This is a genomic window from Candidatus Nitrosocosmicus oleophilus (assembly GCF_000802205.1).
In the GTDB taxonomy this organism is placed as follows: Archaea; Thermoproteota; Nitrososphaeria; order Nitrososphaerales; family Nitrososphaeraceae; genus Nitrosocosmicus; species Nitrosocosmicus oleophilus.
Genome location: NZ_CP012850.1, coordinates 2,825,901 through 2,883,571 on the forward strand (window position 1 = coordinate 2,825,901; position 57,671 = coordinate 2,883,571).

Consider the following 57,671-nt stretch of genomic DNA (forward strand, 5'->3'; position numbering starts at 1 on the left):
GGTGGATCGGAGATAAAGCCATCAGGTGGTGCTAAAGTCACAACCCCAGCAGGGTCATTTGATACTACGGATATATCCTACCACAAGAGTGTTGATAACCATATTTATCCAAACAAAGACATGCCTTACCCGATAAAAGCAGAAACGTTTGCAGATGTTACATTTGGGAAACCACCAATCCAATATGCCTATGAATTGAAAGCAACTGGATCAGGTCAACCACCAGTCCCAGAAAGCCAAATCGAAATTCCAGTACCCCCATTAAATCTTCAGACACCCAGAGGAACCTATAATGTTCAGCTGTTATGGGAACCAGTTGAAATAAAAGCAGGCAATAACACTAATTTTGGTGTAGTATTTACTGACGATAAGAGCAACATCGTCCAAAGAGTAACATACGGATATACGGTAATGGACGGGAACAAAACAGTAATAGACGAATTCAAGAATCAAAGAGCAAATGATGGAACCGGTCAATTTACGTATAAATTTGACACTCCAGGAGAAAAATATCTCCAGATCACCTTAGAGACTGCATCAGGGGAGGATCTGGGAATGTTTGTTGAGTCTGCTACTTTTGGCCTGGTAGCTCAATAAGTAAAATTTTCTACGAAGGAAATTGGCTCCCTTTAATTTTTATCCGCTCATAGTAAACATTAGCTAATAACCAATTGCCAAAGCTTTGAATTTCATCATTTATTTTGGTCCAAAGATGAAAAGAGCCAGGCAATAGATCTATGCGGGAATTATTTGATTCTGAGTCTCTAAAATTTATTTTCAGTCCTTCTTTTCCCTCATACATATAGGCATCAATGATTTGGAAGTTGCCAGTTAATCCGTTGATTGCCTGAAGTTTTATTTGATCTCGCCCAATTGGAAAAGTTTTTCTAAATTTATCAAATATGAAACTCATGTTTTCAGTCCCATATTGCTTAATATCACTAATTTTTTTACGATCTGGAAAATGAATTTCCATGACTAGACCATGCCTTAACCCGACGAATTTGGACAGCTCATTTAGCTTATAGTATGCAAGTGTAGGGTTTTGAACAACTGTTTTCTGAAAAAAATCCATGTTTGCATCGATATTATTCTTTAATTCAAGTAAAAGGTTAGTAAATTCATCCACAAGTATGTTGAAATTAAAGTTTAATAAATAAGTTAATTGACTAAACTATACCCTAGAATGTTTGCGTCCGACAGAGATTCTGAACGAGCTACTAGTATAGAAGATTACCAGAATACATGCACTGAATTTATACATGATTTAAGTAGAGACTATCTAGATTGGGTAGAAAGATATCAGCTTCCAAAAAATGAACAGGATCAAAGAAATAAGGAGATCGATGATATCGTAAGAAAAACAAATGATTGGATATTTGGGTTTGGAAACACCATAAGAAAGATTGACATTATTATGAATGACGGGATCAACAAGATGGCTGAAACTACCGCAGGATATCCATTTCAGATAGATGTATCTAGTAGCAATCAAAAAAGATACATAATTCATGAGAAAAAGTCCATAAAACTTAACTTAAGGTCTTTTCCGCGCCAACAAAGACAGGTTAGAATTTGCAATTATGACAAGGACAATGTTTTCTTAATTTCATCTAGTAACAAAATAGATGTAAAATACAGCAAGACTAGTTTTGATCCATCGGATCTGCTCGATGAATTTATAGTAATTAACTTAAATCAATCCGATGATGAAGAAGTAATTTCAATAACCATCAAAGTTGAGGAATTAGAAAATGAGGTTGTTAAAGAAAGTCGTGGTTATACCACACTATTAATAACAAGATAACAAAATTGGTAAACTAAGAACCTATCTTTAAATTCTTTGAACAAATACCCCTTAGACACTCGATTGCCGACAAGATGGCCAAATAACTAGTTTTAGGATTGTCTGGACTGGGCATGTTTTCAACCGTGATTTGGAAACTACCGAATTTCCAATTGACCTGAATCTCGTGTTTATTGGTTAATATATTCGGATCTACGATTATCTTAACTCTAGTTTTTTTGAACCCGATTCCTGCCAGACTAACTAACGCTGAGATGTTAACATTTGAAGGAAACTCCTTGATCGCATCAACGGCATTCCCAATAAAAATAACCTTCTTTTCTTTGATGTTATCTATGTCAATATCTTTATTGTAAAAATACGGAGCACCTTTTAGTGATTTGTTGCTTTTTGTGGTTACGATAGTAACTTCATCGATGTAGTTTTTTACACTACGAATAATATCAGCCCCGCCAATCGCCCCTGATGGGAGAAAGACATTGTTATCACTATCTGTAATCAACTGGATAATGGTTTCATAAAATGCAGGATCGGAGAAGGCTCCAATACTCATTATCATAATGTTTTTCCCTTGTTTCAATATGGTGGGTCCATAGGTATGAGCTGCTTTAACAGACGCGGCCTCTATGACCAAACTGACATTGTGATAATCATTTGATGCAACAAGTTTATCAAAATCATCGAATATACCGGACGGTTTTGTGTTTAAATCCTTATGCAATGATCTTAATTTTGTAGAATCTGTATCAAATAAGATAGATAACTCACAGTTTGGTATTTTCCTAGCGTCAATACTAAGTGCTATTTCACGTCCTATTGCTCCACAACCTATTATGGCAACTTTTATATCCAACTTTCACTTATGATAAAAAAAAATCATTTATAATCATTTATCTTCTGGTTTGGGCCTTTTGAAGTCCCTTTAGGTATTTTTCTAAACCGACTTGGTCCAATTTCGTATTCTTTAGTTTGACTTCTTCTCTCATTTTCTCCTTGAATTGATTCAACTTTTTTAGTAAATACGGTCGAGAAATGGAGAGTATAGAACATGCTAATAAACCGGCATTCTTTGCTCCATTAATTGCAACTGTTGCAACAGGTACACCTGGGGGCATTTGGATTATAGAATAAAGCGAGTCGATTCCATTAAGAGGATTTGTAGAAGTATAGATAGGCACTCCGATCACGGGTATGGATGTCATCGAGGCGACCATACCTGGTAGGTGTGCAGATCCTCCCGCACCACTTATTATGACCTTGATACCACGTGATTGAGCGGTTTGAGAATATTCAACCAATTCAATTGGGGTTCTATGGGCAGAGACTATCTTTACTTCATATGAGATTTCAAACTCATTCAGTACTCTAGCAGCCTCTTTCATTATCGGCAAATCTGAATCACTACCCATAATTATTCCAACTACAGGTGATACAGTTTTTTTCAAACTCACAAGCTCACCAAGATCCTGTTTGCCTTTGAATTTATTCTTGCTGTTATTATTAATTGGATTGGATTTCGACAAATAATATACATAGTCTTTGACATAGTAGAATTTGAATTTTTAGATCTAAAATGATGGTTGTCGCACTTTGAGAAGATCTTCCACGTTGCGCTTAATTAAGAGAGGGTCCATGTTATTTGAAACTATCGTCACATGACCGAGCTTTCTACTTGGTTTCGTTTCTAGTTTACCATATATATGAATTTTAACTCCCGGAATAGCAAACAATTCATCAATCCCACTAATTTCGTATGGACCAGTATAATTGTAAGGCCCAAGAATATTAATCATTACGGCATTTGATAATAGTTTTGGTTGAACAAGTGGATAATCAAGGACGGCTCTAATATGTTGCTCAAATTGAGAAATTGAGCAAGCTTCAATGGAGTAATGGCCAGAATTATGAGGTCTTGGGGCAATTTCATTTATCAACACATTGTCATCCTCATCGACGAACATTTCTATCCCAAAAATACCAGACCCCTTTAGAGATTTCATAGTCATTATTGCCAAATCTATTGCTTTTGTTTCGGTTTCTTTACTGATTCTGGCAGGAATTATGGAGGTTTTCAATATATGATCCTCATGAATATTCTCTGCTACGGGAAAGTACGAAATAGTGCCGGAAGAATTTCTGGCGACCATAATTGAAATTTCTTTTTTAAATTTCACAAACTTTTCTACCATGCATTGACGGCCTGAAAAGTATGTCATGGCTTTACTTATTTCATTTTCTGATCTAATCAAATAATTTCCACGACCGTCGTATGAATCTTCACATGCCTTTAATAGTACAGGAAAGCCTGAGGTAGAACAATAGTACTTCAATTGTTCTTCGCTAGAAACTAGTTCAAAATCGGGGACCTCTATCATGTTTTCTCTCAAAAATTTTTTTTGACGGTATTTATTTTGAATGACGAATAGTGTTTTTGGTGACGGATGTACCAAGAATCCAGATTCTTCAAGATTACTGAGGGCAGTGGCATTTGCTAATTCTATTTCAAAAGTAATGATATCAGCCTCTTTTGATAAATCATATATTTTATGTTCGTCAGAAAAGTCACCAATGATTAGCTTATCTGCTAAACTTGCAGCAGGACAATCCTTGCTCGGATCTAGTATAATTACTTTCATAAACATTCGCTTTGCCTCAAAAGCCATCATCTTTCCAAGCTGTCCACCCCCAACTATACCCAGTCTGACTGGTTTACTAATTGAAAACGTGTCTTTGATGAATGTCAACTAACCGACCTAATAAAATAACAAACCCAGTTTTATAGACATGAATATCTCAAATCTTGATTTATTTCACAAATATTTTAATCGCTTGAGGAGGACAGACATTTTCGCACGCCAAGCAAAAAATACAATCCTTTTCTCTAATCATAAATGGTTTCCTCTCTGAAGCCGGATGTCCTGGTGTATCGAGCCATTCATATACATTTACAGGGCATGCATCAATACAGGCACCATCTGAAATACAAATATCAAAATCAACGCATACATCAGTACCCCAAATCCCGAGCTGTCCGGGTGCATCGTATGGACCCCATACTTGGATTCCTTGAAACTTCCCTGCAGATTGTCTCTTTGACTTAAAGCCAGTATCTATTGGACCTTCTACTGCCTGGTAGTCTGTTCCAGTGCCTGTAAGTTGAATTGTTGTATTCTCAGAAAGTTTTGCTGCATTAGATGCTGGTATAGGTGATGGTACAACAACTGCTTGTTTCTCACTTAGATTCTCGCTTGAGGGTTTTCCTGCTGCAGTCGATACAGATGGGTTTACTAATGATTTCTTTTCTTCCTTAAGACTCTTTTGAGTGTTTGCTAAAGGAGTAATAGATTCTAATTTTTTTATTGAATCTGTCTGGCTTAATTTCTGAATTTTCTGGTAATAAGTAAGTAGCTTTTGTCCTATCTTGGTATTTCGAATTATATTATCTATAATTATTTTAGCATTATGATCAGCCTTTTGCCTATAATTTCTTATCCAATAAAAGTCACCAAATGTCTCTAACGGTTTTATCTGATAAATTATGTCCAACACCTCCCCAATGACAATTTCAACTGTCACGTTTAGTTCTGCAGATTGTTCTGTATTTGTGTATATATCAAAACCTTTTTCAACCCACTTAAAAGTGACAAAGATTCTGTCAGCATAAGTATCTAGCGCATATCCTTGAGTTTTGAGTTCACTCATAATCCCGTTGACCTCCGACTGTCCAACGATGTCTACAGGTAACCTATATATTCCTAATTTAGCACTATGAGTTGGATAGATACCTCGTTTTGCAACTTCAGAAAGCATTACCCAAACTCTATCCGATAGCAAGAGGGACATTGAATATAAATACTTTTGATTAAGGTTATTAAAACTTATGTATACTTAAATTAATTAATCTATAGTTCGTCCGGACAAGTCATCTCTCTTATTTCGTTATATTTTTTTTCCATTCTTTCAGCAATGACGGTAATGAACTTTAGATCATATTGAGATTTAGGATAAAACCAGCGCTTTACAACCTTGTGGCCAGTCCCTTCCATATCATAAATCATGCCTCTTTCAGAGATCACTTTAGAATTTTCATCATTTATTGTGTCTTTAACTTCTAAACCACGTTTGGTCTTGTCCACCAATATTAGAAATTGAGAATCTTCAAATATGAAATAGAATTTCCCTTTCTTGACTAAGTTAGGTTCAGGTTTTGAAATAGTAGTTTCTCCAGACATCAGATATTTAACTCCTTATTCACTTTTCAATTGGATTTCCGATCATATTCCCCCATTCCGTCCATGACCCGTCATAGTTTCTGACTGAAGGAAACCCTAACAAATATTTCAGCACAAACCAGGTATGCGAGGAACGTTCACCAATCCTGCAGTAACAAATTATGTGTTTATCAGGTGTAATGCCTTGTTTGCCATACAAAGTCTCCAACTCTTCTACGGACTTAAATGTCCCATCATCATTAATTGCCTGAAGCCACGGAATATTTTTGGCGCCTGGAATATGTCCGCCTCTCTGAGCATGTTCCATTGGATATTCTGGGGGTGCAGTTATCTCCCCATTGAACTCTTTGACAGACCTAACGTCAACTAATCCAACCTCTTGTTTTCTAAAAGAACGCTTGACATCGTCTAGATAAGCCCGTACTCCTTCATCAGGAGCAGCTGCTACATAGTTGGAAGGATTTGGAGTGGGCTCATCCTTTGTATAAGGTCGATTTTCATTTTCCCATTTTTTTCTTCCACCGTTCATTATCCTAATTTTTTTGTGACCAAAATACTTGAAGACCCAAAATGCAAATGCAGCAAACCAGTTGTTGAAATCACCGTATAGGATCAACTCATCATCCGGTTTTACCCCTAGACGAGACATTAAATCCTCGAATTGGTGTTTATTAATAATATCTCGAGTCGATGAATCATTAATATCCCTTTTCCACCAGACCATATGAGAATTTGGTAAATGGCCTTCTTTGTAGGCATTTTCGACGTCGTAATCCACTTCTAAAATTTTTATCTGGTCATTTGTGAGATTATTATTAACCCAGTCGGTCTCGCAAAGGACATCTTGATTGGCATATTGTTTGGTCATGAATAAATTAAGAAGATTAACTATATAATACATTTGTCTTCCAAAAAGAAGGTCATAGAGACGGCATTAAAAACAATAAAATAGTACGAGAAAATATGTTTGAGTAAAACAGGCTAAATGGGCCGGTAGTTTAGTCTGGTAGAATACCTGCCTTGCATGCAACTAGCAGAGGAAACGTAGGTGGTCGTGGGTTCAAATCCCACCCGGTCCACATTCACGATTACTACATGATATGGTACTACCGAAAGGAGCGATATACATTTACAATATAGAATCATTTGGAGATTAAATCAGTAAAGACATAAATTCATTGAGGATTAGTGCGGACAATAAAGAAGTCGGATTCTTTTTATTTGTAGCAAAATAAAAGATATCATTCGTTGATTATTAGTGTAGATTTTGAGGGGTACTGGGAAGTGCTATTTATGGCTTGCTAGCGGTATAATAATAATTCTGAAAATCATGTGAAAGTGTATTTACTTCAACTCCCATAAAACCTGCATATCTTAACATCTCCAGGGCTTTCTCCTTTCCCCACATGGCTCCCAAGCCAGCACCATTCTCAGAAAGAGAAACTGACATACAATGCATACAAGATATAGTGTACAAAAAGGGACCTAATGGATGATCGATATTTTTGGCAAGATCTGTTGAGGACAAGATATCTTGCATTAAAAACACTCCACTGCTGTTTAGGGAATCGAAGATAAACTTCAGTGTCCTTGAAGGGTCTATTTGATCATGTATTACATCAAATGCTGTGATAAAATCAAATTTCTTGGTTGGTTCGACGGTTAAGAGATTTTGGACCTGAAACAAGGTATTGCAAGTATTCAAAGTTTTTGAATCGGCTGTGGCTCCTTTAATCGCTTCCTCAGCCACGTCATATCCAACAAACATACTGTTCGGAAATTTCTTTGCGAGTATATTTACGGCTTTGCCTCTGCCACATCCAATGTCAAGAACATTGATTCCATCTTTTAATCGGTCAATCAACCCAGGCACTAATGGCAATATATGATCCACTAAACCGGTAACCACGGTTTGAAAACTTTCTTCTGCCATGACTTCGTGAAATCTATTATATGATGAATACGGCACCCCTCCACCACTATGGAAACAATCAATGATTTTGTCTTCTACTTGTGCTAATACTGGTATCCACTGCATTGATGCAGAAAAGTTATACAAGTTATCCTCTCGAGTCAAAAATTGTGCCTTTTCTTTTGGAAGATTAAATTTGCTATTAGATGAATCATAATCTATGATTTTACCGGTTACCATAGTCCCAAGCCATTCTTTTACATATCTTTGATTAAGTTTGGCTTTCTTGGAGATTTCGTCTACTGTTGATGGAGGCATTGTAGACAGAATATCAAAAAGTCTTGTTCTGTGCCCAATAGACAGCATCAAGGCTAAAGACCCTTTATTTATTGTATCAATCAGATAATCTGAAAAAGCATCACCCATAAATTGAATACTTTTTCAAAATATATTAAAGCTATTGTTATATAAATTGAATTTTTGATAACCAATATCGAAATTTCAAGATCCCGAATTTGATAAATTGAAATAAAGTCGTAAATCCCTCTTTTAACATTCCCCAAAGTGAAAATCCATCTAAGAAAGTAATTACAATTTGCAAACTGTTGAATAATTCAAAAATACATCAGTATCTTCTTTTCAGGTCATATAATAAATGGGTCATTAGATCATAATCTGTGTGTTGAATACATACTTGATTAACAATACTTGATGAAAAGATTTTAGTTTGGAACAATTCAATTAGAAATAATGTCGATTTCAGATTTTTTTAAGACAATTACACTATATAGTATCGTCATAGTTTCACTTCTATGTATATTTCAAACTTCGAGCACGATTATGAATGTTTTAGGAAGTGGCATAGATGTTCCTAATAGAACTTCAATAGACGCGTCAGACATGTCTTATATGGCGGATCTAAAGTCAAGAGATCCAATAAACTATTTTGAAACAGGGATGGAAGAGAGAAATAAAGATAATTGGGTATTTGTCAACCACGATATTTACGGGTCTAGGAATAGTAATCAAACTCAGATTGACAAATCTAACGTGGGAGAACTAAAGGTTAAGTGGAGATTGAATAACACCTATGAAATTCAAGACCCACCCATAATAGTAAACGGTAGTGGATATTTTCAGGACTATGTGGGAAATATCATTTCCTTTGATACTTTAACTGGCAACATTAAATGGAGACTTGATTTAGATGGAGGCCCGACTATGGGTCTTTATTTTTCAGATGGAATAATTTATGCCACCTTGGGAACTAAAGCCAAGATTATTTCAGTGGATTCTAAGAACGGAGAGATATTGTGGGAGTCGCCGAAATTAGGAGATACCAGTTTAGGGTATGCCATAAATTCACCACCTTTGATTTGGAAAAACTATGTAATTGCAGGATCTGGTGGTAGTGGGCTACCCCCGGGAAAAGGATTTGTAAAGGGTAACATAACGGCGCTAAACAAAACAGATGGAAGTATCCTATGGAATATTGACACAACAACTGGGTCGTGGGTTGAGAACGGTAAAAATCCACCTAACGGCGGAGCAACGGCTTGGTCGGGCGGCTCAATTGACGTCGATACGGGAATCGCATACATTCCCTTGGGTAGTGCATCTCCTAACTTCAACGCATCAACAAGGCAATCGCCCAATCTTTATTCTAATCATATGGTGGCAGTAGATATTAGAGAGGGTAAAATTATTTGGGCAACTCCATTTATCGCTCATGGGACAGTCTTAAATGTAAAGGTTCCAGACACTCATGATTGGGATACTTCATGGGGAAGTAGCGTAAGTAATATAAAATTTGAAAATGGGTCATCCAAAAAAATAGTGATAGGGCATGATAAAATGGGAAATGTAATTGCAATGGATGCATTAACTGGGGAAGAGATCTGGTGGACAACACTGGGTAGACAAGTTAATACTGACAGCATACCATCCCCAAGTGGGAGCGGAATGATTTGGTCATACGGAATATATAACTATCATGCAACAGACGAGGATACATTATACTTAACTGCAACTAATAGAGGGCTAAATTTTTTTACTGAAGGACTGAGCGGTCATAAAGAGGATCCTGAGAATTCGATCGAGCAGGGATTGGTAAATGGTACTATATACGCACTAGATAAAAAATCAGGTGTCGTTAAATGGAAGGTTGACACAGATTACCCTCCTAGAGTTTCTCCTTTGGTCTCAAATGGGGTTGTTTACACCGGGTACATTAAATTTGGAGAAAACTATAGGACCGGAATCATCATGGCTTTAGACAATAATACGGGGGGAAAACTTTGGGAGTATGATGTACGAGGTTCAATATCTCCTGTTGGAGCATCTATTGGGAATGGAATGCTATTTGTACCTACTGACAAAGTCAATTTGTATCCAAATGAAGATGATGATAATGAGGTAGGAGGCTCGATAGTCGCATTCAAGCCAATTGAAAACTAATTGATTCAACCTTTGTTTTTTTCATCTGTTGAGCACTCTAAACAACATAATGAGACAGAATTTGACTTGTTGTTTTTATATTTAATGGTACAGTTCTTACATTGATCATATGGACAATAATCACATTTTCGAAGTTCATTATCGCAAATCATTTTTGTACACAATCTGCAAAAACTAAAGTGTTTATTACAAATAGCGTTATTACAGTAATAACATCTTTTTATTTCCTGACCTCTAGTTACATCGATGTTCTTTTCACATACTATACAGACCTTCTTAGCTGGAGGCATTTTTGATCGGATTCCTTCCTTGCATCGTATTTATTATAGTAATTGACAGTTAATTTAATTTATTTATGTAAGGTGTTGATGAACCCAAAATAAAACGGAAAATCCTTTGTAGTAGTAGAATTGTTTAGGTGGTCAGATACGAGGATCTTCGGATTTTGATAATGAAACGAACAAAAATCAAAAAAGAATCAGAGTTTTAGTAATCTAATTTTGTCTTTTCACTACGTTTTCAGACCAATTGGGTAATAAGGATTTGTAGCTCATATAGCAGTAGTCCACTAGACTTTACACAATTATCCACGCATATTAAAAATAATCAAAACAAATCTAAAAATATGATCAGAATCGCATAGATTAAACATGAATTAGAATCTAATTGACATTTGTATTTAGTCTTTATGGTAGAAATATATTTCTAACAAGAATTTTGGTTTAATTGTACAGCCTGATCTTAAGAATTTTAAATAAATTCAAAAACCCATTGAACATTGATTATGAAGAATATTATGATGATTTCTATGATTTCTATGATTACGTTATTTTCGATTATAAATACCAATTATGTATTTGCAGATAATAAAGACACACAAGTTAAAGTGAAGGAAAGCACAGATGAACAAAACAGAGATCTCGTTCAAGACAATTACCAAAATAACGAATGTAGGGATGATGCAAAGTGCGACAATCAATCACTCGAACAGCTGAATAATCAAGTTAATCAATGTAGAGATGGAGCAAACTGCGTAAATGAATCAGTTTCTAACATTTTCGTTTGCGAGGAGAAATCATTGTGTTTAATCCAATATGAGGGACCATTTGAATTGCTAAATCCCTATTAGACAAAGTTCGAATTAGAAATTCCCTTTTGGACAGAGTTTGAGGTTATAGGGAAAGATATGTGTTGATGTTTTTAGTGCTCCAATTGAAGATCTACTCCTTTTTTTTAGGCTTTTCCTTTCATTGCTAATGGATATTCAAGTACAACAACCTTAACCCTGATTAGGGGCTAGTCCTCTTCTAATAATCTTGTGTAAAATATCTATAGGTCCTTTTATGAATCCAAACTTTATGACAATTAATTAAAACGTCTTATCTATTTATGACATACATGTCCTACAATACGCTAAAACAGGGCACATACATATTGATGATGGGAACAAATCAACCACCTTTTCAAATATGGTTCAAAGGTTTAGAGTCCAATATTCTCGGCACTTGTAACAATTATCAATGAGTTTTTTTTTTACAATATTACAATGAAAAAAATTAATAGATTATTCTCTATTCAACCAAAGGTTTAAAAAATTATGGGAATTCAATAATGTTATGATGGTACAACAATTAATCTGTGACCAATGTAAGATTGTGTTACTAGAGAAGGATTCAAAACATTTGAATGATGAGAGATTTCCCATAACCGAAGAGGAAGCTAAAATGATTGACAAGGATCATAGAGGTCATGAATGCCACATTGAACTTGTGGAAAAGTTTGCATAGAGTCATGTAAAAGTAAACAAATAACTTTAATTAGAAATTAGTCTAAATGAGATTGGCAATGAAGAAAAATTTTAATGATATTGATGATTAAAAAATGTTATCCCTCGGAGCCAAATAAAAATCCAGCAATAAAATGTATGATCATATACCACAAAATAAGTAAAATAAGAGTCGAACTGAAACTACAAACCAAAGAACTCTGCCTTATGCTCCTCACTACAAAAATAATCGATTTTTTTTACTCCCAGATTAGAGTCACCATCCACATGTGGCCAAGCTTGATTGTGCTTTATTTCTCGACCGCATAGCGCGCAATGTATTGTCCTCTCATCAACATCCTCATCACCTCTAAGATTATTCACTGACGAATCCATTTGAACTAGACGTTATATAATCTTGAATACTAAAGAAAGAATTTATGTAAGATAATCAGAGAAGATAGATATATTGTCTTTCTTTGGAAATGCATCAGGTAGTAATAGTAAGAAAAAGGACAAGTACAAAGAATTAACCCTTGCAATAAAGCAAATAGTACTTGAAAGGTCAAAATATAGGTGTCAGGAATGTTCAAAGAAATTATCCGGAACAAATCAACCACATTTTATCTATATAAATGGGTCAAAAAAGGATAACAGACCAGAGAACTTACGGGCAGTTTGTCCTGAATGTTATGAGGGCAATGGTCCAAGTAATAACGGAAATATGTTCTCTTCAATCAAAAAAATATTTTCTAAATAGTTCCTCTCCTACAAAATTTTTTAAGAACTTTTATCTTCTCTTAGCATTGAATATGGCTAACTTAATGCAATTGAGCCTATCATGAAAGGATGTAAAATGGAATACGATTAACTTAATGCAATTGAGCCTTTCATGAAAGGATGCAAGGTACAAAAGTAATCATATTTTGATTCGGTAAGACTGGATGTATCGAGAACGTATTTCTTTTCCGTCATTATCAGCGATGAATCAAAGGATTTACCGTCATCAGCGAAACTAGTTACGGTATGTGGAACATTGTCTAAATTAGTCCATTCTATAGCCTCACCTTTTTTAGCTTCGATTATTGCGGGTTCGTATGAGGGATTTCCCTGACCTGAGGCACCAGCGGGGATGGTTGCAGGAACAATAGTAGTGTTAACAACTTTGGGGATTGTAGAGTTTTGAGAGTCAGCTCCCGTTTTTTCATCTTCTGATGTCGCAGTTGCAGGTGAGGCCATCCATGCAGTAGATACAATAAATCCAGATCCTATAATCATAACTACAACACACGCGATGGATATTTTCATCAAGTGAGCATTCTTCTTGTATGAAGCGATTATTATTATTAATGATGGAATACTTATAGTAGCAATAATGGCTATATACGAAAATATTGATGGAACTTTGGTGCTAATTTGCACGGCCCCAATGATTCCAGCAGTTATGAACAGAATCAATATTATAGCCACGGCAGCTTTTGATTTTTTTGACGTAGGAAAACCATCCTTAAAAAGCCCAGCAGACAAGAAAATCAATCCAAAAAACATACATAAGATTGAAACTGCGTGCATCCCATCCATAAAGGTCTTAGCGATTCCAGAAAGAGCTATGGCTACTCCAGTAGCACCAACAGCTGTTAAACCAGCGCCCGGCAAGAGCAAGTCCCAGTCTGTCATAAATATATTTAAAGGTGAATACGGTATAATTAATAGTTTCTTTATTTTAATTCTTAAAAACTCCTTTCTATTTAAATAACACTAATTGATTGTAAATGAGCCACCTAAAAATAGCGATCAGAGTTAGTCAACTGATAATATTAAATCAAACTGCAAATTTGAGTAATCCATATGAGTCCTGTGCGCTACTTTTAGGCAGTAAGAAGGAAAACCTCTTTGAGATCAAAGAGGTAATTCCAATGAATAATAGAGATTCATCTGAGGTCAGTTTCACCATGGATGAAATTGAACTATTGAAAATTTACAAATATGCTGAATCATTAAATACTTCAGTCGTTGGCATCTTTCATTCGCATCCTTCCAAACCCTTTCCATCAGAAACTGACAAGACTTTCATGGAGATTAATCCAATACCATGGCTAATTAAATCCACAATAACTGAAGAGATGAGATGTTTTATTTTCAGCGATTCGTCAAGAGGAAAAATTGATGGCATCGAAGAAATCGAGATAGTAATAGTCAAGGACTAATTCTAGAAGTATCTCTGGGGTATAAAACTGCCTCTCTAATATTACTAAGACCTAGCAACACCATCATTAATCTATCAAATCCAAGGCCACATCCTGAATGAGGCGGCATTCCCCACTCAAAGACTCTCAGATGATCTCTAAAGCTTTCAGGGGACAATCCCTGTTCTACCAGACGACTTTTCAGTTTCGACACGTCGTGTTGTCTGGTCCCTCCAGACACTAGCTCAAGATAGCCAAACTGCAAATCAAATGATTTTGACAGGGTTGGATGTGATTCTTTCTCGTGAATGTAAAAAGGCTTTAAACTAAGTGGCCAATCAACTATGAAATAAAACTTGTCATATTTTTCCCCTAACTTTTTTAAAGAGGAATCGGATAGATCATCCCCAAAGGTAACTTTTTCTCCAAGACGATTTAATTCGTCCAAACATTTTTCATAACTTATCTTTGGAAATGGATTTGAAATCAAATCATTTAGTGCGTTTCCTCTTATGAGCGAATTTTCACTTTCAATATTATTAGAATCCCTCAAATGCATGAGTATTTTCTTGATTAATTCCTCAACTATGCTCATTATTTCATAATAATCAAGATAAGCTGCTTCTAAATCAACACTCAAGAATTCATTAAGATGTCGAAGAGTATGAGAATTTTCAGCTCTAAAAAATGGTGCAATTTCATACACACGATCCAAAGCCAAGACCAGTTGTTCTTTATATAATTGCGGGCTTTGAGCTAAGAAGCCTTTTCGTTTGAAGTAATCAAATGAAAAAAGGTTTGATCCTCCTTCGCTTGCACTTCCTATGATTTTTGGGGTATTGACCTCTATAAACTTGTTTTCTAGGAAAAAATCTCGAATTAATTTCAAAACATTGGAACGGATGATAAAGATATTAGAAATTTTGGGATTTCGCAAATCCAATGCCCTACTGTCCAACCTGGTATCCAAATTAGATTCAACCCTGCCTGTAGGATCAACTGGCAGAGAAAGAGAAGCTGGCGAGAAAACAAAAACTTCCTCGACTTTAATTTCAAATGGAAAATTCTTGGACTTGGTACCTTGTAAAACCCCTTTTAACAAAATATTACTTTGTCTAGGAATAGATTTAGCTTTTTGCAAATTCTCTCCGACCAAAACAGCTTGAACCAAACCGGTCACATCTCTGAGAATTATGAAACCAAGTTTACCTATGTCCCGGAAATCCTCAATCCACCCTGCGACCCGAACTTCTGTACCTGTTTGTAATTTTTGTAATTCAGAAGTAAAGTGAGTTCTTTCATAGCTGTTGGATTCATTCTGAGCTGCGTGAGCCATATCTAATGAAATCAATCAACTCCTTTTAATAAACTACATGTTCAGTGTCGTTATTCGATTAATGTTTTCAAATAAATTCAATTATGAGATCGATTTTCCTAACTGCCATAGATATCATTTTTATAGTTTCTAACCTTTTTTCATCAATTCCTTTGGAATTCTTTGTCAGTACAACCCTCGTTAACTTACTCCCATCAGGTAACCAGACAAAATTCACACTCTCTATCTTGACTGGATGAAATAAATTATCTAAAAATCTTCGATCATTAGAATCAGATTCAATTATCCAAATGTCTTTCTGGAATGCTTTATTTATGATTTCACTAAGTTCGTTGTTTGAACGGATTAACCTTATGTCTGAACTCTTTAGTATTAGTATGTGTTCATTCTCAATTTCTTTTGCTGAAACCAACGTCATTTTATTTATACTAGAATTTTTTTGAGCCAGCCTTGTAAGAACTATGGAGCTCTCAACGTCCGATTGAGTGATCTGGCCTGATTCGAGTTTGCTTTCACATAAGTTACACAGAATACCTGTTTTAGCATCAAAAGTACAAATGGGGGTTTTCATTACCACTTTAAACCTATTAAAAGAATACACTTAAATATCTTTGATTTTTTATTAAGGATTTATCCAGATCATAAGATCCTAGAACTATTGGAGCTCTATTGATCACAGGTAGAAAATTTTAGCAAATAATAATTTTAAACTCACCCCAAGCTCTACGATAGACCGTGATGCCATATAACAGGGGCCTAGAGAAAGGGTCATTGACATTTTGGTAAGTATTTGAGATTGTTGGGCAATTTCAAGTTGGTTGTGGTAGTAAGATATGGTTCGTTGGTAGATGGATGTCTCAGTGCAAATACCCTTACCCTAATACCATTTGCGATTGTAAAATACATATTCTCTCTGGACCATATTTTCTCGGCAATAGTTTTAACATCAAAGATATCTCCATTAATTCCTACTTGTAGAATGTTCCCTTGTGCGTTTTTTTTTACACAGGTTATAAGCAATTCGGTCATAATCCCGAAATCAAAATAACAGACCCCGATCACCAATAAAATCGTTTAACATAATTAGGCTTTTGATACCAATTTAATTCAAAAAAAATATTATAAAGCAAAGGGGAAAGTGAACTTATGATTAATAAACAAAAAAGTCGTAATTCTACCTATGCAGAAAAGTTGTAGTTTGAAATGAGCGAGAGTAGCAGATCTTATAGAAACAAGCCTGATAGAAGGGAAAACAGTACGATTGAAGTTAATGATATTTCTATTGCTTACGAAACAAAATCAGGAATCTTAAAGGCCGTTGATAAGGTTTCGTTTAAGATGAATGACACCCAAGGTATAGGAATAATAGGGGAATCCGGGTCTGGAAAGAGTTCGCTTGGCTATGGACTCTTGAGATCATTGGCAGAAAACGGGTCCGTTGTATCTGGAAGTTTCATCTTTGAGGATCAAGATATTTTGAATATCTCAGAAAAGGAATTCAATGAGAATTATAGGTGGAAGAAAATATCAATGGTGTTTCAGGGTTCGATGAATAGTCTTGATCCAGTGTTTACCGTAGAAGATCAGATGAAGGAAATTCTGACATCACATAAGAAAAAAATATCAAATAAAGATTGTATTTCAATTATTAGGTCTGCTCTTACGGATGTAGGATTGAATCCCGACCTCGTTTGTAAAAAATACCCGCATGAATTGAGCGGCGGAATGAAGCAACGAATAGTAATAGCTAATGCATTGTTGCTTGGACCGAGAATTTTGATTGCAGACGAACCAACGACAGCATTAGATGTAGTAATTCAGGCTCAAGTTTTGCAATTACTAAGAAAATTAATTGATGAAAAAAATATGAAGATAATTGTCATAACTCATGACATGTCACTCATTCCAAATCTAGTGGATAGAGTAATCATTATGTACGCAGGACAAGCCGTCGAAATATCCGATATCAAAACAGTGTTTGAAAAACCTTTGCACCCATATACCCAAGCCCTTATCCAATCAATACCCCACATAAGATCCTCAGAGAAATCCATCAAATTCATTAGAGGAGATCCTCCTAATTTGAAAGAAATAGGAGAAGGTTGTCGGTTTATGGATAGATGTCCACATGCATTTGGAGATTGTAAAAACGATCCGCCCGATATTTTAGTTGGTAATAATTTGGTAAAGTGTTGGCTATATAAGAATAATAATTGAATTCATTTCAACTAGACAATTTGAATTCAGTTGTTCAATGACTATTTTTTATAGATATTAAGTTTATATCTTAAAATAAAGAATAATAAACATTAATGCAAGCTCTTCTAGACGTTCGTAAGATTAGACAGGACTTTCCCATCTTGAATAGACGACTAAACGATGGAAAAAAATTAGTTTATCTTGATAATGCTGCGACCACTCAAAAACCCAATGAAGTAATAGATGCAATTTGTAAATATTATTCAGAGTATAATTCCAATATTCATAGGGCAGTTTATCAAATTGCTGAAGAGGCTACTGAAGAATATGAAAGGACAAGGGAGAACGTTAGAAAATTTGTAAACGCAAAATACGAAGAAGAAATTATTTTCACGCGAAATACTACCGAGTCGATCAATTTAGTGGCTTATTCATGGGGAGATGCCAACATCAAGAAGGGAAATACAATATTATTGACTGAATATGAGCACCATAGTAATATAGTTCCTTGGCAGATTCTTTGTAAAAATAGAGGGGCAAGAATCAAATACTTAGAGGTAGATGAGGATGGATACCTAGACTTGGAGGTCCTGGAGGAACTGTTGTCTAGGAAAAGTGATGGAAAAATTAAGTTGGTCTCACTTAGTGAAATGTCAAACGTGTTAGGTACTATATTTCCGGCTAAGGAAATTATCAAAATAGCACATGAAAAAAACATTCCGGTCCTCTTGGATGGTGCCCAATCAGTCCCACATATGAAAACGGATGTTCAACAAACAGACTGTGATTTTCTAGCATTTTCAGCCCATAAAATGCTGGGACCTACGGGTGTAGGAGTGTTATACGTTAAAAAAGCAATATTAGAACAGATGAAGCCATTTATTTCTGGTGGCGATATGATCAAAGAAGTACATAAAGAGAACACGATATTTAATGATCTACCTTACAGGTTTGAAGGTGGAACGCCAAATATTGCTGATGTAATTGGCTTTTCCTCTGCGATAAAGTATCTCAATAGGATAGGAATGGATAATGTTCGTGATCATGAATTAGAAATGACCACTTATCTTTTAAGCAGAATTCAAGAAATAAAAAACATAAGAGTGTATGGTCCCAAAGTTGCTAAAGATAGAGGTGGCCTGGTCTCTTTTAACATAGAAGGAATTCATCCTCATGATTGCGCCACAATATTAAATGACTTTGGAGTAGCAATTAGGTCAGGACATCATTGTGCCCAGGTATTGATGGAAAAGCTTGATATTGTGGCTTCTTCCAGAGCAAGCCTATATATTTATAATACTAAAGAGGAAATTGATATATTAATAGATGCTTTAAATCATGCTAGGAGGATATTCAATCTATGAGTGAAGATATTTACAGGGAAATGATACTTGACCACTACAGAAATCCGCGAAATAAAGGAAAGATCGAGGAACCAGATATAAGAATAAATGATAGCAACCCACTCTGTGGTGATGAAATTTCAATTGATCTGAAAGTCGAGGGTGACATAATTAAAGACATCAAGTTTGATGGGAGAGGATGCGCTATTAGCCAGGCTAGTGCCTCGATGTTAACAGAAATGGTTTCAAATAAACCACTAACAACAATCAAAGATATCACAAAAGACGATGTGCTCGAAAATATTGGTTTGACAAATTTGGGTCCAGCTAGAATAAAATGTGCTTTACTTTCCTTAAAAGTGTTAAAACTGGGGATGGTAAAATACTACGTTGACAGGGATCCGACATCTGCAGCTCAAATGAAGGATGAATCCAAAGTATTTTAACAAACTGTAAATGATCTTGGATTCTATTCTCAGAACACAGTAACGAACAATTTTCTATTAATCTGTGGTGAATAAAAAGATCCAAATAATACCGACAAATCCTTATTGGAATATCAAATTATCTTTTATTTTAATATTTTTTTTTATTTTTGTTATTGCAAGCGTTCTGGCAGTTACGGGAGTATTGGGAAATTTGGACGAAATCATAACAAAATTTATAAATCAAATAAGAAGCCAAACATTGGACACAGTATTTATTATTATTACTACCATGTCAGATACTATTAATTTAATAATTGTTGGTTTTATTCTAACAATAATTAAGAGAACTAGAAGAATAGGTATGATTTTATTGATTACCCTTGTTTCTGTTACCATTTTGGTAACTTATTGTAAACCCTTGTTTGCAATTGAGCACCCAAGTATAGATTTTAAACCACTAGTTAAATTACCAGACAAATTTACACTCGAACGGGATAGTTTTATGCCCTTTGCCCAAGACTATTCATACCCTTCCAACCACATAGCCTCAGCTGCCGCTTTCAGTTTTATTGTGGCTGGGTTGTCCTATAGATATTCGTCTAGATTCGCAATAGCATTTCTGATATCTTTCCCGGTGCTAATCGGCTTCACCAAACTATATCTTTTTCAACACCACTTGATAGATTTGGTAGGCGGGTATTTTTTTGGTTTAGTAATAGCAGCAGTAATGGTAAAGGCCCTAAAGGCAAATGACCAGCAAAGAATTAATGTGGTAGATTCAAACCATGGTGATTAATACTAGCTTTTACAAGCAGAAGTTGCTGTAATTTGAATTCTATTCCTTGCAAAGAAACAGGTAAAGATAGTTTGATTTCAGTCGAACCGAATTGTTAAAGATGGATCTAGTAATAACCAGCCAAAGTGGGAATCATCGTGAACATAACGGTAGTCCTTGATATTTGGTTTTAATTTTAGAGATCGGATTCCAGATAACAAATCATTTTGAAGTTGTAATCCCAATTTCCTGGAAATATCATTATCTTTTGAAGAGTCAATTGACCTAGGTAATAAGATCCTATAACTAAAAGTATTGGCAAGATAACAGCGGGCGTAATGGTTTAGCATTCTTTTAGATACAATCGGGACATACTCAAAACTAGCTAAATTCTCTGTATAGTCTGTAGGAAAGCGTCTTAGGAATTCAGTCTTTACCAAACAAATAGTAGGATATTAAGAATGCTATTTATATACATTCGGACCGAACTCAAAAAAATAAAATTGATGTTACTGAATAAAAGTAAATTTAAGAATTAGAATATTTTCATTCTAATGTACTATTCCCTTCCTGAACCTTGCTATGAGTCAACTCAAAATAGTAAATAGTGATTTGATTTGAGTGAGGTTTTGCCATCTTTCTGGTTTGTTATGAATATGGACAAATTGCACCTTTTTAGTTAAGGTCCTCTGATTAGTTTGAACGCTGGTGTCTAGGAATCATAGGTTCTAGCCGTGAATCAAAGAATTAGATGTAGGAAAAGGAAGGCAAATTTTAGAATTCAAATCATTTTGATATCTGGGCGGCCATTACTCTGTTTTGTGATTTTAAATTTGTAGTATTGAAATGAATTAGAATAAGCACAATTATGAACTATTTTTTTATCCCATTTGTTAGGAGTTTGAATTATTCAAAGGATATACCCTTTGTTTTTCTGTTGGTCTCATAAGAGTTAAGTTGATAGGTTCGACGGAGACTATATCCATGAAGGAATTGATATATCATATTTGCTCTTAGGAATAAACCCAAGTATGATAATTATTCTCTAATTTGTTCAATCATGGACACAATAGAGCATTAAACATATGGATAAAAGCTATAAAAAATTCAATCAATTTCTGATATTGTCCGATTAAATCCATCCATCTCAAAAATATCAATTTATCGCGCCGGCTTTTTGATTAAATTTAAATATATCAAAATTTTTCCCTCTATTGTAATGACAAATAATACTAACGAGTTTGGATCGACTAATAATCCTTATCAAATGGCTTTGAAACAACTTGAAGAAACCGCAAAAATCATAAATTTAGATGAAGGTATCCACAAAATACTTGCAAAACCAAAGAGGGTTCTAACCGTATCCCTACCGGTTAAGATGGATGACGGGAGGATAGAAGTCTTTACAGGGTTCCGTTCTCAACACAATGATGCAAGGGGTCCATTCAAAGGTGGAATTAGATATCACCCTCAAGTAACCATTGAAGAAGTAATGGCCCTCTCAATGTGGATGACTTGGAAATGCGCCGTAACAGGGATACCGCTAGGAGGTGGTAAGGGAGGCATTATTTGCAATCCCAAGAAGATGTCAAACTCAGAGCTAGAAAGGATGACAAGGAGGTATGCGTATGCCATCTCCGATATTATTGGACCTTATACTGACATCCCAGCACCAGATGTGTACACTGGCGGTCAAGAGATGGCATGGATAATGGATACTTATTCTACCCTCAAGGGCAACCGTGGAGAACCTGCCCTAATTACTGGGAAACCTCTGCCAATAGGTGGATCTTTAGGTAGAACTGAAGCTACTGGAAGAGGACTATCTTTTACTGTAAGAGAAGCTGCAAAAAAACAAAATATCAATATGAATGAGGCAGTAGTAGTCGTGCAAGGATTTGGTAATGCAGGACAGTATGCAGCCCAATTAGTTGAGGAGCAGGGTGCTAAGATTATTGCTGTATCGGATACACAAGGAGCGATCATCAACAAGAATGGATTTAAAGCAAATGAATTAATAAAATTTAAACTAGAAAACAAATCTATTCGTGGCTTCCCTGGTGCAACTGAAATAAATAATGATGAACTATTAACCACGGAAAGTACTATTTTGATACCAGCTGCTTTAGAAAATCAGATTACGAAAGACAACGCCTCTAAAATTAAGACTAAAATTGTTGCTGAGGCGGCAAATGGTCCGACTACTCCCGAAGCTGATCAAGTTCTTTATGAAAACAATATTTTAGTTATCCCAGATGTGTTGGCTAATAGCGGTGGAGTAACAGTATCATATTTCGAATGGCTTCAAAATCTAAGGAGAGAATATTGGTCTGAAGCTGAAGTAAACGAGAGATTAGATGTAATAATGACAAGGGCATTTGCCGAGGTTTATGATGCACATCTAAAATATAATACAAACATGCGTACGGCAAGTATCGCATTGGCAGTCAATAGAGTCGCTGAAGCCATTAAGCTAAGAGGAATTTGGCCTTAAATACCAATTGACTTGAGGGTACGCGCTAAAAACAAAATAATAAATCAGAAAAGCAGGCTAACAGATATCAATTTGATTTATTTTCGCCGCATCACATGAGACATATCATAAATCATATATCAGAAATCTAGAAAGAACCGTTATTTACATGAATGAGGGAAATAAAGTTAATTGAAATTGGATTCTAAAAGAAATAAAAAAATTACTCAGTAGAAAATGAGTGACCACATGAGCAGCTCTTTGTGACGTTTGGATTAGTTATCTTAAATCCTGATCCCATCAAGCTTTCAATGTAATCGACTACGGCCCCTTTCAAATATTTTTGACTATAATTATCTACCAAAATTTTAACTTTGTTTTGTTCCAATATTACATCGTCTTCGTCTGGATTCTCTTCAAAGCCCATTCCATATGATAACCCAGAACATCCACCGCCAGTGACATATACTCTTAAATAGAGATTATCCTTTCCTTCTTGTTTCATAAATTCTGTAACCTTTTCTGCAGCCTTTGCTGTAACATCAATAATTTTAGGTTGTTGTACACTTGCCATGATATATTATAATAGGCAATACAAATTTAAGAATGTTTTCCTATAAATAATCCAAAAAAAAGAGATGATTTTTTGAAAAAAAGATTACTTATGTGACTTGGATAGAGCAGACCATTTGGCTAATGAACTAGCTGCTATGCTCCAGGTATTTACTGATTGATATACCGGTACATTATTCTCCTCCAACTTGTTTGCCATTTTCTGAGTAAATGGACCACCCAATGCACCAACAAGAATGGGCTTTTTCCCTTGTCTGTTAAATTCGGCAAGAATATCAACTATCTTCTCCTCAAGTGGATCATCTTGAAAGACGAACCAAGGCATTACAATATCGACATTTGGATCATCCATAAATGTCTGGATCGCAAATTTATAATCGTCAGCATTTGCTGATCCGGTGACATCACAAGGATTACCGAGTACATAAGTAGCAGGATAATGTGACTTGAAAGATTTCATACTCTCCTCGCTGAGGTTTGCTACCTGCAATCCCAGTCTTTCAAATTGGTCAATGGCTGCAATTATGGGACCGGCACCATTCGTAACCATTGCAACTCTGTTTCCTTCTGGCACTGGTTGCCATGATAGGGCTTTGAGAGAAGCAGTTAGTTCATCGTAGCTGTCCACCGAAATTATCCCATTCTGAGAAAATGCACCTTTCACCACGCTATAAGTTCCTCCTAAAGAGCCGGTGTGAGAAGCAGCTTGTTTAGCACCTCTTGTAGTTCGTCCATTCTTGAATACTACAATTGGTTTTTTTCGTTCAGTAATTACTTTCTTTGCAGTGTTAACAAACTTGCGCCCATCTCCCAAGCCTTCAACATACAAGCCTATAACCTTGGTTTGTGGGTCCTCGGCCAAATACCAAATCATGTCAGCTTCGTCTACATCGGATCGGTTCCCATATGAAACCATTTTACTCATTCCAAATGGAAACGAATGTTCCATAAATGCGATGCCAATAGTTCCACTTTGAGACAAGAAGGACACATTACCATTTTTAGGTCTCAGCATACGGTCATGCCCTTGGAATGCACAATCCAGCCTATTCTCCCCGTTAAACATTCCAATGCAGTTTGGTCCAATAATTCTAATTTTTAGCTTAGAGGACAATTCCTTAACTTGTTGCTCAATATCGGCTCTTTCTCCTCCTAACTCTTTCCCACCTCCAGAGATGACTACAACATTATGAATTGATTTTTCGCCACAAATTTTTAGCAAATCAGGTACAAATTTCAAATCTACAGTAACAACTACCACGTCAACAGGATCTTTAATGTCGCCTAGACTCTTATACGCGGGTATTCCCATTATTTCTGGATAACCTTTTGCATTTACAGGATACACCTTTCCTTTATAGTCATGCTTTACCAGGGTTTCTAGCACAGAGTTGCCGATCTTTCCTATTTCAGGGGAGGCGCCTATCAATGCAATAGATTTGGCATTAAAAAACAAATCCATATTAGTAGAATTGGGTTCAACGCTTGAAACAACATCATACTTGGGTTGTTCTGACAAAATAATTTTTGCATCAGCAACGTAATAACTATCAGGATATACAATTACAGGGTTAAAATCTATGCTTTCGTAGTAAGGAGAAATATCATACCCCAACTTTCCTATATTGAGCAAAGCACTTGTCAATATTTCCATGCTTATTGGTTCTGAACCACGATATCCTTTTAACAACATTTTCCCCTGTAGCTCTTCTATCATCTCTATTGCGTCTTCCTTGGTAAGAGGAAGTACTCTAAACGAAACATCCTTGAATAATTCTGTAAATATTCCTCCCAGTCCCACCATCATAACAGGGCCAAATTGAGGATCATTTTGTAAACCAACAATCATCTCAACCCCTTTGGGAACCATCTTCTCAAGCAGAACACCCTTTACATCATAATCCTTTGATAATCTCCCATACATATCATTAAATGCAGATTTGACAGATTCCTCATCTTTAAGATCAATTTTGACTCCTCCCACGTCAGTTTTGTGTAAAATCTCGGGGGAAACTATTTTCGCCACCAATGGAAAACCCAATTTTCTTGCTTCTGTAACTGCAGAGTCAACATCCTTAACCAGAGCAAACCCGGGAACGCTAATATCATATTCAGAAAGAATGCCTTTAGCGATTTCTTCGGTAATGACTTTGGTTTTATTTTTGAAAGAATCCTCAAATATCGATTTGATTTTGTTTTGATCTGTCAATGAAAGTTTATTATTCTATTCGGTTTATAATTTTTCTTACTTAAAGTTTTGAATATTTAGCAAGAAATTCATCCTCTATTAAAGTAACGATCAACTGACATGAAAATATGAAGATAAAACCAGGTTATGAAATGATTATTTATAAGCAATTACAATTATGGCCCCTCCCATAAGCTTCTTGTTAAACTCGACCTTGGAAAATGTCTTTGACAATAAGTCATTCAGATCTTTGTTCCTTGGCCACCTAAGGAAAGTACCGTACAAAGTTCGAAAAGGCAATCCTTCCCTCCCAGCGGCCAAGAATGCCATTATAACGAGTAAATATTTTAGATAAAAGGATACAAAGAAACGAGCTATAAAATTATCAGGTTTTCCGAGATCGACAATTAATAACCTACCATCCTTTTTCAAAACCCTGTGAATTTCTACAAACGCCTCGTTTAAAGTGATTGAATCTCTTATTGAATACCCACATAGGACTGCATCAAAAGAATTAGATTTGTATGGAATCTTTTCAAAAATACCACTACATAAAAAATAACTATTATCATAATTCTTGAATCTATTCTTGATTTCAGCCAACATTTCGGGAATAGGATCATAAAAATTTATTGTTATGTCTTGAGAAACGAAATCCAAGGCCAGTTTAGACATGTTGCCGTAACCGGAGCCTGCATCGAGGATATGATTGCCAGGGAAGACACTTTTTTTTATCCCTTCTTTACGAAACTGATTATCTTTTCCCAACGAAATAGCACTATTTACTTTATCATAAACAGGAATGATATTCCGAAGTACTTTTATTACTTCATTCCAATACAAATTCCCCAAACCAATATTCTTCAATGGAAAAAGTATAAGAAAACCAGATATTGAATTTTTGTATCAGCTACGGCCAAAAGATATTAGTCAAGATGTCATCAATAGTCGTGGGGAAGAGATTCTGGACACCGAAGTGCTCATTAAAATGGACACATTAGAAGCAATTGTCGCTGGATTTTCCTTCTTTGACACTGACGTAAGAAATATCTATGACAACTTAAAGTCCAAGGACAAAACTATCAATATAATATTTGTTAACTCAAAACTGGTTTATGGGTTAGACCACATACTGGGAATCTTAAAGATAATTAATGAGGAGGATCAAAGAAATATCAAATCAAACGTAAAAAACGTTGAAATTGAATTTCTACTTAGAATTTGCTACACCAATCAAATAAAATATGCTCTAAAATCAAACTTCGGAGACAGTAAGAATAAAACCTTTGTTGTAGTATTGATTTCTAAACCGGAATCCAAATTAAGAAATACTCTCGGTTTTCTCTCTTCTTTTGGCATCGAAGATAGTAACTTGATACGTCCCGATATCACCAAGAAGAATTACATCCTCGATTATTTCTTTAAGGACAAATTCAAAGGGAATTCCCATATGCTGTTAAATAATGAAGAAAAATATTTGAAATTTCTTATTGAGAAAGCAGCGATATCTCTAAATTGAGTGGGATCAGAAAATAGGATGCATTCTTGGTATCATAGTCTAATATTATTCTGAAACCCTCTTTTCTGTCATTGAACTAAACATCATATCTGAACTGATAACTGATATTCCTGAATATTTTCCAATAATCTCTACAAGCAGAATCCATGTAGGGTTAGTCAAATTGACTGGGTAATTCAAATGAGGTCCAACTGAATCAATAATGTCTTTTTTACTTAATTTGGTATGTCTTTTTTCAACTTGAATTTTAACAGGTCCCTTGTCGATAATTTTCTGCTTAGCCAAATTAAGTAAGCAATCCCTAATTTCCTCGACCTCGCTTAAAACTACCCTCTGTATTGGGACAAATCTAAGCAGGTTCCGAATCTCCCAAGGTGAATCCTTTAGCTTTTCCCTTAAATAAGATATAAAAAGCTCAGGATCCTTTGAAGATTTTCCTACTATGAGTCCTGAAATATTAGTTTCACTTACTTCCACCGTAGTCTCCCCAAAGTCGTAAAACAGTCCTCCAAGTTCATCCATTAGATCTTCTTCTTTGTATCTATATGTTGTAGCAAGAAAATTGAATATCATAGTTTGGCTCCATTATGGACAACTAAGTGCTGCTAGGATTTTTTCCTTTGGAATGGCACCTTCCCTAATAATACGAGGAAATCCCGACCCTGAAACATCTACTATGGTTGATCCGCTATCGTTGCCTGATAATATTTCGTTGCCTACTACAGCATCACATTTGCTTAAAATAGCCTCATCAATGTCTTTTAATCTTGTTGAAGGTATCTTTCTTGACAGATTGGCACTTGTTCCCACTAATAGCTTAGATCTAGTCATTTTTATCAAATTTAAAATGCATGGACTACTAGGAACACGTAATCCAACAGTATTATCATGATTATTATACACATACCTAGATAATCCATGGTTTGCTTTCAATTTTAGAACTAGAGTGAGTTTTCCAGGCCAAAATAAATCTTGTAGTATTTTGGCTTGTGGGTTCATATGTGAAATTCTTGAGGCTATCCTCCAATCATTTGTCAGTACTGGTAAGGATTTCTCCAACGGTCTTTCTTTGATTGCAAATAATCTTAAAACCGATTTTTCTACTGTGGGATCGCAACCTATCCCAAAGACAGTGTCTGTAGGATAAACGATCACACCTCCGTTGTCAATTATTTTAGCACAATTTTTCAAGTCGTCTAGATTTCTACAATCCATATGATAGACCAACAGTTTGGGGAACTCTCAAATTCAATTTAACCTAAACTATTATTCCTGGACTGTAGAAAATTTAAGTTCAAAATTTATTCTATATAGCAAACAAGATTAAAATAACAAATCGGTATTTAAATGATACAATTATTTTAGAAAAGCATATATAGTATTCTTGTTATATATTGTCAATGCAATCCAATATCGATCTAGTAGAATATGAAAGTGTAACAAGAATTTATAATCATCATAGTCTCCAAAATCTAAAGTCATTGGGTAGTAATAGAGTTCAAGATAACAATATCGGTATTCTTCAATCGGACACTTGCAAAAAGGCAATCACCATTGTTTTTTGGGACATCAGCGGGTTTTCAAAGCTAACAAAGTTGTTTTATTTGATGGATAGGGAAAATATCATATTAGAAATCTTAGATGAATATTATAGAATTGCAAGATCTATAATTGCACGTAACAATGGAGTTTGGGACAAAACTATAGGTGATGGCATCATGTCATGGTTCGGGTTCTTTGAGAAAAATATACCAGAAAGGAATAGTGGGCATGATGATGGAGCATTAGACGCAATAAATGCAGCAATCGAACTGAGAAATATCTTTCAGAACTTTAAGGACAAGGTGAAATCAGCTTGGAACATTAATGGAGTCAACTTAGACTTTAACATAAAATGTGGAATAAATACTGGCCAGGCCCATATTGGCCTTGTCTATGACCAATTTACGGCCATGGGAACAAATGTTAATATCGCTAGCAGGCTCCAGGAATTTGCCAAGGGTGATCAGATAATCATTTCAAACGCTACAATGGAAAAGATTTGTTTGAAAGGTTATAATCTAAGGAGAATTTCCGTTAATTCGGATAACCTTATAAAATCTTTTGAAGACATTGATTGCTGCTATGAGATCTTATAATAACACAGTAAATAGTAGAAAGGAGTTCAAATGTCTTGTTGGGTTTTTTATGCTACAGAACCCACTTTCATAGCAGTAGAATAACAAAAGTATTTTTATTTGCAAGTGAACTATATCATCAACTAATAATACAGATCAAAATGATAGAAAAAGAAAGTTTGGGTTTGAAAGGAAAGGGTATAAACGAGGTTTTTCTCAGCGAAAACAGAGATGAATTTGATAGTACTGTTAATGGTTATTATAGGCTGATTGGTGGTGAGAATGGCAATTATAATAAGGAAACCAGTAGGAGGCTACGGTCATTTGGTGAAGAATTGTTCAAAAAGAGATCATATGAGAAATTTACTGCTTTTAAGGCAGATCATGATGATATGATAATAGGAAATCATTTGAGATTATTCTCATTCTGTGAACATCATTTGCTTCCTTTTTTTGGAGAGGTTGCGATTGGATATATTCCAAATAACAAGATATTCGGCCTCTCAAAATTCCAACGGCTAGTAGACAAAGTATCTTCTAGACCTCAACTTCAGGAGAGACTCACGTACCAAATTCTCGAGGAAATCAAGAATAGATTGGAACCTAAAGGCGTAGGCGTTGTCATAAAGGCTATTCATACTTGTGTTTTCGCAAGAGGCACTCAATCGAGTTCAGCAGAATTTACAACATCAGCAGTTGACGGAATTTTTAAGGAAAACAACAACACCAAGCAAGAGTTCTTTTCCATAATAAATTCAGATGGGAGATTAAGACTGTAGTGCTCAAATTCATTGGGAAGGTAAATTTGATCTAAATTCTTCTTTTGAACCAACAAGTCTTTAACCTAGTAACCTGTGGAAAATAATCATGATAGAGCATCACTATCAATTCCTGTAATTTCGTGATGCATTCATCATTTGGACACTATATGTAAGTTTACGATATATTTTAATTAGATAGATGAGCGAGAAAACTTAAATTGATGTCTGCGGCCAATGATGCGAATATTGAGTATATAGACTGGAATAATGCTTTTGAAATATTAGATAAGGCTTTTAAACTTGGTATTTTTGTACTAATAATTGGTCCAAAAGGGACAGGGAAAACCACACTCGTTAGAAAATTCGCTAAGCAGGTAAGTAAAGAACTATCATCTGTAAATTTTAGCCTCAGGACTAGAGAATCTCACTTAATTGGAACTAATACTATCGATAATGGTCAGATAAATTTTGTAAATGGAGTTTTGGTTCACTCGATGACACAGGGAGACTTATTATACCTAGATGAGCTTAATGCGGCCGAACCGGATGTGCTACTTAGGCTAGACGAGGCTTTAGATGATAGAAGACAAATAGTTTTGAAAGAATTCCATGGACAAACAATAAAGGCAAAGGATAACTGGTTTGTAATTGGGACCATCAATCCGCTATCACATGTTGGAACAAAAGAACTCCCCCCACAAATTCTAAGCAGATTCCCAATTAGGATTATGTTAGACTACCCTCCTGAGGATACCGAACTGGAAATTATCAAGAAACATGTTAAGGTAAATACTCAAAACGAGGAAGATAATATTAAAAGTGCAATAAAATTGGCCCATAATCTACGTAAGGCAGCTTCTCTTGAAGAAATTTTTTATAGCCCTAGTTTGAGAGAAACCATAGCATATTCAAAATTGGTAACGAACAATACAAATGCAAAGGAAGCTGCTGAATTTGTTTTTGCAAATGTTTACCATCAATGGGGCGAAATTGAATACCGAAAGGTAATGGACATAATCGCATCCATTTTCCTTTAATTCACGTTGGCAAAGTATGTCTATTTTTTGGGATATAAAAGACAAGGGGAAGGAAAATGATATTGATTCAAAGCATGATAAAAATTTTGATAATGAAATAAAGAGCAAGCAAAACAAGAAAAGGTCCGAATCGTTCTTAAGATTTGACGACCTAGATCTTGACAATATTCATATTAGAAATGATGTATTGCTCGAGATTGCCACGTTCTTATCCAGACGATGGTCAGACAGTACTGAATCAACCATTCATATTTCAAGAGAAGGAAAAATCTCTACTAATTTAGACAAGAAAAGAATTACTCTTCCTGGATTAGATTATTTCTATGGTAACATTTTTCAAAAGTACAGACAATGGCGAACATTACTATGGTATGAATCAGTCAGATTAAAGTATTCATTTAAGATTTTTGATACTGACGTCGTCTTTGGATTTGTATTCAACATTTTGGAGACAAAACGGATAGAAATATTGGGATTAGAAGAATGGAAAGGCATGATAAAAGAAATTATATATTACGAAGGATTATCCTGGCACAATAAACCCCTGCTGAATTCACTACATGGGAAAAACAAAGTTTTAGAAGCATTTTCTCAATTCTTTTTAACAGGTTATATAAAGGGTGAACTCTATGGCGGTGAAAATGAAAGGGTAATTAAAGCATCAGATTATGCACAGAACATCTTAAGAGAATATATTAGAAATTTCAAACTCAATAACAAAACTTTTGACCAAATAAAGGATCAAAAATGGTTAGAATATGAAACAAGGCAGATTATTAAAATACTTCAAGTTGATTCATTAATGTCAGTTCCACCCATCCCAATAATTATGCCAAAAAGCAAAATAGGACTTTCTATGAAGCAAGAGGAAGTCTTATCACAGATTGAAAAGCTTGTAAGAATAAAAAATAAGGAAATAGAAATAGAGAAATTAAAAAAAGAAATTGTTCAAGGCGATGATATCAATGAAGAGTTTAGAATCATAGTTAATGAGAGTAAAAAAAATGATAACAAAGGTTATGAATCAACTGAAAATCTTTCCATCGCAATTCCAGACAACACGGGGGTTGACGAAAATGCCATTTACGATTTTGATTTGATTAATAAGGTGAAAACCGCCCTCAAGGAATGGAAAAGTGGTTGGAAAGAAAAATATGATTTTAGTGGAGACGAAATAGAAATTGAAAATTACATTGAAAAGCAGCCAAAAATTTTTATTAGTGATAAGAAAATTGCAATAAATGTAAAGATATCGGTACTTTTGGATCTTTCAAGCAGTATAGAAGATAATGAAATAGAGTACAAGAAAGCCACAGTAGCATTGTGTGAAGGATTAGAATATCTAGGAATAAAATTTTCCATATATGCTTTCAATACTGAATCTAGAATGGTTAAATGTTGGGTAATTAAACCCCCAACCGCAAGGTGGGGATCCATTTATGCGAGGAGACTGATGCAAGTAAAACCAATAGGAGGAACACCTTTGGCAGAAATATACAAGATACTCCAGCCAAGTATTAGTGCGTTCAAACCAGATATTTTTGTAACACTTACAGACGGCGAACCCTCAGATATGGATGCTGTACGTTCTGTAGTCTTATCATACAAAAGAAGTGGGGTAGAAATGATTGCAATCGGTTTGGGTTCGGATTTAGGAGATGCGATAGGGATTGGACATAATTTAAAATACCTCAACTATCAAAGAATTCTCACTTTATCAAAAAAAAGGTTGCAGGATTTACCAAAAAAAGTATTGGGGCTTTTAACCACAGATTGAGGCAATTCAATAATACCGCACCAAATTAGCAGTAGAAAAATTAGAATGCTAGATCAGGGTTATCCTTTTCGAGTTTCTTCCAATCAGATAAGAAGGAGTCTAGGCCCTTATCTGTCAAGGGATGGCGGATCATCTTATCCAGAATGTCTGGCGGAAGTGTAACGACGTCTGCCCCCATTTTTGCCGCTTCGATCACATGTAATGGATGACGAACGCTAGCCACCAATAGCTGAGTTGAGATATCATAGCTAGCAAATATTTGAACAATTTCGCTTACCAAATTCAGACCCTCAGCTCCAATGTCATCTAACCGACCAATAAACGGACTTACATAAGTAGCTCCAGCTTTTGCAGCTAATAGCGCTTGATTAGCAGAAAAAATTAGTGTTACATTAGTTTTTATCCCCTTTTTAGTTAGTGAATGCACAACTTTTAGACCAGCCATGGTCATAGGAATCTTGACTACTACGTTTTCTCCATATTTTGCTAATTTCAACGACTCTTCTAACATTTTATCATAGTCAATAGCAACTACCTCTAGACTAACTGGTCCTTTCATAATTTCTACGATTTTCTTCATGGTCTTAATTGGGTTGCCTTTTTCTTTTGAAAGCAATGTTGGGTTAGTAGTGATACCATCTACTACTCCTAATTCATTGTATTTTTCTATAGATGCAACATTAGCAGTATCTAGGAAGATTTTCATTTTTTTTCACTCTTTTTTAGGGCGACCACATTTTTTACTATTTCCCCTGGAGATAAGCCATATTTATCCAAGAGTGAATCGATCTCTTCGTCTCTTGCAGATTCACCATATTTATCCCTAATTCCAATTTTTCTTACAAAAGTAGGGCATATTTCAGAGGTCACTTCTGAAATTGCAGACCCCAGTCCACCTACTATATTATGTTCTTCTACGGAAGCCAATGAGCCGGTTTCCTTCGTACATTTGTAAATCAATTCCGAGTCTATCGGTTTGATAGAGTACATGTCTATGACCCTACAAGAAATATTATGATCTTTTTTCAAGATATCACTTGCCTTCAGTGATGCTGAGACCATAGTTCCACAGGAAAATAAACTGATATCGTTACCATCTTTTATTATTGTTCCTTTTCCAATTTCAAAATTTGATTCTTCAGAATATAATTCCTCAGTTGAAGGTCTAGCTAACCTTACATAGAATGGACCCGGAATATTCACTATTTTTCCCAATAATTTTTTGACTGATATCGCATCGGCAGGTACCAAGACCCTCATATTTGGTAAAGATCTCATGATAGAGATATCCTCGATCTGTTGATGAGATGCTCCATCAGGTCCAACAGATAAACCTGCGTGGGATACTACAATTTTTACGTCCAGGTTTGGATAGCAAATTGCATTTCTTATCTGGTCCAAACACCTGCCTGGAATAAAAGCAGCATAAGTACTAGCAAAAGATACTTTACCAGCGATAGCAAGACCAGCAGCGATTGAAACTAGATTTGCTTCGGCTATGCCAACGTTGAAGAGCCTATCAGGAAATTTTTCACCGAACTTTTTAGTTTTAAGTGAATCAGTAGTATCGCCCCCTACACATACAATGTTAGGATACTTTTTACCTAAATTTACAAGGCTATCTCCGTATGCGGAACGCATATCAGAAAATTTAGTATCACTAGTAGTCAAATGGGTCAATTCATAGCTCACCATCATACATTATATCTTTTTTTTTAACGTCAAACATTTTTGCACCCTCGTCATTAGTTTTCAATTATCTCGATAAATTAAATTGTTCTATTATATTCCTACGGCCTTTAATCCAATCTTCTTCAAGATTTAAAGACCGTGATTCCTCGAGCAGGCTCTTCTCAAGATAAGAATCGAGCAAGAACTTAGTTTCACTAATCCTCTTGTCAACATTGCTATGACCAAATATTGCATTTCCCATTACAAAAATCCTACAACCAGCATCAAAGCACTGAGTTATCGTCGATAGATCTATTCCACCATCAGCCTCAAAATAACCCTTAAATCCCCTCTCCCTCAGCAGAGGGATAATTTTTTTCATTTTAGGTAAAACCTCCGGAATGAATTTTTGCCCGGCAAAACCAGGATTTACAGACATTATTATGATAACATCAAGATTATCAAGATATGAGAAAATCCATTCTGGTAGATCGGTGCCGGGATTTACAGCTAGCCCAGGGCTAACACCATTTGATACTAATTTAGAATTGATCCTCTCAAATTCCTGTTCGTTACTACAAGCCTCTGCATGAACAGTTATGACATCACACCCGGCATCAATATAGCGATCCAAGACTAAGGTAGGCTTTTGGATCATCAGATGAGCGTCAAAAGGCAACCTAGTTCCATTACGCAATTTCTTGATAGTATCAAAGAAGAATGTCGAGTTTGGAACAAACTTTCCGTCCATCACGTCTAGGTGTATCATATCTGCACCGTACTGCTCTGCTTTTGCTATTTTTTGCTTCAAGCTTTCCTCACTGATTCCATCCGCTCCTGCTATAATAGAAGGAGAAATCATATATTCACCTTCGAGCTCCCTTACTAACAATGGCAAGTGTTTTTTTGAAGGGGCTTTCCCATGCCACTGAGGATTGTTAGCCATATGTTTTATTCCGTTCCCCTTCACCGTATTTGCTATTATTATTTTGGGTTTGTCAGTAGGTCTTTTTAAAAGCTCTGGAATCAACTGTTCAATCTTATGACCATTAATTTCAACCACTTCCCAGTTAAAAGAAAGCCATTTTTCTTTGACAGGGTCGATTGGCATAATCTCCTCTGTAAATCCATCTTGTTGAATCTTATTTCTATCCAATATGGCAATAAGGTTATTAAGTTTAAATTTTGCAGCAGCCATTGATGCCTCCCATATCTGACCTTCATTTGTCTCGCCATCACCCAGAAGGCAATAAACCATATTGTCCCGCTTGTCGAGCTTATTAGCCAGGCATATTCCAATTGATACGGAAAGACCTATACCTTCAGACCCCCCAGAATATTCAATTCCTGGGACGCTGTGATGCTTTTGCATTTCGCTATATCTTACAGGATGGCCTTGTAGACGTGAATTCAATTTTCGTAGAGTCTTGATTTCTTCCTTTGGGAAAGATCCAGCAAGAGATAAAGTAGCATAGTAACCCGGTGCTGAATGAGCCTTTGAATTGATGAAATAGTCTCGATTTGGATTAGAAGGATGTTTAATATCATTATTCATTATTTGAAAATAAAGACAGCCCATAATCTCTGCAGCTGAAAAAGACGCACCAGGATGTCCAGACCCTGCTTCTGCAATACCAGTTAAGGCTATAGTACGTAATTCTTTCAGTTTTTCTTTTAATCTTAAATATCTATTTATGTTGTACATATCATCATCAAACTCTTCATTTTAGTCATGCGCACCACTCCATTTCAAACATCTCTGTATAATAGATTTCAAATGTCAAATAGATAAAAAGGTAGCTTCGTTTAGAAAACGATTTTACGACTTTGCTCCAATATTAGACAAAATCGCTTCTATATCTCTCCTTGTTAGTCCTACTCCTTTCTTTGCATCTCTACGATGCTGTATTTTGTTTTTAGAGAAGGCAATTAAAGTCGGTACTGCGTTGATACCATATTTATCCCACAATGGGTTTTCATCCTCGTTCAGTTTTACACTACCAATAAGGACTGTATTATCGTTCAGGTTTTTGATTGAATTTTCAAATATAGGGATGAAACTTTTACAATAATAACACCAATCAGCATAAAACAAAATTAAGGAATTTTTACCACTTGTCGCAGAGGCAAGTTCTCCCTGGTTCAAATCTTTCATGCTATAATTTTGTAGATGTACCATAAAAAATATTTGTAAAAATAACCTGGGCTAGTTGGAATCCTGATCGCGATTTGTTGGCGGGATGGTCGTCCTGTCGATCGGATAGTTGGTCGTTTGTTTGGTTGTTTGTTTGGTTGTTTGTTTGGTTGGCTGAATAATAGTCACAGATTAGTTTTTTTATACAAGAAATTCTGTATCAGAAAATCATTTTTTGTACTAATAAAAGGAGCCTGCCTACCTGAGTCATTATTGTTAATATTTGATTTTCATTTGGTAGTAATTAACTAAAGAAAGAGGTGGGAAATTGTCGGGGGAGACCTTAGAAATGTAGTTTGTTACCTAGTATCTTTTATTTTGTTTCCTTTTTGTTCTTATCTTATTGTTTTACCGAAATCATCGTTGTCTAGTGCACCTTTGAATACCTTATCATAGCACGCTTCTGCATTTTCGACTGAGAATGATCCATTGTGATTTGCAGCTCTTGTAACACAATTAAAATACCTTGTTAAAGCGTTGGCTGGTTCAACGACCATTAATTGTGCCAAAATCAATACCGAGAAAACTATGCATGATACTGTTAAAGCAGTTTTTAGATTTTGATTCATGATCATTCCAGATTATTCGCCTCCGAATTTGACATCTGCATCATTATCATCGCCATCATCATGTGGTGCGCTTCCCAAAAGAATTTCATTATAGCAACTTTTTACCTCATGTTTGGTTGGTTCCTTTTCAAAGTACGAATCTTCCTCAACACCCTTGCTTGAATCTATTTTATCATCAATGCAGTCATAAAATTGTGGTAATCCGCTATCTAAGGTTTGGTTTCCACTATTAATTTCTATCAAATCCACGGCCTGAGCGTACACCTTATTTGTATGCAGTGGGGTACCTGCGATACTTGAAACGGTAATCATTAGCGCTGAAAATACTAACGAATTTATCCAGAGATATTTCATCCTACAAAAAGTTCGAAATAAATTATTTAACCCATTCTACAAAATACTCCAAATGATTTCTCAAGAACAAAGTTTGTTCAGTAATTCAAATGTTAATCAAACCTTATTTCGAAGCCTCCAAAATACTATTAGATAGCTCGATTTTTCGGCATGTTTTTCCCAATATCAAAACAAAACGAGTATTTACAGATTTCCAGCTACGATCTTTGTAAACCGGATAAAACGGTCACTGATTCAAAATTAGTAATATAAGACTATAACATTACAAAGCAATTGTTATCATTGTAAAGAATTCTCGATCAGGGCATAGAACTTAAAGAAGATAACTATTTTCCAATTAAAAAGTCTTTTTATACTAATTTTTGAATGGTCAATAGAGGTCATGTATTTGATTAATAGTCATAAATTGGCTCATGGGGAATCATAATGTCATCCCCCAAGGTTTCTTCTGATGTAATATCTTTAGAGCATATAGGTTTTGTAGTCATTTTGCAACGAACTATATCAATTTTCAAATGAATCTTTTATCGATGTAAAACGTAAAAGTATAGAATATAAATATAATCGTGGCTATAGTCTCATATTGATTTTTTTGTCCAAAATGAAGTATGCCTTGTTGATTTTGATATTTTTTACAAGTTTAGCGATTATTCATTCCCCACAAGCGTTTGGTCAAAATCAAAGCTTAGAACAACATTTAGGTTTGTTTGGCAATGGGAATAATTCATTGTTAAACGATATATTCAATAAAGTAAAAGATTCTGTGGTTCAAATAAGTACAGAATATCAACCTACAGACGCTCCAAATGGGTCTTACGATTCGACAGGTAATAGTCCATACGCAATGAAGTTTGGTTCTGGATTTGTTTATGACAAATCAGGTACTATCATAACGAATTATCACGTTGTTAGTTCTGCAACTAACATAATAGTTACTTTCAATGATGGTAACAGTTATACTGCTAAAGTGGTTGGCGTAGATCCATATGGAGACATTTCTATACTGAAACTGGATAATCCAGTGGACGAAAAATTGATTCCAGTAACATTATCAAACTCCTCTTCATTGAAAGTTGGTGATCCGGTTTTGGCAATTGGTAACCCATATGGGCTAGATAATACTTTAACATTTGGTATTGTTAGCCAAATAGGCAGACTGTTGCCAAACTCAGACTTAGGTTACTCGATTCCTAATGTAATTCAGACAGATGCCGCTATTAATCCAGGAAATTCAGGAGGCCCACTAATAGACCTTGATGGTAATGTCGTAGGCATGAACACTGCGATATTTTCAAATACAGGAGCTTATACAGGAGTTGGATTTGCAATTCCTTCCAACGATATCATTAGAATAATACCTCCGTTGATAAAAACAGGTACATACCAACATCCTTGGTTAGGAATATCAGGATCAAAGTTATCGCCCACTTTAGCTGAAATGTTTGGATTACCTCTTAATTACAAAGGTGTACTAATTGAGAATGTTGTGCAAAATGGACCGGCGGACAAAGCAGGTTTGAAAGGAATGCTAATTCAGGGAAACAGATTTGGGGAACAACAAATACTAGATAAGGATATTATAATTGCAATAGACAACAACCCTGTATCAAGAATTGATGATATAATTTCCTATTTAGACATTAACAAAAAGGTGGGAGACAAAGTAGATTTGACCGTTAACCGTAACGGGCAAACAATAAACCTTGTTGCAACTTTGGAAGCAAGGCCGAATTTGCCTTTACAAGAAATTCAATCACAATCAGAACCCAATTATGACAATCCCCAACCATATACCCCATTCCCAAATTTCAAACTGCCACCGCTCCCAGAATTTAAGCTTCCAGAATTGCCTAATTTTAATATCCCTGGCCTATACATTGGAAATAAATAACTACTTCACCAAGAGGTTATAGACCAATCACTTATTTGGAAACGACTAAATCAAATATTACTTTCCAAGAAAAGATGTTCATTGAATGATGTCTAGAAATCCGACGGAAGTTTGTTTAATTTTGGATTTAGATTTATAAACCTTCATTTTATTAATTTACAATGTATATATGTCTGTGCAGAAAATAGCTTCAACTCCTCTTGTCAAAATAAACAATGTAAGCTTCAGAAATGGCTCAGAAGTTATTTTAGATAATGTATCCTTTGAAATAGACAGAGGAGATTTCTTAGGTATTATTGGACCAAACGGCGCTGGTAAAACCACTCTTTTTAAATGTCTGCTAGGGCTGAACAAAGAGTATACTGGTAATATAAGATTATTTGATAAAGACATACGAAATCACGCAAAAGAAATTTATAAAAAGATAGGGTATATTCCTCAGTCAAATAGTTTTGATCCAAGGTTTCCTGCAACAGTAAAGGAAATAATACAATTGGGTTCTGTTGGTGGGAAAGCTTTTGATGAAAAAAAAGTTAAAGAATTGATAGAATTGACAGGTATTACAGCATATCTTGACAAAAGAATCGGCGATTTGTCAGGAGGACAGCAACAAAGGGTCATGATAACTAAAGCACTTATTCATGATCCAGAATTGCTGATTTTGGACGAACCGGATACAGCTATAGATGCGGCCGTATTGAAATTATTCTACAAACTTTTGACAAAACTAAACAAGGAAAGAAAAATAACCATAATTTGGTCTTCACATGATCTAGATGCTGTGAGTTTGCTTTCAAATAAGGTGGCTTGCCTTTATCGAAAGCTTTTTTTTCATGGAATTTCTGAAGATTTTTTTAGCAATGAGAGCAATCTTAAGACATTCGCAGAATCATCCATGCACATCCACATTAAGAGCCATTCGCATTAATCATTTTGTTTAAAGCTTTTTTTTCTTCTGGTAAGACATTTCGTAGACAAAAAACAAACCGACAAGAAATAACTTTATCTGTATAATTGCTTATTCTGGTAATCATTCTTAAATTATTATTTGCCTTGCTTATTAGAAATATGGAATTTTTTCAAATGAAAACACGCTATAGCGAATTAAATATGCGTGTAGTTAGTTTTTGCGAACAGGAATTATGAATATAGCATCTTATGAATAAACAAGATTATGTGAATTGATATCTTTGGATTAGTTGAAGTAATCAAACAGTCAATAATCAGAATTTTTGGAAAGCAATAGAAGAAAAATCTATGCGTCTTTTTGAATGATGCTTATGAAACGGAATTTGGTAGTCAAATTAAAGATGATAGCCTCCTCCTCTGCTAGATAACTATGGCTAGACACAAGATAAAAGACATAATAACAAATTTACATTTATGATATAAGGATTTACAATAGAATTGAAAGAGAATGAAGCCTATGAGAACAAACCAAGTAAGACTAGAAGCATCACATTTAGACTCGAAAGTTCGGTCATAGAAGAACTACAATTTGAAGCTGATTACAGGGAAACATCGTTGAATGTCCTTATTAATCAGATTCTACGGAGATACTCCAACTGGGAAAGATACGAGAATAAAATTGGAATGATCCCAATCCCAAAGATAATATTGTCAAGTGTGATGGATCAAGTAATCAGAACAGGTTCTGAAAATGGAATCGACGATATTTCAAAATTTAAGGAATCTTTGGTAAAAGAACTTTCACAAATAGCTTTTAGCTTTTTAAAGGACTCTGTGCTCCTTATAAAGAAAAATTATAGCCTCTTTTCAGTCTTAGAGGTCCTCGAACAGTATATGAAGGTAATAGGAATAAATTCAGATCACAGAATCGAAGAAGATGGAAAACACGTTTACGTTATACAACATAAATTAGGAGAAATGTGGTCTCTATTTATCAAGGAATTCCTTGTTCTCATATTTGAAAATTTGGGGAAAGTAAAGGTGGATATATCAAGTACGCCTAATACTACGGTTGCAAAGGTCTTTCTCAACTCCTGATACCTTATAAATAGAAAAAACCTTATTTTGGAGCTTCATTATAAAAACAGAGATATCAGATCGATAAAAATTTCTCTATTGTGCGATCAGTGGACTCGTGCTACTGCCAAATCTACATTCCACCTCTCACGTATATTACAAATTTTAGAAAGTAATTCAAAACAATATAGCAGAAGGTCGACTGGTATTATCCTTTCGTGATCAGTACAAATCTTTTATCAAAGTTATAAGGAGTAGAAATTTTTTAGGAGATTAGATATTTGAAATAATTACATTTTGGTTTTTATAGGATAAGATTTTAGAAAAATCATATTGGGTTGGAGGGCGTACTACCTTATCAAAAAAGACAACTATCTGAAAATTTCTACCTTACTAATTTGTATATTTTCAGTTTTCGCTATAATATTGAACCTTGAAGGAAGCAATTGTATTACTCAAATCAATTCTTTACCCGTAATTAACAGTAGTTCTAACGAAGGGGGAGTGGTAGGCAACAATAGTAATTTCGCAAACCAGGGAGTAGAGGTGCAACCGCAGGAGCAGGAGCAGCAACAGGATTCAAATACACAATTTCAAGAGGAGTTGATGCAGCAGTCCTATGATCTTAGAAAATATTGCTTTTTGGTGACAAATCTCTATGTATACTCCCTATTTGGCATCATAATAGGTTTCATAATACTCGTACTCTGGTATATGAGGTACAAGAAAATTTGGTCCGGAAAGAAAAACAAGCCCATCAATTAATCGATTTGTAATTTAGAAATGACTGACCATTTGCATAGATTTTTAAATAAATGGGAACTAATTTCACACAAAGATTGTCTCGCGCAGATTCTATTCTAAAATTGGTCAAAACCTCATATTCTACTTCCCCAACGTTCAAACAGGCCACTTTTTTTGGAGTGCCACATAACTACAAAGATATAAAGACACTAGGAGACCTTTTAGAAATCAATTACAAATATCAACCAGTAAAGAATCAACTAAGACAAAATCTGATTAGTAAAATCAAGAATAATGAAAATCCGTTCGTAGGGATTATTGGGTTTGATGATACAGTTATCCCAGCCATAAAGAGAGCACTCCTTGCTGGACATGACATCTTGTTTGTAGGTCACATTGGTCAAGGAAAAACCAAACTTGCTGAATTAATTTCAGAGAATCTCTTGTCACCTATCCCCATAGTGGAAGGAACTTTGACAAATGATATTCCAACCGAAATGCCTTATACTCATCTTGTCGATTTGTTAAACGGAAATTCAATTGACAAGATGCTTCCAGAATTTTATGTTTCAAAGGACTGTGAAGAATTAATCAAAAATAATGGTTTAGACACCAAGATAAAATGGTTAGACGGTAAACAGAGGTACAGATACATACTGGCAACCCCCGACATTTCTGTTAAAGACCTGGTAGGCCAGATCGATGTTGTCAAAATCATTAAAAAAGGTATTGAAGTTTTTGATATTGATTCATATTCTCCGGGATATTTACTTCAAGCCAGATATGGGATATTATGTCTTGACGAGTTACCTGTCCTAGATCCCCGAAAACAAGTAACGTTACTTAGCGTATTACAGGAAGGAAGATTTACCACTGGTGCTTACCCTGTATTTTTCAAGCCGGATGTGAAAATCATTGCAACGGCAAATCCCATAGATTACACACATTCTGGAAAGATAATAGAACCATTAGCCGATCGGCTAAAGAGCCATATTGAAACACACTATCCCAATACGATTGATGATGAAACCCTAATTTTGGTACAGGAAATGGATATGCTAAATAGAGATCAAACTTTTTTGCCAATTTTCATGCTAAAAACAATAACTAGAATTTTCCAAAAAATTAGAAACCATCCCGATATCAATAGCGATAGAGGAGTTAGTGTCCGGTCAACCATTCATTCCCTTGAAGCTATAGTCGGTGAAGTAGAGAGGGCTCGTTCTCTGGTAAATAACGTTAAAACTATACCTAGATTCTCAGATTTACAATGTATATTTCAGTCGTCAAAGTTTGAACTAGATGAAATAGAAGATACGACTGAAAATAAGACGATATTTCTAAATAATATAATCAATGAAGTAATTCAAGAGACATGCTTACATTTTTTTAACGAATTTTTCAAGCCCCAGGACCTAATATCCATTAAAAACGAGTTTAGGAACAAATCATTTATCGTGGTTCAAAATCAATATAAGCGCACATCAGCTCAATCGGTAAGTACTGCAGAGGGAACAAATTTTGCAAAAGAATCAAAGACTGGTTCATACTTGTATACAGATCAATTAAGGCACCTTCCAGTGATATCAAAGACGTTAAGAGGTGTAATTGCTAAGATAAGACAAGAACAAGATTACTTTGTTCAAAAGGCCCGTCAAAATGAAATTGACAAGAACCTTCAATATATACAGTTCGAAGGGGTATGGAAAGATAAGGAAGACAGTAACGAAGAACTTTTAGCAACATCATCTGAGCTGCTCTTTGAATATTTAAGGTTCAGTTCCCCACCAATACTGGACAAAAGGGAAGACACATTCGAAATTAGAGAATAAACGAATTGAAAGGGTTAGATGGCAAGATAAATAGTAACAGATATCGTTCTGATAATAGTAACAACAATACTAAGGCTCCTCTTCGGAGGAATGGAACCAAAGATCAATCGGGTCAAAAAAATGCAGCCGTGCATGAGAAAAGAACTACCTATTTTTCAAAGCCACTTGCAAATTCTGGTGACGAGTACGAGGAAGACAGGAGCAGAACTCAAGAAAATTTAGGAAATTCGAGGCAAAAGTCCCAACAACAACAGCAGAATCCATTTATGGACCAGGAAAAAATTCGAGCAAGAAACAACCTGTTAAGACAGTTTTTTCCAGATATATTAAAGGCAATAGGCAACAAAGCCATTAAAGATAGTCCCCCCACTCTTAAAGAACTGGAATCATATCTTCAGGAATATTTTAATGAACTACAAAAGAGAAAGATTGCTGATGAAAAAACAAAGGCTCAAGACCATTTGTCCAGATCTAACAAACATGCTTTATCGAATCAAGAACAAGATAACAATGGACCCGATAGAGCACGTTATCTAAAGGGGCAGGATGAATCGTCAGGTTCGGTCACCACGACTAGTCAGAAAAAATATAGTCTAAATTTTAATTTTACTGAGCATACATTTTCAGATAATAATATGCCGATTGTTACTGAACTAATTAAGAAAGGTTATCTGGTTGATTCTGACAAATGGTTAAACAAAAAAGGGTTTCTAAAAATAGGTCAGCAGATACTTGCAGAGATAATTAAAACCTTGAAATCAGACAAAATAGGGATGCATGAAACAAAGTTTGCTGGGTACGGAAGCATGGTTCAGGAAACTTCTAAAAAGTATGAGTATGGAAATGAGATCTCCAACATAAACGTAAACTCGACAATAAGAAACTTCGTAGAAAGATACTATGAAGATCATCACCAAAGCAATGATGACATTCATAACAGGATTGAATTTCCTCTGGACATCTCTTATGAAGATATAGAGATTTATGACACTCTGGAAGAAATTCAAGTTGCTACTGTTTATTGCATTGATTTGAGTTCAACAATGAAGTATTCATCAATGTATAATGATCTAAGTAGGATAGAAGCTTCAAAGCGTGCATTATGGAGCTTGTTTATATTAAACAAGAAATTTTTCCCTCTGGATTCTATCCATACGATTGGTTTCGGATCCATAGCGTCACGGATTAATCCGATGGATATTCCTTTTTTAAAAACATTTGAACCAAATGCAGATTTCCTACACTACACCAACTATCAAGCAGCATATAGGTTTGCAAAAAGGATTCTGAAGAAGGATGGTGCCAAAAACAAAAGGATTGTAATGATAACAGACGGCCATCCAAGTGCATGTTTTATAGATACCAAAAACGAGAAAGACAAAATCATGAAACAAAGACCTTATTCACATTTTTATATTCCTGATAAGGATCGAATAGGCTCTCAGAATTCAGAGAATAATAGGATAAAATTTGATATTCATGACAAGCAAACCGTCTACCTGTGTTATAGGTATAGGCAGATTGACCAGTACATAGGAGAACAGACGATTAAAGAAGCAAAGAAACTAAAAAAAGAAGGCATAGACCTTGATACGATAATGGTTAGTGAGGAAGATACTCTGCTAGACTTTGTCAACGAACTGGCCAGATCAGTTGACGGAAAATCAATATATATCAATCCTAAAGAAATTGACAGAGTTCTTATTAATGACTATTTATCAAATAAAAAGAAGTTGATAAGAAAATAGTAAAGATTGAAAGTTTGTTCTTTATTACTATAATAACGGGGCAAAAAATAGGATCTAATCTATTAGGTGCTACTTCCTGTTAAGCACCTTTTGTTAAGTACCGCCGCCACCACCCCGCAAGAGTTCTAACAATTTCAATATATCGACTGTTTCGTTACTTTGTAAATTAGGTGTCATAAAAGAATTCAAAGAGTCATTTCTGAAGTAACCATTGTTAAAGAAACCAAGACCGGTGTCATTTCCTTCGGCGCCAATATTACCACTACTATTACTACCACTGCCACCAAAACTACCTCCAAATAAGGCTTCAAAAGGGTTAAAGATTGTGGTATCGTTGGATGCAGTGCCATTGTTACTCTTATTTAAAAACATTTGGTTTAAAAAGGAGGTATCAGACTCATTGGGTGGAAAAAAAGAAGAAAAAGGCGAATCGCTAAATGAGGAAGATGGGGAGGTAGAGGAAGGTGACTCTAGGGAAGAGAATGGTGAATTTGAAGTAGAAGGAGAAGCAAGCAGCGCAAATGGACCCAATAACTCCTTAAATCCTGAGAGGTTAAAGTCACCATTTGGATTTTTGGAGAAATTAAGCATATTGACTAGGCCGGAAATTGAACTCTCGTTATTTAATAGAGAATTACCCATGTCAAAGGATGGATGAGAAAAAGTTCCTCCACTACAAAGATCTGACAAAAGTTGGATACCACAGATTGTTTGTAAATTAATCGCTGGGAGTGATTTCATTATAGAAGAGATGTTTAGAATATTTCCAGAAGAGGAATTTAAGAGATTTTCTAGTATGGTTTTGGTAGAGTTATTTATCTCTGACTTGTTAAACAGCCCTGAAGAATTATCTGTAATATTGCTTATACTCAAGGAAGATAATATCCCTTGCAGCATAGGCAGTTTATCTTTAAGCCCGGTCAGTCCTGTTGAATTGGTTAGCTGTTTTAGAGAATCTGACAAACTATTTGAATCAATCTCAAAAGAATAAATCATTTTGTTTGTTATTGGTAGAGAATTCTGAAAGTCAGAAGTATTTACCTGGTAGCTTATCGAATACAGCTTATTGTCACGTATAATCCCGTACTCGACAGTATCAATTGTTTCATTACCAGAATAGCTTCTTGTTACTAATTTATAAGCTGGATGACCTGCTAATAATGAATCAGTTGAAGCTTCTACTATAGTAACATCTTGATCTTGTTCTTGAATAGCATTTGTACGATCTTCCAAATAAGCACTTACATTATCAGGGGAATAGAAAATAGGTGGATAAAAGGTTTGAACGTAAATATCAAACCATGAAATAAATGTCTCTGGAGATACTCCCGAATCATCAACATATGCAGGGAAAAAGATTATCTGTTGTACTGTGTCATTTGAATTGCTGTCGTCAATCAAAAAGCTAGAAGGATATTTTAGAGAAACACCAACATCACTATTTTCATAGTTATTAAAAATTATGCTATTATTACTGGCAGAAACCGAATTTGCCATTGTTGCTACGGATTCTTGTGCAAAAACCAAATTCGAGCTATTATTACCATTGAGCATATTTGTATTGAACATAGCGCTAAATAATGAAATCACAAATGTCAAAACAAAAAGAGAAGATGAAAAAATAATCACATTTTTACTCTTGTTCATCAAAGGGTATTGAATTAACACATATAAAATATTTTTCTGTACAAACCCAGAGTTAGAAATCATAACTATTTAAAATATGCAGACAAATAAGAAGGAGATGAAGAAGATGAAGAAGATGAAGAATGAAAATTGGAATAGAGGAGGCTAAAAGTTAAGTATGTCAGATAAGAAAAATAATTTTAATACAGATATCACTGATGAAGATGAGCTAGATGAGATAAAAAAAATTGCAGAGATGTTGAATCCGGATGAAAGAGTGTTGGTGGTTGCGAGACAATCAAGATTCAAACCTGGCGGGTCTCAACTTTCACCCAATGTAGTTTATGCAACTGATAGAAGAATTATTTTAAGAGATCCAAGTATGCTTGGATTAAAACAAGATATAATTGATATTCCCTACAATGTTATTACAAACGCTAAAATTGAAAAAGGCCTGCTTTCGGCTTCAGTTATTTTTAATGCTCCAGGATTGTTTAACCCCAATATTCCAGGTAGGATGCCGTGGATAAAGAGATTAGAAACAGATGAGCATGGAGAAAATGGCGTTATCGATGCTATTGACAAGAAAAAGGCTGAAGATTTGATTGAAGTGATCCGCAACGGCATCACCCAAATAAGATCCCCATCATACCCCTCAACTGGCGCTAATAATGTGGTCCAAATTCCCCAACACCAAGGTCATATATCACACGCTGATGAACTAAAGAAGCTTGCTGATTTGAAAGATAAGGGTGTAATCTCAGAAGAAGAATTCAAAAGAATGAAGGAAAAGATTATCGGAAAGGAGTAGGTCCATGCAACGAAAATAAGAAATAATTAGACTAGATGAAAAAGTTTTACATAAAGAACATTGTCCTTTTTCTAACCTGAAATCGCTCAGAAAGAGAAAGTATGTTGACAGACAAAAAAAACATAGATGAGACAAAAAACATAATCAGAATGTTTTTATTTTAATAAGAAATGTAAAACAATTAATTGGTAATACGATAGGTTGGTTGTTTTACCTTTGTACCAATGACCTTTTAAGGCACTTTCGGGTATAATATCTTATAAATTGCTTAAGAAAGACAAAGATTTTAAGGAAATTTTTGCTAATTTTTTAAGCAACAAGACCAGTTTGTTTTTGTTTTTATCTATAGTGGTTGCTAGCGTAGCCATATATCCATTTGTTATACCTCACCTATACCACCCTTCCATGATTTATCATATTCTCATTCATATTATTAGTTTTGACGTGGCCCTTTTTCTAACTACGATTTCGTTTGTCTCCTACAAGAGGACGAAAAGTAAAAAAATACTCTTGACAGGCTTAAGTTTTGGATTCTTGTTGGTTGTAGAGTTTTTGTATTTATTACAGTCAAGTAGGGTTTTGGGAACATTCTACATACCTTTAATAGAGGTTGAATTTCAACATGTGTTGTTATTATTGATGTTAGTACTGTTTGCTGCAGGTGTATTGAGGTTGGAAAGAAAATGAATCCGAGCACTATTTTTAATGAGAACGATGTAGAGTCGAATGGAGATAACAGAAGTACAATACTCAGAATTATCAACTCCTTTCCGGGGATTAGATATAGAGATATTCTAAGAATTACAAATCTTAATAATGGCACCTTATCTCATCATCTATCAATTCTTGAAAAAAGGTCAATAATAAAAATTGGTCGAACAGAAAATAGCAACATTACTAGATACTTCCCAGCGTCAACGCCATCGGAAGAAACCCTTATACTAAATTACCTGAAAATAAAGACCACTAAAAGTATAATCATGATGTTAATCGATACTGAAGACGACGTATCCTTTAATGAAATTGTAAAACATATCAATAAAGCACCCTCTACTACTTCATGGAATCTTAAGAGATTAGTTGATTCAAATGTTGTTGGGAGAAAAAGAGGCAAAGAGGTTTCATTATTTTGTCTTAATAATAAAGGATTGGTAAAGAATCTTGTTGGTCAAAATAACAAAACATTACTTGATAGAAGCATTGATAACTATATATCAATAATAGACGAGCTGTAAAAAGCGTTAGTATGATTTAGCGCAGAATCCGGATTAAAACAACATCATCATCATCAGACAAGATACAATAAAGTACTAACCACAAATCATTAACCGCTACCTGTGGACCATATAAGTCAAAGGAAAACAGTAATATCTTTGCTATACCTTGCTCTATACTTATCAATATGAACCACTCTGCCGATAACCCAGATAAGGGCTCTGATATCAAAGATAAATTAGAGTATCTTTTTGAGATGCAAAAGTCTTTGATAACTCAAGACTATACCAGTACAAGAATTAATAGTTCTGAAAAGATTCCTCTAGATACTACCCCGGAAAACAAAATGAAGAAATTATACGAGATGAAAGAACCATTTTCAGGTTACAGAATATTTATGATTTCGTCTGCTTTAGTGCACGAAGCTATAGAGCTTCAAAGAGAAACAAACTGGAAATGGTGGAAGAAAGATAAAACCGTAGATAATGAAAAACTCCAAGAAGAAATTATAGACTTGTGGCATTTTTTAATTCAATTGTCAATTGAGGCCGGCTTTGAACCACAAACATTGATATCAAAATATATGGAAAAAAACAAAGAGAATACCGGAAGACAGCTAAGAGGTTACTAAGAACAATAACCAACAACTTCATCCCATACCATCTCATCTCATCCCCTTCCATTCTAGTCAAGACTGTTAATCTTTTTTAGGGATCATCATATTTTATCCCAAAATTTCTATTTCATCGTATTGATCTTTAACTGCCAAAATACACAGATCTTCTTCAAATATTAGGAGCCAATCACTTGTTCCTATAACAGGTAATTTTCTCACCAAAGCTTTGCCATCTCTTAAGGTGGTCCGGACATAAACATGAGTAGGCAGCTCTACCTCCTTGTTTTTTAATCTTATAAGATCACTTTGTAGTTTGATACCTCTAGTTCCAGGTTGGATGTTTAGTTTTCTAATATTACCCTCCCTGTCTTCTATTTTTGATGTTACATAACTTTGGCCAATATCAAAATCCAAACTAAATGATAGCTTTATAACACACGAGTTACTTTGTGGGATCTCACTTTGCAAGAGTTCAGATTCTTCATCAAAATAGAGGGCATCTTTCAATAATTTATAATCACAATCTATTATTTAATAAAACTTTTTACGAATTTGTTAAGATTTAAAGATTTCTTTATTTTACAGTAGTCAGCGCCTAGAAAATATTCTTGATGTTTTATCTTCAATTCTGGGAGGCCGCTCATGTAATTATATTTACCAATCTTAATATGACATGAGATGCAAATATAGATTGTATAGAGGGCATGCAATATTCCAATATACCTGGCCAAAATATCGTTATAAAGAATGTGACTTTTCAAGATATTCCCAAAATAATTGAATTACAAAAGGAATCATTTCCATCCATGTTAGAAGAAGGCAGTGTTTGGGGAAAGAGGCATCTTCAAAGTCATGTGGAAATATTTCCAGAAGGTCAATTTTGCGTTGAATTTGAGAACAAAATCATAGGTTCGTCAAGCAGTTTAATAGTAAAGTTACCATCTGAATATGAAGTACACACATTTAGCCAGGTGACTGGCAACAGTCTATTTACCACCCATGATCCTAAGGGTGATTCTTTGTATGGTGCTGACATTTCTGTTCATCCTGATTACCGTCGATTAGGGATTGCAACTCTGTTATACAAAGCAAGAAAGGATCTGGTAATAAAATATAATTTAAGGCGAATCATAGCTGGCGGTAGGTTAATCAACTACTGTAATTATGCAGAAAAATTTTCCCCGGATGAATATGTTCAAAACGTGATAAGTGGACAAATTTCAGATCAGGTCCTGACCTTTCAATTGAAAAATGATTTTAAATTCATAAAAATACTTCCAAATTATATCAAGGATTCAAGGTCTTTAAACTATGCAACATTTATTGAATGGATAAATCCATATTATAAAAAGTGACCCAAACCATCATTGATTGCCATGTGCACATAAATGGCTACGAGAGTTTAAAAAATTTACCACTAAAAGAAAGAATAGAATCACTTTCTAACACAATGCAGTCAAACAACGTAGACCAGGCTATAATTCTTTCATCGTATACTATCAATGAAGAAAGACCATCCACTGGACAAATATTGTCTGCCACTGAAAATAATGAAAAAATTAAAGTAGTGGCAGGATATTCAATTAGCAATCATGATGAAAGCAGTATTAAAGAATATGAAGAATATCTTAAAAATGGTAAAATAAAAGGTTTAAAAATTTATCCAGGATACGAGCATTACTATCCATATGATCCAAAATATCAGAAAGTTATTGATTTATGTATAGAGTATGATGTCCCTCTAATGATACATACTGGAGATACATATACACCAAAGGGGAAGGTCAGATTTGCTCATCCGATAAATGTTGACGATGTTGCTGTTGATAACCCAGAACTAAAGATCATAATTTGTCACTTGGGAAATCCATGGTTTTTAGATTGCCAGGAGATAATTTATAAAAACAAAAATGTTTACGCAGATATATCGGGATTGGTTTTAGGGGATTTTACGGAATTCTATGAGAAGTATCTAGTGGGCAAGATTACAGATTTTCTCAACTATGCTGGAGAACCAAAGTATCTGCTATACGGGACTGATTGGCCCATTTCAAGTATGAAATCTTATTTGAATTTTGTATCAAAGTTAGACCTTAATCAGCAAGAACGGGATTTGATCATGTTTAAAAATTCACAAAGGTTGTTTAAACTGTGATCTAAGAACCTAACCATTGGGTAACGTGTTACCTTTTAAAAAGATTACAATCATTGATTACTTATTTTTAATGACCAAAATACATAGATAGTTAAAAGATAACCCGGTTTCTTATTCTTGTTATCGAGTTTTTCCATCCATTGAAGCTATGTGCAGTCATAGTCGAAATTCCATGATAGAGATATCAATCAAAATCCTGTTGATTTTATCTTTTTTTTAATAATTATTTCGTTGTCATCTTGTTGGATTTTTTTAGAAATATTTTAAGAAAACCTCCCAGATTCTAGAAAAAATGTAGAACCGTTGTTACTTTACGAATAAACAATGACTATTTGAGGTGTGGTAACAGTCACATTATTCAAGGTACTCAATATGTGTTAAATGCTACTGCTGCTGCTATTGTTTGTTTGAGTCTCTATAGTAGTGCCATTTATTATATTCTCGATGGTTTGACTACCGCTTTCGCTTGAGCCTGTTGAACCTGTGCTACCTGTTGTTCCTGAACCTGTGCTACCTGTTTGACTACCGCTTTCGCTTGAGCCTGTTGAACCTGTGCTACCTGTTGTTCCTGAACCTGTGCTACCTGTTGTTCCTGAACCTGTGCTACCTGTTGTTCCTGAACCTGTGCTACCTGTTGTTCCTGAACCTGTGCTACCTGTTGTTCCTGAACCTGTGCTACCTGTTGTTCCTGAACCTGTGCTACCTGTTGTTCCTGAACCTGTGCTACCTGTTGTTCCTGAACCTGTGCTACCTGTTGTTCCTGAACCAGCGGTGCCTGTTTGACTACCGCTTTCGCTTGAGCCTGTTGAACCTGTGCTACCTGTTGTTCCTGAACCTGTGCTACCTGTTGTTCCTGAACCTGTGCTACCTGTTGTTCCTGAACCTGTGCTACCTGTTGTTCCTGAACCTGTGCTACCTGTTTGACTACCGCTTTCGCTTGAGCCTGTTGAACCTGTGCTACCTGTTGTTCCTGAACCTGTGCTACCTGTTGTTCCTGAACCTGTGCTACCTGTTGTTCCTGAACCTGTGCTACCTGTTGTTCCTGAACCTGTGCTACCTGTTGTTCCTGAACCTGTGCTACTGTTGTTCCTGAACAGCTGTTTTGACTACCGCTTTCGCTTGAGCCTGTTGAACCTGTGCTACCTGTTGTTCCTGAACCTGTGCTACCTGTTGTTCCTGAACCTGTGCTACCTGTTGTTCCTGAACCTGTGCTACCTGTTGTTCCTGAACCTGTGCTACCTGTTGTTCCTGAACCTGTGCTACCTGTTGTTCCTGAACCAGCGGTGCCTGTTTGACTACCGCTTTCGCTTGAGCCTGTTGAACCTGTGCTACCTGTTGTTCCTGAACCTGTGCTACCTGTTGTTCCTGAACCTGTGCTACCTGTTGTTCCTGAACCTGTGCTACCTGTTGTTCCTGAACCTGTGCTACCTGTTGTTCCTGAACCTGTGCTACCTGTTTGACTACCGCTTTCGCTTGAGCCTGTTGAACCTGTGCTACCTGTTGTTCCTGAACCTGTGCTACCTGTTGTTCCTGAACCTGTGCTACCTGTTGTTCCTGAACCTGTGCTACCTGTTGTTCCTGAACCTGTGCTGTCAGAGGAATCACTACCTGAACCTGTGCTGTCAGAGGAATCACTACCTGAGCCTGTGCTGTCAGAGGAATCACTACCTGAGCCTGTGCTGTCAGAGGAATCACTACCTGAGCCTGTGCTGTCAGAGGAATCACTACCTGAGCCTGTGCTGTCAGAGGAATCACTACCTGAGCCTGTGCTGTCAGAGGAATCACTACCTGAGCCTGTGCTGTCAGAGGAATCACTACCTGAGCCTGTGCTGTCAGAGGAATCACTACCTGAGCCTGTGCTGTCAGAGGAATCACTACCTGAGCCTGTGCTGTCAGAGGAATCACTACCTGAGCCTGTGCTGTCAGAGGAATCACTACCTGAGCCTGTGCTGTCAGAGGAATCACTACCTGAGCCTGTGCTGTCAGAGGAATCACTACCTGAGCCTGTGCTGTCAGAGGAATCACTACCTGAGCCTGTGCTGTCAGAGGAATCACTACCTGATTCGGTCCCTTGGCCTGCACTAATACTACCGCTATTATCTTGGTTTTGTACTGCGAAATTGTTACCTGAACTAAGGTCATCAATTCCACCTCCAAAGCTCTTCTGCTCATCTGAAGAATCATTGTCGGAACTTACTTGTTCGGGACCGCTAGACTCTTCACTATTTTGAATCGGAGATCCGGATACGGCTTGATCCATTGATTCGACTTCTGACCTATTAGAATTTACATTTGGCTGATCACTACCATGGCATAGACCATTTGGTAGTGAAACACTACAATTATTGTCCTTATATTCATTATTGTTTATGTTTGTCGGTAATCCGTTTGCGTTATTGATATCTATCTCATTGCCCTGTGCTAAATTGTTAAAGGTAGCGTTATTATCTTGACTTTGGGCATCGATGAATATACCGTTTAAGGAGTCCTTAACAGTATTCAAATAAATATCATTGTTATCAGAGTCGACTAACGCCGTACCTCCTAATTCATTAGATTTGAGTAAGTTCGTATCTATGCTTGAATTTGACGATGAATATGCTACAATCCCGATGCTATTGTTAGTCAATCGGTTATCTTCGATAGTAGAATCAGTAGAACTTGTTACAAATACTCCAACGTGATTGTCCGAAAAGTCTATTTCAGAAATACTATTGTTTTCTCCTCCTGTCGATAAGATTCCTGCTTGAAATTCTGAAATTGTTCCAGGACCTTCGACAGTTACATTCTCAGTATTGGTAAGCATTACTCCTATTTTTGAACTATTTTGACTTGGACCAGTAACTGAAAAGCCGTTCAAATCGATCGTGATATCGTCGCCGCCGACAAGTAGTCCATCACTTTTACAATTAAGATTAGATGTCAATACTACACTCTCCTCAATTACTTGTCCACAGGAAATACTAGGAACACTAGATTCAGGTGTTTCAAAAGGATTATTTGTTATGGGGCCGGCAACTTCGTTACTGTTCTCAGTATTGAAACAGTTATCGTAACTTGCAGTATTTTTAGGTTTGCTAGTATCATCGCTTATGCTATCAATCTTACTAGAAGTAGTTGGTGCTGGTGGAGGTGTTATTACTTTACCTGTTTTTCCGCTAGGCTTAGAATCAGTATTTGAGGATGCACTACCATCGCTTGAAGAACTTGCAACTGCTTCAGAACCGGCCGAGGAACTTGCTGAACCTTTACTATCGCTTGAGGATCCTTTACTATCGCTTGAGGATCCACTACCGTCGCTTGAGGATCCACTACCGTCGCTTGAGGATCCACTACCGTCGCTTGAGGATCCACTACCGTCGCTTGAGGATCCACTACCGTCGCTTGAGGATCCACTACCATCGCTTGAGGATCCACTACCGTCGCTTGAAGAACTTGCAACTGTTTCAGAACCAGCCGAGGAACTTGCTGAACCTTTACTATCACTTGAGGATCCACTACCGTCGCTTGAGGATCCACTACCGTCGCTTGAGGATCCACTACCGTCGCTTGAAGAACTTGCAACTGCTTCAGAACCAGCCGAGGAACTTGCTGAACCTTTACTATCACTTGAAGAACTTGACGACCCTTTACTCCCACCAGAGTTGGTGCTGTCATCGTTTATGCTATCAATCTTACTAGAAGTAGTTGGTGCTGGTGGAGGTGTTATTACTTTACCTGTTTTTCCACTAGGCTTAGAATCAGTATTTGAGGATGCACTACCGTCGCTTGAAGGATTATTGTCATCATCTATCGTTTCAGGTTTGTCTTGACCATTTTGTAAAGTTTCCGAGGTTTCATTTTCGTTACATAAGATATCTCGTAGGGAACCTAGAGAATTGCTATCATAATATTGTGCTGCTACACTATTATTTACTGAAATGGTGGATGCATTAAAAGTTAGTAACAATACAAGAAATATGACTGGAATTATGCTATTCTTCTTATTTATCAATATGTCATAAAGTTTCTTTAAAAATATATCGATTTTCAGTATTTACTAATTAAAAAGAATCACATGGTTTTTGATGATAGATTGTTATTTAGGTAATCATATTACCAAACATATTGCGTTATTGTTGTACAAACTTTTCTAATAGGATTCTTTAACGGTAAAAGTTTCAATAACTAGGCATATTTTTTGCACGAATATTCCGTAATTGACATCTATATTCTACTATCTCTAGATTAGTCCTTGCAGATCTTTATGGTTCGGTTTTCCCGATAGGCCTCCATAGGAATCAATCATTTGGTACAGTGATTTGACTCTAATGGGCAAAGTTCTATGACAACTAATTAAGTAATGTATTACAATCTACCAGGTAAATATATCAAGAATATATCAATAACAAATTCAGGGCATAGATTTACAAGATGTTTCTTTGATTACAAAATTTCTAATATTACATCGATTACGGGTATAATATCAATTCTAAGTAATAGTATTCCATCAGCATAATGGAGCGACCATCATTGAGTTGGTCTTTTGACTTTGGACAATACCCTAATCTTTACATTGTAAATTGGATCGCCATTTTGTAAATACAAGTCTGACTTGGTAATGCCAGCTATAGTATTTTTCAACCTTACTCGCGTATTATCATTGAGAAGATATTCATTCCATTTTTCAGATGTTGTAGAGAAGGAAATTTCTTTCTTATAAGAAGATTCCATCTCCTCCTTTGTATATAATTTCTTATGCGCAGGCCCAGTTGCTTTATCAGAAAAAATGAAAGATTGAATAGACTGAAAATTAAATTCATATTCTTTTGATTGATCCATCTTTGATTTTTTCACCCCGGTTAACACTACCCTACTTTTGAGTTTTGTATCATCACTTAACAGATATGAATCCCAATATTCCTTTATTACCTTAAAATCCAGTGTAACGAAATCACTCATTTAGGTTTAATCTTTTTAAAGCATATTTTAATCAATCCGGTCGCCTATCCATTTATCCAATGTTGAGATAACAATCAAAGGGAATAGCGATAATGATGTTACTTTGCATATTTTGGGTACCCACGTTAATTGTAAAAATAGTGACGTGATGAATTGAAAAGCGTTATCAAAAATTGAAGAATTTATTTATCAATAGACAAATGTCAAAAACATATAAAACTTAGTAGCATAATTCATTCATATCATAGTATCTAAAAACTGAAATGAATTTGTGTTACATTATCTAAAAGATGAAAAGAAATACTAATTATGAGTTTTTTATTATTTCTTTGACTGGATTATCTGTATTCCTGATATTGTTTCAATATTATTATGATCCTTTAGGTCAAGCTTTAACAGCTCTATTTGTATTTGATTTCATTGTATCCGTTAT

The 57,671-nt window shown here is 35.5% G+C and carries 60 protein-coding genes and 1 tRNA gene (2 of these 61 cut by a window edge); 31 read left to right on the top strand and 30 right to left on the bottom strand.

Annotated features, from left to right (window positions below):
* Nucleotides 1-597: the 3' portion of a hypothetical protein gene (locus tag NMY3_RS13640; RefSeq protein ID WP_196816377.1), read on the top strand. It extends 465 nt beyond the left edge of the window; the window shows 597 of its 1,062 coding nt (coding positions 466-1,062); its start codon lies beyond the left edge, outside the window; its stop codon occupies nucleotides 595-597.
* Nucleotides 598-607: 10 nt separating this feature from the next.
* Here the strand turns inward: NMY3_RS13640 and NMY3_RS13645 are convergent, their stop codons facing one another.
* A complete protein-coding gene (locus NMY3_RS13645) occupies nucleotides 608-1,129 on the bottom strand; it encodes a hypothetical protein (protein ID WP_196816378.1) in 522 nt (173 codons plus the stop codon).
* 57 nt (nucleotides 1,130-1,186) lie between these two features.
* On the opposite strand from NMY3_RS13645, the gene NMY3_RS13650 reads away from it, so the two are divergent.
* On the top strand, nucleotides 1,187-1,807 hold the full coding sequence (locus NMY3_RS13650) for a hypothetical protein (RefSeq protein ID WP_196816379.1): 621 nt from the start codon (nucleotides 1,187-1,189) through the stop codon (nucleotides 1,805-1,807).
* A 13-nt stretch (nucleotides 1,808-1,820) separates the two neighbouring features.
* On the opposite strand, the gene nadX is transcribed toward NMY3_RS13650, so the two are convergent.
* From nadX to NMY3_RS13680, 6 genes are all read right to left on the bottom strand, one after another.
* The gene (gene nadX, locus NMY3_RS13655; RefSeq protein WP_196816380.1) at nucleotides 1,821-2,660 is read right to left on the bottom strand and encodes an aspartate dehydrogenase; all 840 of its coding nucleotides are present in this window, start codon (nucleotides 2,658-2,660) and stop codon (nucleotides 1,821-1,823) included.
* A gap of 37 nt (nucleotides 2,661-2,697) precedes the next feature.
* On the bottom strand, nucleotides 2,698-3,216 hold the full coding sequence (gene purE, locus NMY3_RS13660; protein WP_196818583.1) for a 5-(carboxyamino)imidazole ribonucleotide mutase: 519 nt from the start codon (nucleotides 3,214-3,216) through the stop codon (nucleotides 2,698-2,700).
* A gap of 159 nt (nucleotides 3,217-3,375) precedes the next feature.
* Complete coding sequence (gene purK / locus NMY3_RS13665; RefSeq protein ID WP_231100091.1) at nucleotides 3,376-4,551, bottom strand: 5-(carboxyamino)imidazole ribonucleotide synthase; 1,176 nt, start codon at nucleotides 4,549-4,551, stop codon at nucleotides 3,376-3,378.
* 61 nt (nucleotides 4,552-4,612) lie between these two features.
* Nucleotides 4,613-5,617, bottom strand: a complete 1,005-nt coding sequence (locus tag NMY3_RS13670) for a 4Fe-4S dicluster domain-containing protein (RefSeq protein ID WP_231100092.1) — start codon at nucleotides 5,615-5,617, stop codon at nucleotides 4,613-4,615.
* A gap of 92 nt (nucleotides 5,618-5,709) precedes the next feature.
* The gene (locus NMY3_RS13675; protein ID WP_196816381.1) at nucleotides 5,710-6,039 is read right to left on the bottom strand and encodes a hypothetical protein; all 330 of its coding nucleotides are present in this window, start codon (nucleotides 6,037-6,039) and stop codon (nucleotides 5,710-5,712) included.
* A 19-nt stretch (nucleotides 6,040-6,058) separates the two neighbouring features.
* A complete protein-coding gene (locus NMY3_RS13680) occupies nucleotides 6,059-6,907 on the bottom strand; it encodes a sulfurtransferase (protein WP_196816382.1) in 849 nt (282 codons plus the stop codon).
* A 119-nt stretch (nucleotides 6,908-7,026) separates the two neighbouring features.
* On the opposite strand from NMY3_RS13680, the gene NMY3_RS13685 reads away from it, so the two are divergent.
* Nucleotides 7,027-7,118, top strand: a tRNA-Ala gene (locus NMY3_RS13685).
* A 212-nt stretch (nucleotides 7,119-7,330) separates the two neighbouring features.
* Here the strand turns inward: NMY3_RS13685 and NMY3_RS13690 are convergent.
* Nucleotides 7,331-8,377, bottom strand: coding sequence for a class I SAM-dependent methyltransferase (locus tag NMY3_RS13690; protein ID WP_196816383.1), 1,047 nt, complete (start codon nucleotides 8,375-8,377; stop codon nucleotides 7,331-7,333).
* A 324-nt stretch (nucleotides 8,378-8,701) separates the two neighbouring features.
* Between NMY3_RS13690 and NMY3_RS13695 the strand changes: the two genes are divergently transcribed.
* From NMY3_RS13695 to NMY3_RS13705, 3 genes are all read left to right on the top strand, one after another.
* The gene (locus tag NMY3_RS13695; protein WP_196816384.1) at nucleotides 8,702-10,408 is read left to right on the top strand and encodes a PQQ-binding-like beta-propeller repeat protein; all 1,707 of its coding nucleotides are present in this window, start codon (nucleotides 8,702-8,704) and stop codon (nucleotides 10,406-10,408) included.
* Between the two features lie 817 nt (nucleotides 10,409-11,225).
* Nucleotides 11,226-11,537, top strand: a complete 312-nt coding sequence (locus NMY3_RS13700) for a hypothetical protein (RefSeq protein ID WP_196816385.1) — start codon at nucleotides 11,226-11,228, stop codon at nucleotides 11,535-11,537.
* A gap of 487 nt (nucleotides 11,538-12,024) precedes the next feature.
* Nucleotides 12,025-12,195 (top strand): hypothetical protein, encoded by a 171-nt coding sequence (locus NMY3_RS13705; protein WP_196816386.1) that lies wholly within the window; start codon nucleotides 12,025-12,027, stop codon nucleotides 12,193-12,195.
* Nucleotides 12,196-12,377: 182 nt separating this feature from the next.
* Here NMY3_RS13705 and NMY3_RS13710 read toward each other — a convergent pair whose 3' ends face one another.
* Nucleotides 12,378-12,557, bottom strand: a complete 180-nt coding sequence (locus NMY3_RS13710; protein WP_196816387.1) for a hypothetical protein — start codon at nucleotides 12,555-12,557, stop codon at nucleotides 12,378-12,380.
* 85 nt (nucleotides 12,558-12,642) lie between these two features.
* Here NMY3_RS13710 and NMY3_RS13715 point away from each other — a divergent pair, with 85 nt between their 5' ends.
* Nucleotides 12,643-12,933: an HNH endonuclease gene (locus tag NMY3_RS13715; RefSeq protein WP_196816388.1), complete on the top strand. Its 291-nt coding sequence runs from the start codon at nucleotides 12,643-12,645 to the stop codon at nucleotides 12,931-12,933.
* Nucleotides 12,934-13,040: 107 nt separating this feature from the next.
* Here the strand turns inward: NMY3_RS13715 and NMY3_RS13720 are convergent, their stop codons facing one another.
* Nucleotides 13,041-13,850, bottom strand: a complete 810-nt coding sequence (locus NMY3_RS13720) for a cupredoxin domain-containing protein (RefSeq protein WP_196816389.1) — start codon at nucleotides 13,848-13,850, stop codon at nucleotides 13,041-13,043.
* A 95-nt stretch (nucleotides 13,851-13,945) separates the two neighbouring features.
* Here NMY3_RS13720 and NMY3_RS13725 point away from each other — a divergent pair, with 95 nt between their 5' ends.
* Nucleotides 13,946-14,380 (top strand): Mov34/MPN/PAD-1 family protein, encoded by a 435-nt coding sequence (locus NMY3_RS13725; RefSeq protein WP_196816390.1) that lies wholly within the window; start codon nucleotides 13,946-13,948, stop codon nucleotides 14,378-14,380.
* On the opposite strand, the gene aspS is transcribed toward NMY3_RS13725, so the two are convergent.
* From aspS to NMY3_RS13740, 3 genes are all read right to left on the bottom strand, one after another.
* Nucleotides 14,370-15,710 (bottom strand): aspartate--tRNA(Asn) ligase, encoded by a 1,341-nt coding sequence (gene aspS / locus NMY3_RS13730; protein ID WP_231100093.1) that lies wholly within the window; start codon nucleotides 15,708-15,710, stop codon nucleotides 14,370-14,372. The genes NMY3_RS13725 and aspS overlap by 11 nt on opposite strands.
* A 52-nt stretch (nucleotides 15,711-15,762) precedes the next feature.
* A complete protein-coding gene (locus NMY3_RS13735; RefSeq protein ID WP_196816391.1) occupies nucleotides 15,763-16,266 on the bottom strand; it encodes a hypothetical protein in 504 nt (167 codons plus the stop codon).
* A gap of 197 nt (nucleotides 16,267-16,463) precedes the next feature.
* Nucleotides 16,464-16,724 (bottom strand): DUF3892 domain-containing protein, encoded by a 261-nt coding sequence (locus NMY3_RS13740; protein ID WP_196816392.1) that lies wholly within the window; start codon nucleotides 16,722-16,724, stop codon nucleotides 16,464-16,466.
* Nucleotides 16,725-16,898: 174 nt separating this feature from the next.
* Between NMY3_RS13740 and NMY3_RS13745 the strand changes: the two genes are divergently transcribed.
* The 4 genes from NMY3_RS13745 (at nucleotide 16,899) to NMY3_RS13760 (ending at nucleotide 20,461) form a co-directional block, all read left to right on the top strand.
* Nucleotides 16,899-17,912, top strand: coding sequence for an ABC transporter ATP-binding protein (locus tag NMY3_RS13745; RefSeq protein WP_196816393.1), 1,014 nt, complete (start codon nucleotides 16,899-16,901; stop codon nucleotides 17,910-17,912).
* 95 nt (nucleotides 17,913-18,007) lie between these two features.
* Nucleotides 18,008-19,258 carry a cysteine desulfurase gene (locus tag NMY3_RS13750; protein ID WP_196816394.1) on the top strand — a complete coding sequence of 417 codons (1,251 nt, stop codon included), beginning with the start codon at nucleotides 18,008-18,010 and terminating at the stop codon, nucleotides 19,256-19,258.
* Nucleotides 19,255-19,683 carry a Fe-S cluster assembly sulfur transfer protein SufU gene (sufU, locus tag NMY3_RS13755; protein ID WP_196816395.1) on the top strand — a complete coding sequence of 143 codons (429 nt, stop codon included), beginning with the start codon at nucleotides 19,255-19,257 and terminating at the stop codon, nucleotides 19,681-19,683. Before NMY3_RS13750 ends, sufU begins: the two co-directional genes overlap by 4 nt.
* Before the next feature lie 67 nt (nucleotides 19,684-19,750).
* Nucleotides 19,751-20,461 carry a phosphatase PAP2 family protein gene (locus tag NMY3_RS13760; RefSeq protein WP_196816396.1) on the top strand — a complete coding sequence of 237 codons (711 nt, stop codon included), beginning with the start codon at nucleotides 19,751-19,753 and terminating at the stop codon, nucleotides 20,459-20,461.
* 77 nt (nucleotides 20,462-20,538) lie between these two features.
* Here the strand turns inward: NMY3_RS13760 and NMY3_RS13765 are convergent, their stop codons facing one another.
* Entirely contained in the window at nucleotides 20,539-20,880 is a 342-nt protein-coding gene (locus NMY3_RS13765; RefSeq protein WP_196816397.1) for a hypothetical protein, read from the bottom strand.
* A 779-nt stretch (nucleotides 20,881-21,659) separates the two neighbouring features.
* Here NMY3_RS13765 and NMY3_RS13770 point away from each other — a divergent pair.
* Nucleotides 21,660-22,934, top strand: a complete 1,275-nt coding sequence (locus NMY3_RS13770; protein WP_196816398.1) for a Glu/Leu/Phe/Val family dehydrogenase — start codon at nucleotides 21,660-21,662, stop codon at nucleotides 22,932-22,934.
* Nucleotides 22,935-23,136: 202 nt separating this feature from the next.
* On the opposite strand, the gene erpA is transcribed toward NMY3_RS13770, so the two are convergent.
* From erpA to NMY3_RS13785, 3 genes are all read right to left on the bottom strand, one after another.
* Nucleotides 23,137-23,487, bottom strand: coding sequence for an iron-sulfur cluster insertion protein ErpA (gene erpA, locus NMY3_RS13775; RefSeq protein ID WP_196816399.1), 351 nt, complete (start codon nucleotides 23,485-23,487; stop codon nucleotides 23,137-23,139).
* An 84-nt stretch (nucleotides 23,488-23,571) separates the two neighbouring features.
* A complete protein-coding gene (locus NMY3_RS13780) occupies nucleotides 23,572-25,695 on the bottom strand; it encodes an acetate--CoA ligase family protein (protein WP_231100094.1) in 2,124 nt (707 codons plus the stop codon).
* Nucleotides 25,696-25,830: 135 nt separating this feature from the next.
* Nucleotides 25,831-26,541 (bottom strand): class I SAM-dependent methyltransferase, encoded by a 711-nt coding sequence (locus NMY3_RS13785; protein WP_231100095.1) that lies wholly within the window; start codon nucleotides 26,539-26,541, stop codon nucleotides 25,831-25,833.
* A gap of 121 nt (nucleotides 26,542-26,662) precedes the next feature.
* Between NMY3_RS13785 and NMY3_RS13790 the strand changes: the two genes are divergently transcribed.
* On the top strand, nucleotides 26,663-27,193 hold the full coding sequence (locus NMY3_RS13790; protein ID WP_196816400.1) for a hypothetical protein: 531 nt from the start codon (nucleotides 26,663-26,665) through the stop codon (nucleotides 27,191-27,193).
* 45 nt (nucleotides 27,194-27,238) lie between these two features.
* On the opposite strand, the gene NMY3_RS13795 is transcribed toward NMY3_RS13790, so the two are convergent.
* Both NMY3_RS13795 and NMY3_RS13800 read right to left on the bottom strand, forming a co-directional pair.
* Nucleotides 27,239-27,766 carry a THUMP domain-containing protein gene (locus NMY3_RS13795; RefSeq protein ID WP_196816401.1) on the bottom strand — a complete coding sequence of 176 codons (528 nt, stop codon included), beginning with the start codon at nucleotides 27,764-27,766 and terminating at the stop codon, nucleotides 27,239-27,241.
* 12 nt (nucleotides 27,767-27,778) lie between these two features.
* Nucleotides 27,779-28,408, bottom strand: coding sequence for an L-threonylcarbamoyladenylate synthase (locus NMY3_RS13800; protein WP_196816402.1), 630 nt, complete (start codon nucleotides 28,406-28,408; stop codon nucleotides 27,779-27,781).
* A gap of 185 nt (nucleotides 28,409-28,593) precedes the next feature.
* On the opposite strand from NMY3_RS13800, the gene NMY3_RS13805 reads away from it, so the two are divergent.
* The 4 genes from NMY3_RS13805 (at nucleotide 28,594) to NMY3_RS13820 (ending at nucleotide 32,885) form a co-directional block, all read left to right on the top strand.
* A complete protein-coding gene (locus NMY3_RS13805) occupies nucleotides 28,594-29,331 on the top strand; it encodes an adenylate/guanylate cyclase domain-containing protein (RefSeq protein ID WP_196816403.1) in 738 nt (245 codons plus the stop codon).
* A gap of 140 nt (nucleotides 29,332-29,471) precedes the next feature.
* Nucleotides 29,472-30,089 (top strand): GTP cyclohydrolase I, encoded by a 618-nt coding sequence (gene folE, locus NMY3_RS13810; RefSeq protein WP_231100096.1) that lies wholly within the window; start codon nucleotides 29,472-29,474, stop codon nucleotides 30,087-30,089.
* 203 nt (nucleotides 30,090-30,292) lie between these two features.
* A complete protein-coding gene (locus tag NMY3_RS13815; protein ID WP_196816405.1) occupies nucleotides 30,293-31,108 on the top strand; it encodes an AAA family ATPase in 816 nt (271 codons plus the stop codon).
* Nucleotides 31,109-31,124: 16 nt separating this feature from the next.
* Entirely contained in the window at nucleotides 31,125-32,885 is a 1,761-nt protein-coding gene (locus tag NMY3_RS13820) for a VWA domain-containing protein (RefSeq protein ID WP_231100097.1), read from the top strand.
* A 40-nt stretch (nucleotides 32,886-32,925) separates the two neighbouring features.
* Here the strand turns inward: NMY3_RS13820 and fsa are convergent, their stop codons facing one another.
* From fsa to NMY3_RS13850, 6 genes are all read right to left on the bottom strand, one after another.
* Entirely contained in the window at nucleotides 32,926-33,591 is a 666-nt protein-coding gene (fsa, locus tag NMY3_RS13825) for a fructose-6-phosphate aldolase (RefSeq protein WP_196816406.1), read from the bottom strand.
* Nucleotides 33,588-34,526 (bottom strand): transketolase family protein, encoded by a 939-nt coding sequence (locus NMY3_RS13830; RefSeq protein WP_425319411.1) that lies wholly within the window; start codon nucleotides 34,524-34,526, stop codon nucleotides 33,588-33,590. The genes fsa and NMY3_RS13830 overlap by 4 nt, the downstream gene beginning before the upstream one ends.
* 115 nt (nucleotides 34,527-34,641) lie before the next feature.
* Nucleotides 34,642-36,261, bottom strand: coding sequence for a ribulose-phosphate 3-epimerase (locus NMY3_RS13835; RefSeq protein WP_196816408.1), 1,620 nt, complete (start codon nucleotides 36,259-36,261; stop codon nucleotides 34,642-34,644).
* Nucleotides 36,262-36,375: 114 nt separating this feature from the next.
* Nucleotides 36,376-36,711 (bottom strand): thioredoxin family protein, encoded by a 336-nt coding sequence (locus NMY3_RS13840; protein ID WP_196816409.1) that lies wholly within the window; start codon nucleotides 36,709-36,711, stop codon nucleotides 36,376-36,378.
* Between the two features lie 374 nt (nucleotides 36,712-37,085).
* Entirely contained in the window at nucleotides 37,086-37,319 is a 234-nt protein-coding gene (locus NMY3_RS13845) for a hypothetical protein (protein ID WP_196816410.1), read from the bottom strand.
* Between the two features lie 12 nt (nucleotides 37,320-37,331).
* A complete protein-coding gene (locus tag NMY3_RS13850; protein WP_231100099.1) occupies nucleotides 37,332-37,673 on the bottom strand; it encodes a hypothetical protein in 342 nt (113 codons plus the stop codon).
* A gap of 601 nt (nucleotides 37,674-38,274) precedes the next feature.
* Between NMY3_RS13850 and NMY3_RS13855 the strand changes: the two genes are divergently transcribed.
* From NMY3_RS13855 to NMY3_RS13880, 6 genes are all read left to right on the top strand, one after another.
* Nucleotides 38,275-39,564, top strand: a complete 1,290-nt coding sequence (locus NMY3_RS13855; protein WP_231100421.1) for a S1C family serine protease — start codon at nucleotides 38,275-38,277, stop codon at nucleotides 39,562-39,564.
* A gap of 175 nt (nucleotides 39,565-39,739) precedes the next feature.
* The gene (locus NMY3_RS13860) at nucleotides 39,740-40,492 is read left to right on the top strand and encodes a metal ABC transporter ATP-binding protein (RefSeq protein ID WP_231100100.1); all 753 of its coding nucleotides are present in this window, start codon (nucleotides 39,740-39,742) and stop codon (nucleotides 40,490-40,492) included.
* 479 nt (nucleotides 40,493-40,971) lie between these two features.
* The gene (locus tag NMY3_RS13865) at nucleotides 40,972-41,571 is read left to right on the top strand and encodes a hypothetical protein (protein WP_196816414.1); all 600 of its coding nucleotides are present in this window, start codon (nucleotides 40,972-40,974) and stop codon (nucleotides 41,569-41,571) included.
* A gap of 405 nt (nucleotides 41,572-41,976) precedes the next feature.
* The gene (locus tag NMY3_RS13870; RefSeq protein ID WP_196816415.1) at nucleotides 41,977-42,315 is read left to right on the top strand and encodes a hypothetical protein; all 339 of its coding nucleotides are present in this window, start codon (nucleotides 41,977-41,979) and stop codon (nucleotides 42,313-42,315) included.
* Nucleotides 42,316-42,389: 74 nt separating this feature from the next.
* Entirely contained in the window at nucleotides 42,390-44,126 is a 1,737-nt protein-coding gene (locus tag NMY3_RS13875) for an AAA family ATPase (protein ID WP_196816416.1), read from the top strand.
* Between the two features lie 5 nt (nucleotides 44,127-44,131).
* On the top strand, nucleotides 44,132-45,874 hold the full coding sequence (locus tag NMY3_RS13880; RefSeq protein WP_196816417.1) for a hypothetical protein: 1,743 nt from the start codon (nucleotides 44,132-44,134) through the stop codon (nucleotides 45,872-45,874).
* Between the two features lie 93 nt (nucleotides 45,875-45,967).
* Here the strand turns inward: NMY3_RS13880 and NMY3_RS13885 are convergent, their stop codons facing one another.
* Nucleotides 45,968-47,521: a PsbP-related protein gene (locus NMY3_RS13885; protein WP_196816418.1), complete on the bottom strand. Its 1,554-nt coding sequence runs from the start codon at nucleotides 47,519-47,521 to the stop codon at nucleotides 45,968-45,970.
* A 157-nt stretch (nucleotides 47,522-47,678) separates the two neighbouring features.
* Between NMY3_RS13885 and NMY3_RS13890 the strand changes: the two genes are divergently transcribed.
* The 3 genes from NMY3_RS13890 to NMY3_RS13900 all read left to right on the top strand — a co-directional run bounded on the left by NMY3_RS13890 (nucleotide 47,679) and on the right by NMY3_RS13900 (nucleotide 49,546).
* Nucleotides 47,679-48,311 carry a PH domain-containing protein gene (locus NMY3_RS13890; protein ID WP_196818590.1) on the top strand — a complete coding sequence of 211 codons (633 nt, stop codon included), beginning with the start codon at nucleotides 47,679-47,681 and terminating at the stop codon, nucleotides 48,309-48,311.
* A 264-nt stretch (nucleotides 48,312-48,575) separates the two neighbouring features.
* The gene (locus NMY3_RS13895; protein WP_196816419.1) at nucleotides 48,576-48,998 is read left to right on the top strand and encodes a hypothetical protein; all 423 of its coding nucleotides are present in this window, start codon (nucleotides 48,576-48,578) and stop codon (nucleotides 48,996-48,998) included.
* Nucleotides 48,995-49,546 (top strand): winged helix-turn-helix transcriptional regulator, encoded by a 552-nt coding sequence (locus NMY3_RS13900; protein WP_196816420.1) that lies wholly within the window; start codon nucleotides 48,995-48,997, stop codon nucleotides 49,544-49,546. Before NMY3_RS13895 ends, NMY3_RS13900 begins: the two co-directional genes overlap by 4 nt.
* Before the next feature lie 16 nt (nucleotides 49,547-49,562).
* Here the strand turns inward: NMY3_RS13900 and NMY3_RS13905 are convergent, their stop codons facing one another.
* Nucleotides 49,563-49,712 carry a hypothetical protein gene (locus tag NMY3_RS13905; RefSeq protein ID WP_196816421.1) on the bottom strand — a complete coding sequence of 50 codons (150 nt, stop codon included), beginning with the start codon at nucleotides 49,710-49,712 and terminating at the stop codon, nucleotides 49,563-49,565.
* Nucleotide 49,713: 1 nt separating this feature from the next.
* Here NMY3_RS13905 and NMY3_RS13910 point away from each other — a divergent pair, with 1 nt between their 5' ends.
* The gene (locus NMY3_RS13910; RefSeq protein WP_196816422.1) at nucleotides 49,714-50,157 is read left to right on the top strand and encodes a dUTPase; all 444 of its coding nucleotides are present in this window, start codon (nucleotides 49,714-49,716) and stop codon (nucleotides 50,155-50,157) included.
* Between the two features lie 93 nt (nucleotides 50,158-50,250).
* On the opposite strand, the gene NMY3_RS13915 is transcribed toward NMY3_RS13910, so the two are convergent.
* Nucleotides 50,251-50,649, bottom strand: coding sequence for a hypothetical protein (locus NMY3_RS13915; RefSeq protein ID WP_196816423.1), 399 nt, complete (start codon nucleotides 50,647-50,649; stop codon nucleotides 50,251-50,253).
* Nucleotides 50,650-50,846: 197 nt separating this feature from the next.
* Between NMY3_RS13915 and NMY3_RS13920 the strand changes: the two genes are divergently transcribed.
* Together NMY3_RS13920 and NMY3_RS13925 are read left to right on the top strand one after the other, a co-directional pair.
* Nucleotides 50,847-51,497 carry a GNAT family N-acetyltransferase gene (locus NMY3_RS13920; protein WP_196816424.1) on the top strand — a complete coding sequence of 217 codons (651 nt, stop codon included), beginning with the start codon at nucleotides 50,847-50,849 and terminating at the stop codon, nucleotides 51,495-51,497.
* Complete coding sequence (locus NMY3_RS13925; RefSeq protein WP_196816425.1) at nucleotides 51,494-52,297, top strand: amidohydrolase family protein; 804 nt, start codon at nucleotides 51,494-51,496, stop codon at nucleotides 52,295-52,297. Before NMY3_RS13920 ends, NMY3_RS13925 begins: the two co-directional genes overlap by 4 nt.
* A 433-nt stretch (nucleotides 52,298-52,730) precedes the next feature.
* On the opposite strand, the gene NMY3_RS16760 is transcribed toward NMY3_RS13925, so the two are convergent.
* Both NMY3_RS16760 and NMY3_RS13950 read right to left on the bottom strand, forming a co-directional pair.
* Nucleotides 52,731-56,291 carry a hypothetical protein gene (locus NMY3_RS16760; RefSeq protein WP_231100101.1) on the bottom strand — a complete coding sequence of 1,187 codons (3,561 nt, stop codon included), beginning with the start codon at nucleotides 56,289-56,291 and terminating at the stop codon, nucleotides 52,731-52,733.
* A 515-nt stretch (nucleotides 56,292-56,806) separates the two neighbouring features.
* Nucleotides 56,807-57,238 carry a hypothetical protein gene (locus tag NMY3_RS13950; protein WP_196816426.1) on the bottom strand — a complete coding sequence of 144 codons (432 nt, stop codon included), beginning with the start codon at nucleotides 57,236-57,238 and terminating at the stop codon, nucleotides 56,807-56,809.
* A 290-nt stretch (nucleotides 57,239-57,528) separates the two neighbouring features.
* Between NMY3_RS13950 and NMY3_RS13955 the strand changes: the two genes are divergently transcribed.
* On the top strand, nucleotides 57,529-57,671 hold the start of the coding sequence (locus NMY3_RS13955; RefSeq protein ID WP_196816427.1) for an ion transporter. It continues 757 nt past the right edge of the window; only the first 143 of its 900 coding nucleotides appear in the window; the start codon lies at nucleotides 57,529-57,531; its stop codon lies off the right edge, out of view.

Coding starts and splice junctions, on each gene's coding strand:
- NMY3_RS13650 (WP_196816379.1), top strand. CDS start 1,187: ATGTTTGCGTCCGACAGAGATTCTGAACGAGCTACTAGTATAGAAGAT.
- purE (WP_196818583.1), bottom strand. CDS start 3,216: ATGGGTAGTGATTCAGATTTGCCGATAATGAAAGAGGCTGCTAGAGTA.
- NMY3_RS13670 (WP_231100092.1), bottom strand. CDS start 5,617: ATGCTTTCTGAAGTTGCAAAACGAGGTATCTATCCAACTCATAGTGCT.
- NMY3_RS13675 (WP_196816381.1), bottom strand. CDS start 6,039: ATGTCTGGAGAAACTACTATTTCAAAACCTGAACCTAACTTAGTCAAG.
- NMY3_RS13680 (WP_196816382.1), bottom strand. CDS start 6,907: ATGACCAAACAATATGCCAATCAAGATGTCCTTTGCGAGACCGACTGG.
- NMY3_RS13690 (WP_196816383.1), bottom strand. CDS start 8,377: ATGGGTGATGCTTTTTCAGATTATCTGATTGATACAATAAATAAAGGG.
- NMY3_RS13695 (WP_196816384.1), top strand. CDS start 8,702: ATGTCGATTTCAGATTTTTTTAAGACAATTACACTATATAGTATCGTC.
- NMY3_RS13700 (WP_196816385.1), top strand. CDS start 11,226: ATGATTACGTTATTTTCGATTATAAATACCAATTATGTATTTGCAGAT.
- NMY3_RS13705 (WP_196816386.1), top strand. CDS start 12,025: ATGATGGTACAACAATTAATCTGTGACCAATGTAAGATTGTGTTACTA.
- NMY3_RS13720 (WP_196816389.1), bottom strand. CDS start 13,850: ATGACAGACTGGGACTTGCTCTTGCCGGGCGCTGGTTTAACAGCTGTT.
- NMY3_RS13725 (WP_196816390.1), top strand. CDS start 13,946: ATGAGCCACCTAAAAATAGCGATCAGAGTTAGTCAACTGATAATATTA.
- NMY3_RS13735 (WP_196816391.1), bottom strand. CDS start 16,266: ATGAAAACCCCCATTTGTACTTTTGATGCTAAAACAGGTATTCTGTGT.
- NMY3_RS13740 (WP_196816392.1), bottom strand. CDS start 16,724: ATGACCGAATTGCTTATAACCTGTGTAAAAAAAAACGCACAAGGGAAC.
- NMY3_RS13745 (WP_196816393.1), top strand. CDS start 16,899: ATGAGCGAGAGTAGCAGATCTTATAGAAACAAGCCTGATAGAAGGGAA.
- NMY3_RS13750 (WP_196816394.1), top strand. CDS start 18,008: ATGCAAGCTCTTCTAGACGTTCGTAAGATTAGACAGGACTTTCCCATC.
- sufU (WP_196816395.1), top strand. CDS start 19,255: ATGAGTGAAGATATTTACAGGGAAATGATACTTGACCACTACAGAAAT.
- NMY3_RS13770 (WP_196816398.1), top strand. CDS start 21,660: ATGACAAATAATACTAACGAGTTTGGATCGACTAATAATCCTTATCAA.
- erpA (WP_196816399.1), bottom strand. CDS start 23,487: ATGGCAAGTGTACAACAACCTAAAATTATTGATGTTACAGCAAAGGCT.
- NMY3_RS13790 (WP_196816400.1), top strand. CDS start 26,663: ATGGACACATTAGAAGCAATTGTCGCTGGATTTTCCTTCTTTGACACT.
- NMY3_RS13795 (WP_196816401.1), bottom strand. CDS start 27,766: ATGATATTCAATTTTCTTGCTACAACATATAGATACAAAGAAGAAGAT.
- NMY3_RS13800 (WP_196816402.1), bottom strand. CDS start 28,408: ATGGATTGTAGAAATCTAGACGACTTGAAAAATTGTGCTAAAATAATT.
- NMY3_RS13805 (WP_196816403.1), top strand. CDS start 28,594: ATGCAATCCAATATCGATCTAGTAGAATATGAAAGTGTAACAAGAATT.
- folE (WP_231100096.1), top strand. CDS start 29,472: ATGATAGAAAAAGAAAGTTTGGGTTTGAAAGGAAAGGGTATAAACGAG.
- NMY3_RS13815 (WP_196816405.1), top strand. CDS start 30,293: ATGTCTGCGGCCAATGATGCGAATATTGAGTATATAGACTGGAATAAT.
- NMY3_RS13820 (WP_231100097.1), top strand. CDS start 31,125: ATGTCTATTTTTTGGGATATAAAAGACAAGGGGAAGGAAAATGATATT.
- fsa (WP_196816406.1), bottom strand. CDS start 33,591: ATGAAAATCTTCCTAGATACTGCTAATGTTGCATCTATAGAAAAATAC.
- NMY3_RS13830 (WP_425319411.1), bottom strand. CDS start 34,526: ATGCGTTCCGCATACGGAGATAGCCTTGTAAATTTAGGTAAAAAGTAT.
- NMY3_RS13835 (WP_196816408.1), bottom strand. CDS start 36,261: ATGTACAACATAAATAGATATTTAAGATTAAAAGAAAAACTGAAAGAA.
- NMY3_RS13840 (WP_196816409.1), bottom strand. CDS start 36,711: ATGAAAGATTTGAACCAGGGAGAACTTGCCTCTGCGACAAGTGGTAAA.
- NMY3_RS13845 (WP_196816410.1), bottom strand. CDS start 37,319: ATGAATCAAAATCTAAAAACTGCTTTAACAGTATCATGCATAGTTTTC.
- NMY3_RS13850 (WP_231100099.1), bottom strand. CDS start 37,673: ATGAAATATCTCTGGATAAATTCGTTAGTATTTTCAGCGCTAATGATT.
- NMY3_RS13855 (WP_231100421.1), top strand. CDS start 38,275: ATGAAGTATGCCTTGTTGATTTTGATATTTTTTACAAGTTTAGCGATT.
- NMY3_RS13885 (WP_196816418.1), bottom strand. CDS start 47,521: ATGAACAAGAGTAAAAATGTGATTATTTTTTCATCTTCTCTTTTTGTT.
- NMY3_RS13890 (WP_196818590.1), top strand. CDS start 47,679: ATGTCAGATAAGAAAAATAATTTTAATACAGATATCACTGATGAAGAT.
- NMY3_RS13900 (WP_196816420.1), top strand. CDS start 48,995: ATGAATCCGAGCACTATTTTTAATGAGAACGATGTAGAGTCGAATGGA.
- NMY3_RS13910 (WP_196816422.1), top strand. CDS start 49,714: ATGAACCACTCTGCCGATAACCCAGATAAGGGCTCTGATATCAAAGAT.
- NMY3_RS13920 (WP_196816424.1), top strand. CDS start 50,847: ATGCAATATTCCAATATACCTGGCCAAAATATCGTTATAAAGAATGTG.
- NMY3_RS13950 (WP_196816426.1), bottom strand. CDS start 57,238: ATGAGTGATTTCGTTACACTGGATTTTAAGGTAATAAAGGAATATTGG.